The sequence below is a fragment of the Streptomyces olivochromogenes genome, from assembly GCF_021538895.1.
Taxonomy (GTDB): Bacteria; Actinomycetota; Actinomycetes; order Streptomycetales; family Streptomycetaceae; genus Streptomyces; species Streptomyces olivochromogenes_A.
The window spans coordinates 56070-106016 of record NZ_JADDRL010000022.1; the positions used below are offsets into that span (position 1 = coordinate 56070).

Sequence of the window (49947 nt, forward strand, 5' to 3'; positions counted from 1 at the left end):
AGGGACCCCTACGAGCGGTCCCATCTCAACCGGTTCCGCCCGGCGCCACCCACCCACGGGGCACCGGGATCACCCTCCGCACACCTCGCCCAGGAGATCATGACGGCGAGCGACCAGGACGAGATCGGCTGGCTGAGGAACGACCTGGCCCGGGCCGTGGAGGAAGCTCGCGGGCACCGGCCCGCGCCGAGCCCGGCCCCACGCGGTGAGGCCCCAGCGACCCCGCACAGCGCCCCCTTGGCTCAGCACCGCGCCACCGCGGCCCCACGCCGCGCCTCCGCGCCGGAGACGTCCGTGGCACCCGAGCAGCCCCGCCGTCTGCTGGGCTGGCTGCGTCGCAGAAGCCCCCGGCCGCCGTGCTCCGAAGCATCCGGTCGCGCGGCGGTCTGAAACCGGCTGGTCTACAGGGACCTGAACAGACCTTCCTGGACGACCGAGACGAGCAGCCGGCCCTGTAGGTCGTAGATGCGGCCCCGCGCCAGACCGCGCCCGCCGGTCGCGACCGGGGACTCCTGGTCGTACAGGAACCACTCGTCCGCGCGGAACGGCCGGTGGAACCACATGGCGTGGTCCAGCGACGCCATGTCGAAGTTCCGCGCACCCCACAGGGGTTCGATAGGGATGCGGACGGCGTCCAGGAGGGTCATGTCACTGGCGTAGGTCAGCGCGCAGGTGTGCACCAGCGGGTCGTCGCCCAGTGGTCCGACCGCACGCATCCACACCGCGCTGCGCGGCTCGCAGCCGTCGATCTCCTCGGGGTTCCACCGCAACCGGTCGACGTAACGGATGTCGAAGGGCTGCCTGCGCGCCATCCGCTCCAACTGCTCGGGCAGCGCGCCCAGATGCTTGCGGATCTCGTCCGCGAGCGTCGGCAGGGACTCCGGGTGCGGCACCTCGCGGGCCGGCGGCAGCTGGTGCTCGAAAGGTCCTTCCTCAGGCTTGTGAAAGGAGGCGGTCAGATTGAAGATCGTGCGGCCGTGCTGCACGGCGGTGACCCGGCGCGTGGTGAACGACAGCCCGTCGCGGATCCGCTCCACCTGGTACACGATCGGCACGCCCGGCCGCCCCGGGCGCAGGAAGTACGCGTGCAGTGAGTGCACCGGTCGCTCGCCGTCCGTGGTACGCCCGGCGGCGACCAGTGCCTGCCCCGCCACCTGGCCGCCGAAGACCCGCTGGAACGACTCCTGCGGGCTTCGGCCACGGAAGATGTTGACCTCGATCTGCTCAAGGTCGAGCAGGTCGACGAGTTTCTCGGCCGGGTTCGTCATGCCGGGGCCTCTCCAGTCCTCACAGCTGGCCGACGTCGGTCACGCGGACGACGGCGCGGCCCTCGGCGTCGGAGGCCGCAAGGTCGACCTCGGCGCTGATGCCCCAGTCGTGGTCGTCGTTCGGGTCGTCGAAGATCTGGCGGACGCGCCACACCTTGTTCTGCGGCTCCTCCTGGATGACGAGCAGCTTGGGGCCGCGCGCGTCGGGTCCGGTGCCCAGGTCCTCGTACTCGTCCCAGTACTTGTCCATCGCCTCGCCCCAGGCCTCGGCGTCCCAGCCGGCCTCGGCGTCCATCTCGCCCAGCTCGTCGACCTGGTCGAGGGCGGCGAGCTCCACGCGCCGAAACATCGCGTTGCGGACCAGGACGCGGAAGGCACGCGCGTTGGTGGTGACCGGCTTGACCTCGTCGGCCTTCTCCTGGGCCTCCTCGGCGGTCATCTCCTCCGGGTTGGCCAGCTGCTCCCACTCGTCCAGCAGGCTGGAGTCGACCTGGCGCACCATCTCACCGAGCCACTCGATCAGATCCTGGAGGTCCTCGGACTTCAGATCGTCCGGGATGGTGTGGTCGAGCGTCTTGTAGGCGCTGGCGAGGTAGCGCAGCACGATGCCCTCGATGCGGGCCAGCTCGTAGAAGGACACCAGCTCCGTGAAGGACAGGGCCCGTTCGTACATGTCCCGGATGACGGACTTCGGGGACAGCGGGTGGTCGCCGACCCAGGGGTGGCTCTTGCGGTAGGTGTTGTACGCGTGGAAGAGGAGCTCTTCCAGGGGCTTCGGGTACGTGACGTCCTGGAGGCGCTCCATCCGCTCCTCGTACTCGACGCCGTCCGCCTTCATCGCGGCGACGGCCTCACCGCGCGCCTTGTTCTGCTGGGCGACGAGGATCTGACGGGGGTCGTCCAGCGTGGACTCGACGACGGAGACCATGTCCAGGGCGTAGGACGGCGAATCCGGGTCGAGCAGCTCGAACGAGGCCAGCGCGAACGTGGACAGCGGCTGGTTGAGCGCGAAGTCCTGCTGGAGATCGACGGTGAGGCGGACGATGCGCCCCTCGGCGTCCGGCTTGTCCAGCTTCTCGACGATGCCGCCGTCCAGCAGCGACCGGTAGATGGCGATCGCCCGCCGGATGTGCCTGAGCTGCTGCTTGCGCGGCTCGTGGTTGTCCTCCAGCAGGTGCCGCATCGCCTCGAAGGCGTTGCCGGGCCGGGCGATCACCGACAGCAGCATCGTGTGCGTGACACGGAAGCGGGAGGTCAGCGGCTCCGGCTCGGAGGCGATCAGCTTCTCGAAGGTGGTGTCCGTCCAGCCGACGAAGCCCTCCGGCGCCTTCTTGCGGACCACCTTGCGGCGCTTCTTCGGGTCCTCGCCCGCCTTGGCGAGCGCCTTCTCGTTCTCGATGACGTGCTCGGGCGCCTGCGCGACCACGAGCCCGGCCGTGTCGAAGCCCGCCCGGCCGGCCCGCCCCGCGATCTGGTGGAACTCGCGGGCGCGCAGGGTCCGCACACGGTTCCCGTCGTACTTGGTCAGCGCGGTGAACAGGACGGTGCGGATCGGCACGTTGACACCGACGCCGAGCGTGTCCGTGCCGCAGATGACCTTCAGCAGGCCGGCCTGTGCGAGCTTCTCCACCAGGCGTCGGTACTTGGGCAGCATGCCCGCGTGATGGACGCCGATGCCGTGGCGGACGTAACGGGAGAGGTTGCGGCCGAACTTGGTGGTGAAGCGGAAGTTGCCGATCAGCTCGGCGATCTGGTCCTTCTCCTCGCGCGAGCACATGTTGATGCTCATCAGCGCCTGCGCCCGCTCCACGGCCTGCGCCTGGGTGAAGTGGACGATGTAGACCGGCGCTTGCTTGGTCTCCAGCAGGTCGGTGAGCGTCTCCGTGAGCGGGGTGAGCTTGTACTCGTAGGACAACGGCACGGGACGGGTGGCCGAGCGGACCACGGCGGTGGGGCGGCCGGTGCGGCGGGTGAGGTCCTTCTCGAAGAAGGAGACGTCGCCGAGCGTGGCCGACATCAGGATGAACTGCGCCTGCGGAAGTTCGAGCAGCGGGATCTGCCAGGCCCAGCCGCGGTCGCCCTCCGCGTAGAAGTGGAACTCGTCCATGACGACCTGGCCGACGTCCGCGTCCTTGCCGTCGCGCAGCGCGATGGACGCGAGCACCTCGGCGGTGCAGCAGATGACGGGCGCGTCCGCGTTGACGGACGCGTCGCCGGTGAGCATGCCGACGTTCTCGGTGCCGAAGAGCTTGCACAGCTCGAAGAACTTCTCCGACACCAGCGCCTTGATGGGAGCCGTGTAGAAAGTGACCTCGTCCCGGGCCAGCGCGGCGAAGTGGGCGCCCGCGGCGATCATGCTCTTGCCGGAGCCGGTGGGCGTCGAAACGATCACGTTCGCACCCGAGACCGCCTCGATCAGCGCCTCCTCCTGATGGGGGTAGAGCGTGAGACCGCGCTCCTGGGCCCACGACTCGAAGGCTTCGTAGAGGGCGTCGGGGTCGGCGGTCGGCGGCAGCTGATCGATGAGGGTCACGCACCCATCTTGCCTGGCGTCCCGGCCGATGGGGGAATCGGCTGCGAGTACGAAGATCATGGCCGCTACGCTGTGTCGCCGACGGAGCGTCAATGCACCCGGTCAACTGGACAGCGGCACACGAGGAATGGGGCGGGGAACGGCCATGATGGGACCAGCACACTCACTGTCGGGGGCCGCGGCCTGGCTCGGCGTCGGGGCGGCGGCCGCCGCGGCCGGTCACGCGATGCCCTGGCCGGTGGTTCTGTCCGGCGCGCTGATCTGCGCGGGCGCGGCACTCGCCCCCGACCTGGACCACAAGGCGGCCACCATCTCGCGCGCCTTCGGGCCGCTGTCGCGCTGGGTCTGCGAGATCGTGGACAAGCTGTCCTACGGCGTCTACAAGGCGACCAGGAAGCAGGGCGACCCACGCCGCTCCGGCGGGCACCGCACCCTGACCCACACCTGGCTGTGGGCGGTCCTCATCGGCGCGGGGACCGCGGCCCTGGCGATCGCCGGGGGCCGCTGGGCGGTGCTGGCGATCCTCTTCGTGCACATGGTGCTGGCGATCGAGGGTCTGCTGTGGCGGGCGGCTCGCGGCTCCAGCAGCGATGTCCTGGTCTGGCTGCTGGCGGCGACCAGCGCCTGGATCCTCGCGGGTGTCCTGGACAAGCCGGGCAACGGCTCGCACTGGCTGTTCACGGAGCCCGGGCAGCAGTACCTGTGGCTGGGGCTGCCGATCGTGCTGGGCGCGCTGGTGCACGACCTCGGGGACGCGCTGACGGTCTCCGGCTGCCCGGTCCTGTGGCCGATCCCGATCGGCCGCAAGCGCTGGTACCCGGTGGGTCCGCCGAAGTTCATGCGGTTCCGGGCGGGCAGCTGGGTCGAGCTCAAGGTGCTGATGCCGGTGTTCATGCTGCTCGGCGGAGTGGGCTGCGCGGCCGCGCTCAACGTGATCTGACGGACGGGCCTCGTCGTCCGGCGAGCGGCCGGGGTCGGCCTCCGGCGGCGGGGCCGGGCCGTCCCTCGGCGGGCGGGCCCGGGTCAGGCGGGCCCGCCGCCTCCGCCGGAGTCCTGCGCGGCCCCGCCGTAACGCCGCTCGAAGCGGGCGACGCGGCCCTCCGAGTCGACCGTGCGGGCCTTGCCGGTGTAGAAGGGGTGGCTCTCCGAGGAGATCTCCACGTCGACCACCGGGTACGTCTCGCCGTCGTCCCATTCGATGGTCTGGTCGCTGGCCGCCGTGGACCGGGTCAGGAAGGCGTATCCGGCGGAGCGGTCACGGAAGACCACGGGGTGGTAGTCGGGCTGCTTGTCCTGCTGCATGGCTGCTCCTCGCACGGGGCGGTCGGCGGGCAGGGGACTGCGGGGTCAGCTGTAGAAGGTGTCCTCGTCCACGATGTGCATCGCGGCCTCCTCGGCGGAGGCGGCCGCGCCGTCGATGCCCACGTCCGTGGCGACCAGGGCGCTCTCCTCGTCCTCGTGCGCCCCTTCGTCGGGGGCCACCAGGCGGCCGGAGCGGAGGGCGCCGACCTCGTTGTCCAGCGCCTCGCCGTCGGTGCCCTGGCAGTCACCGATGCCGTCGCCGTCGGGCACGACAAGGTCGGGCAACTCCTCGGCCAGGCGTTGGTCCAGGCTCTCGCCCTGGTGGCGCTCCGCCGCCGTGACACCGCTGTGCTCCACTGCCCACGGCCGCTCGGGAGGGGACCAGCCTCGGTCCAGGGGATCGTCGACACCGTCGTCGACCAGTGTGTCCTCCGCGTCGAGCAGCCCCGAGTCCTCCCGGATCTCGGATCCATCGGGCTGGTAGACGTCGTCTCCCCATCCGTCGGCGCTGTCCACGGGTACCTCCTGGTGAAGACGGCCCGTTCTCACCGCGGTCGGCGAAGGTACGCCGGCGCGCGCGGCACGGGTGTCACCCGGTTCGAACCGGACGGTTTCCGGGCGTCCCCCGAACCGGTGCCGCTATCCAGCCTTCCACCCCTGATCGGCACTGCGCAACGGCACGGGCACTGGCCTGCGGGTGCGCGGCCCGTCTCGGGTCCCCTCCGCGTCCCGGCAGCGCGAGTACCCGCCCCGGCCACGGCCACGCACGGCTCACCGCCCGGCCTTGCGGCGCCGCGGGCAAAGGCCCGCCCGGCCCCCACCGACACGCCCGCCCGCCGGGGCCCGGTCCCGCAGACCGAGCCACCCGCCGGTGGCGCTTCCGGACGGTCACCCGTGCCAGGAACGCCACAGTGCCGCGTAGGCGCCGTCCGCCTCGACCAGCTGATCATGGCTGCCGAGCTCGCTGATACGGCCGTTCTCGACGACCGCGATGACGTCGGCGTCGTGGGCGGTGTGCAGCCGGTGGGCGATGGCGACCACGGTGCGGCCGTCGAGGACGCGGGCCAGGGAGCGCTCCAGATGCCGCGCCGCGCGCGGGTCGAGGAGCGAGGTCGCCTCGTCCAGGACCAGCGTGTGCGGGTCGGCCAGCACCAGGCGGGCCAGCGCGATCTGCTGGGCCTGGGCCGGGGTGAGCGCGAGTCCGCCCGAGCCGACCTCGGTGTCCAGGCCGTCGTCCAGTGCCCGCGCCCAGCCGTCCGCGTCGACCGCGCCCAGGGCCGCCCACAGCTCGGCGTCGACGGCATCCGCCCGGGCCAGCAGGATATTGTCGCGCAGGGACCCCACGAAGACGTGGTGCTCCTGGTTGACCAGGGCGACGTGGGAGCGAACCCGCTCGGCGGGCATCCGGGACAGTTCGGCATCGCCCAGCGTGATGCGACCGGCCCCAGGTGCGTAGATACCGGCGAGCAGTCGGCCCAGCGTGGACTTGCCCGCGCCCGACGGGCCGACCAGCGCCACCCGGGTGCCGGGCGCGACCTTGAGGGACACCTCGCGCAGGACGTCGACGCCCTCGCGGTAGCCGAATCGCACCGCGTCCGCGCGCACGGTGCGCCCGTCGGGGGCGAGCGAGCCGTCCCCAGCGTCCGGCTCGATGTCGCGCACGCCGACCAGGCGGGCCAGCGAGACCTGGGCGACCTGCACCTCGTCGTACCAGCGCAGGATCAGGTTCACCGGGTCGACCAGCAGCTGCGCGATGAGCGCCCCGGTGGTCAGCTGTCCCACGTCGATCCAGTCGTGCAGGACCAAGACACCGCCGACCATCAGCACCGAGCCGAGCACCACCACGTGCGTGGCGTTGATGACCGGGAAGAGCACCGAGCGCAGCCACAGCGTGTAGCGCTCCCAGGCCGTCCACTCCTTGATCCGGCGCTCCGACAGGGCGATGCGGCGGGCCCCGAGACGATGCGCCTCGACGGTCCGGCCCGCGTCGACCGTCTCGGCCAGCGCCGCGGCCACGGCCGCGTATCCGGCGGACTCCGAGCGGTAGCCGGACGGCGCCCGCTTGAAGTACCAGCGGCAGCCCACGACCAGCACCGGTACGGCGAGCAGCACCGCAGCCGCCAGCGGCGGCGCGGTGACCACGAGCCCGCCCAGCAACAGCACGACCCACACCACACCGATCGCGAGCTGCGGCACCGCCTCGCGCATGGCGTTGGCGAGCCGGTCGATGTCCGTGGTGATCCGGGACAGCAGGTCGCCGGTGCCCGCCCGTTCCAGGACGCCCGGCGGCAGTCCCACCGACCGGACGAGGAAGTCCTCGCGCAGGTCGGCCAGCATCCGCTCGCCGAGCATCGCGCCGCGCAATCGCACCTCGCGCACGAACACGGCCTGCACGGCCAGCGCGAGCACGAACAGCCCGACGGTCAGACCGAGATGCAGCTCCCGCGCCCCGTCGGACACTCGCTCGACGAGCCCGCCCAGCAGGTACGGGCCCGCCATGGAGGACACCACGGCCACGGTGTTGACGGCGATGAGGAGCAGGAAGGCGCGACGGTGGCGCCGGAACAGTTCGGCCACGTAGGCGCGCACGGTCGCGGTGGCGCCGACGGGCAGGGTGGTGGCCGTCGTCGGGGCCGCCGGGTCGTACGCCGGTGGCGCAACGCCGATCATGCGCTCTCCTCGATCTCTTCGAACGTGCCCAGCCGGTTGGCGGCCTCGTCGCCGTCCAGCCCGTTGCGCAGGGCTGCCCGGTCGTCCTTCCGCGTCTTCCGCAGAGCTGCCTCGTGGTCGTCCAACCTGGTCCGCAGGGCGGCCTCGTCATCGGTCTCACGCGTCACGACCGCCCGGTACAGGGGATCCGTGTGCACCAGTTCGCGGTGCGTGCCGACCGCGACGACCTCGTCCTCGTGCACCATGACGACCCGGTCCGCGCGGTCCAGGAGCAGCGGGGACGAGGTGAACACCACGGTGGTGCGTCCCGTCCGTAGCGTCCGCACCCCCTCCGCGATCCGCGCCTCGGTGTGCGAGTCGACGGCGGAGGTCGGCTCGTCCAGGACGAGCACCTCCGGGTCGGTGATCAGGGACCGGGCGAGCGCCAGCCGTTGGCGCTGGCCGCCCGACAGCGAGCGCCCGCGCTCCGTGATGCGGGCGTCCATCGGATCCCCCTCGTCCAGAGATCCCTGGGCGAGTGCGTCCAGGACGTCGCCGCACTGCGCGGCCGCCAGCGCCTCCTCGGCCCCGACCCCGCCGGACGCGGGGACGTCGAGCAGCTCGCGCAGCGAACCGGACAGCAGGACCGGGTCCTTGTCCTGGACGAGGACGGCGGTGCGGGCGGTGTCGAGGGGCAGCTCGTCGAGCGGCAGGCCGCCGAGCAGGACCGACGGGCCGGCCTCGGAGGGATGCCCGCCGAGGCGTTCGGCAAGGCGTCCCGCCGCGTCCGGGTCGCCGCAGACCACGGCGGTGAGGCGGCCGTTGGGCGCGAGCAGACCGGTGGCCGGGTCGTACAGGTCGCCGCTCGGGGCGTCGGCCTCACGCGACCCTCCGGCGTCGGTGGTCCGGCGCAGGGACAGCACGCGGGCGGCACGTTTGGCCGACGGGCGCGAGAAGGAGTACGCCATGGCGATCTCCTCGAAGTGCCGCAGCGGATAGGTGAGGACCATGACGGCGCTGTAGACGGTGACCAGTTCGCCGACGGTGATCCGGCCCTGGCGGGCGAGATGGACGCCCTGCCAGACGATCGCGATCAGCAGCAGTCCCGGCAGCAGCACCTGGATCGCGGAGATCAGGGACCACATCCGGGCGCTGCGGACGGCCGCGCGCCGTACCTCCTGGGAGGCGCGGCGGTAGCGGTCGAGGAACAGTTCCTCGCCGCCGATGCCGCGCAGCACCCGCAGACCGGCGACGGTGTCCGAGGCCAGCTCGGTCGCCCGGCCCGCCTTCTCGCGCTGGAAGTCGGCGCGCCGGGTCGCCCGGGGCAGCAGCGGCAGGACGGCGAGCGCCAGCACGGGCAGCCCGACCGCGACGATGACGCCGAGCGCCGGCTGGTAGACGACCAGGCCGACACAGACCACGACGACCGTCAGCGCGGCGGCGGTGAAGCGTGACACGGCCTCGACGAACCAGCCGATCTTCTCCACGTCGCCGGTCGAGACGGCCACCACCTCACCGGCCGCGACCCGCCGGGTCAGCGCGGAGCCCAGCTCGGCGGACTGGCGGGCCAGCAGTTGCTGGACGCGGGCGGCGGCGGTGATCCAGTTGGTGACCGCGGTCCGGTGCAGGAAGGTGTCGCCCACGGCGATGGCCACACCGCACAGCGCCATCAGCGCGCCGGTCTGGGCCAGCCGGGTGCCGGAGTGGTCGACGACGGCCTGGACGGCGAGGCCGACGCAGAACGGCAGCGCGGAGACGGACACGAAGTGCAGCAGGCCCCAGGCCAGTGCCTTCAGCTGTCCGCCCAACTGGTTCCGCCCCAGCCACCACAGGAATCGGGGACCCGAACGTGCGTCGGGCACACCCGGGTCGGGATACGGAAGGTCTTGAATCTGCATGACGTCCCAGTGGCTCTCGTCAGGCGGGGAAGCGGCAACAAGCCGTGAAAGGTTCGCGTCGGAGCGTGGTCGAAATCAAACGGTTTTCCTGGACGGCGAGCAGAATCGGCAGGCTTCGGTGCGCCGTTCGCGGCGATGTCCGGAACTTCACGCAATGCGGCGGTACGTGGTGCCAGGATGTCCGGATGCGGATCGACGGGGCGCGGATCGACGGTGTGCGGCGAGTGGCGGTCGCGGTGGCGGCCCTCGGCACTCTTCTGACGGCCCCGACCGCCTGCGGCTCGGCGCAGCACCGCGACACCGAAGCGACGGGACACCGAGACAGCAACGCCGAGCCCGGCGGCCCGGCCGGATCACCCGACGCCGGATCGACCCGCCCTGGACCGCCCGGCCCCGGCCCTCAGGACCCGACTCGCATTCCGGATGTCGGCGACCGTCTGCAGCGGCGGATTCCGGCCGACTCCGGCCAGGTGGTGGCGGTCTACGGCGACGGCAGGGACTCGGCGGACTCCACGGTCGTGCTGTACGCCAAGTACGGCGCGAACTGGCGGCGCGTCCGCGCCTGGCCGGCGCACAACGGCAAGAAGGGCTGGACCACCGATCACCGCTCGGGCGACCGGCGCAGCCCGGTCGGCGTGTTCACCCTCACCGACGCGGGCGGGGTGCTCGACGATCCGGGTGCCCTGCTGCCGTACACCCGGGACTCCGCCTTCGCCGCACCGCGCTGGTGGCCCGCGACGCACTGGCACGACTTCGACTACGTCATCGCCATCGACTACAACCGGGTCGCGGGAACGCCGCCCAACGACCCGACGCGCCCCCGGGGAGAGGAGAAGGGTGGGAGCATCTGGCTGCACATGGACCATGGCAGCGGTACGTCGGGGTGCGTCAGCATGTCCAAGTCCGACATGGAGTACCTGCTGCGCACGCTGGATCCGGACCGGCGTCCCGTGGTGGTGATGGGGGACAGGGCGGAGTTGACGGCCTGATTGGCGCGTGGCGTCGTTGCGGGGAGCGTGTCCGTGCCCGTAGAACAGCGGTCCATGAGAAGCCGGATAGTCATGTCCATGCTCGCCGGAGTGACCCTCCTGGCCGGCACCCTCCTCGGAGCGACAGCCGCTCCGGCCCGATCCGCCGACGCCCCCGCCGAGTTCGGCACCGACTGGCACGACCCGGTGACCGCCGCCCCGCCGATCGCCAAGCCGGCCGCCACGTCCTGCCGCATCACCCTCGCCGAGGCCCAGTTCCGTGACTTCACGCCGTACAAGGGCGCGTACACACCGCCGGACGGCTGCGGGGACCGCTGGAGCAAGGTGGTGTTACGCCTCGACGGCAAGGTGAAGGGGCGCCAGTACGACCGGCTCGGCTATCTGCACGTCGGTGGCGTCGAGGTCCTGCGCACGTCGACGCCGGAGCCGTCCCCGGACGGCATCGAGTGGTCGGTGGAGAAGGACGTCACCCGCTACAGCGACACCTTCCGCCAGGCGCAGGACGTCGAGATGCTGATCGGAAACGTCGTCGACGACACGTACACGGGCGTCATCGACGTCAAGGTGACGTTGACCTTCTACCGGGCCGACCCCGTGATCCACCAAGGCGGTTTCACCGTCGGCCAGGCCAACTCCGAGGCCGGCCAAGGCAACTCCGCGATCGGTCGAAGCCTCTCCGCCGCTGTCCCCGACCGCGTCCTGCCCCTCACCGGTACGACCCTCACCACGCCGCGCAACAGCGAGCGCATCGTCGCCGAGGTGTACGCCACCGGATCGGGCGGCGGCTGTGAGGAGTTCTGGTACCTGACCGCGCCCGACCCGGCGCCGTACTCCTGCAAGGCCGACAAGGGTCCCTATCGCGAGGTGCAGATCAAGGTCGACGGCCAACTGGCCGGAATCGCCGCCCCGTTCCCGAACGTGTGGACCGGCGGCTGGTCCAACCCCTTCCTCTGGTACGTCGTCCCGGCGCCACGCGCCTTCGACGTCAAGCCGATCGAGTACGACCTGACCCCCTTCGCCGCGATCCTCAACGACGGCCGCCCGCACCAGGTCGAGGTCTCCGTCGCCGGCGTCCCCGAGGGCCAGGCCGGCTGGAGCGCTCCGGTGAACGTGCTGGTCTGGCAGGACGAGCATCGCGCGCACGTCACCGGCGGGCTCACCGTGGACAAGGCGACCGACCTGGCCAACTCGGCGACGTACACGCACGGTTCCGACGAGCACCGCGTCGACGCCGAGGCCGGTCACCGGCTGACCGTCGCCGGATACGTCGACACCTCGCACGGTCGCGTGACGACCACCGTCCGCCGAACGCTGGCCCACACCTCCGCGCATCGCTGGACCGAGGGTGAGACGACCGACGGACTCGACGCCACCTGGACGGACGACGAGACCGTCACGGTCGACGGCCGCGGACCGGCCCGGACGACGCACACGCACCGGACGTACACGATGGACGGTGCCACGACGGTCGGCGCGGGCGACCGGCTGCGCACCACCCTCACCCTGGGGGACCGGGCGGCCGTCGTGGAGACCCGTGACGGGCGGCGCACCGCGTGGTCACGGCTCGACGACACCTACACCGGCGACGCCTCGTACACCCTGAACGTGCCGCGCGATCAGCGGCACGCGGTCGGCACGACGAGCGAGCGCTACCGGCTGCACGGCTCGGGCGGCTGCTACGACCGCTCCCTGACCTCGGTCCAGGGCATGCTCACCGAGGATCGCACCGGCTGCTGAGCCGACGGGTGTGGGACGCGTCCCCGGCCCCGCCGCGACGCGTCGCACGCCTGCCCCTGCCCGCGCACCCCGGCCGGTGCGGATCGCCCCCGCCGCGCGTTCAGCAGCGCTCGGCCGCCGCTCCGTCCACGAGCGTGTCGAGCAGGCCGCCGAGCAGCTCGCGCTGCTCCTCCGTGAGCGGGGCGAGGATCTCCTCCGCCGCCGACCGGCGCGCCCCGCGCAGCTCGCGCAGGGTCGTCCGGCCCTCGTCCGTGAGCTCGATCCGGGTCACCCGCCGGTTGGTCGGATCGGCCACCCGCCGCACCTTGCCGCTCGCCTCCAGCCCGTCGACCAGGGTCGTCACCGCGCGCGGCACCACCTCCAGCCGCTCGGCGAGGTCGGCCATGCGCGGCGGGGAGCCGTAGTGCGCGAGGGTGCGCAGCAGGCGCGACTGGGCCGGGGTGACGCCCAGGCCGCGCCGCTCCAGATGGCGCTTCTGGATGCGGTGCACCCGGCGGGTGAGCCGCAGCAACTGCTCGGCGAGCAGGCCCTCGGGATCGGGGGAGGTCATGCGGGAACAATATCAGGACCTAGTTCATTGTTACCTATACTCACAATGAGCTACGATCCGTCAGTCATCGTCGGCCGGTCTGCGTGCCGACGCCCGCTCACCTCCGTAGGAGCCCATGCATCCCGACCGTGAACCCTCCTGGACACCGCCCGCCGAGGCGAAGGAACAGCCTCGGCAGGTGCGCCGCATCCTGCGTCTCTTCCGCCCCTACCGCGGCCGGCTCGGCGTCGTCGGCCTGCTGGTCGGCGCCTCGTCGCTGGTCTCGGTCGCCACGCCGTTCCTCCTCAAGGAGATCCTCGACGTCGCGATCCCCGGCGGCCGCACCGGCCTGCTGAGCCTGCTCGCGCTCGGCATGATCCTCAGTGCCGTCCTCACCAGTGTCTTCGGCGTCCTGCAGACGCTGATCTCGACGACCGTCGGCCAGCGCGTCATGCACGACCTGCGCACCGCCGTCTACGGCCGCCTGCAGCGCATGTCGCTCGCCTTCTTCACCCGCACCCGCACCGGCGAGGTGCAGTCCCGCATCGCCAACGACATCGGTGGCATGCAGGCCACCGTCACCTCCACCGCCACCTCCCTGGTCTCCAACGTCACCAGCGTCGTCGCCACGATCGTCGCGATGGTCGCCCTCGACTGGCGGCTGACCGTCGTCTCGCTGGTCCTGCTGCCCGTGTTCGTGTGGATCAGCCGCCGCGTCGGCGACGAGCGCAAGAAGATCACCACCCAGCGCCAGAAGCAGATGGCCGCGATGGCCGCCACGGTCACCGAGTCGCTCTCGGTCAGCGGCATCCTGCTCGGCCGCACCATGGGCCGTTCCGACTCGCTGACCAGGTCCTTCGCCGAGGAGTCCGAGCAGCTCGTCGACCTCGAAGTGAGGTCGAGCATGGCCGGCCGCTGGCGGATGGCCGTCATCACGATCGTCATGGCCGCCCTGCCCGCCGTCATCTACTGGACCGCGGGTGTCGCCCTCCAGCTCGGCGGCCCCCAGGTGTCGCTCGGCACCATCGTCGCCTTCGTCTCGCTCCAGCAGGGCCTGTTCCGCCCGGCCGTCAGCCTCCTGTCGACCGGCGTCCAGATACAGACCTCGCTCGCGCTCTTCCAGCGCATCTTCGAGTACCTCGACCTGCCCATCGACATCACCGAGCGGGACCAGCCGGTCCACCTCGACCAGGTCAAGGGCGAGGTCCGCTTCGAGGGCGTCGAGTTCCGGTACGAGAACGGCGAGGACACGGCCGATAAGGCCGACAAGGCCGGTTCCGTCCGCGCCGTGCGCCCTGTTCGTCCCGTGCTCGACGGGATCGACATCACCGTCCCGGCGGGCAGCAGCCTGGCGGTCGTCGGGCCCACCGGCGCGGGCAAGTCCACGCTCGGCTACCTGGTGCCCCGGCTGTACGACGTCACCGGCGGCCGCGTCACCCTGGACGGCGTCGACGTCCGCGACCTCGACTTCGACACCCTGGCTCGCGCGGTCGGCGTCGTCTCCCAGGAGACGTACCTCTTCCACGCCTCGGTCGCCGACAACCTCCGCTTCGCCAAGCCGGACGCCACCGACGACGAACTGCACGCGGCCGCGAAGGCGGCCCAGATACACGACCACATCGCCGCGCTGCCCGACGGCTACGACACGGTCGTCGGCGAACGCGGCCACCGCTTCTCCGGCGGCGAGAAGCAGCGCCTCGCCATCGCCCGCACGATCCTGCGCGACCCGCCGGTCCTCATCCTCGACGAGGCCACCAGCGCCCTGGACACCCGCACCGAACACGCGGTCCAGGAGGCCATCGACGCCCTGTCGGCCAACCGGACGACGCTCACCATCGCGCACCGGCTGTCCACGGTCCGCGGCGCCGACCAGATCGTGGTCCTCGATTCCGGGCAGGTTGCCGAACGGGGTACGCACGAGGAGCTGCTGGAGCGCGAGGGGCGGTACGCGGCCCTGGTCCGCCGGGACGCGCGACTGGAACCGACGGGATGACGCACGACCGGACGCGGTGCCGTGCGACCGGACAGTTGGCGCACGACCGGGCGCGGCGACGCGCAACTGCGTCGACAAGCTGACGATATGCCGGATTTGCGGAGTTATGCGGGTTAACGTGCCCGCATGCAGATGAACACTCCGCCACGGAGCACGATTCGACTGACGCGCCGGGGCAAGCTCGCCCTCGTCGTGACCGGCGCCGTCGTGGCCGGCACCGCCGTGGCGGTGCCGCTGCTGAACCACCTCGACGGCGGCAAGGACACCAAGCCCAAGACCCTGGTGATCCCGGAGGGCTGGCGCGCCAGTCAGGTGTACGACGCCATCGACAAGGCCCTCGCCGTGCCGACGGGCACCACCCGTATGTCCATCGCCAAAGCCGGTCTCAGGCTGCCGGGCGACTCCGGGGGCAACCCCGAGGGCTTTCTCTTCCCGGCCACGTATCCGATCGCCGAGGGGGCGACCCCGCAGTCGGTGCTGCAGAGCATGGTCGACACCGCGAACAAGAGGTTCAACGGGGCGCCCATCGCGGCCGGTGCGCAGCGCAACGCGATGAACATCTACCAGGCGGTCACCATTGGGAGCATCGTCCAGGCCGAGGCCGCCGGCAAGGCCGACATGGGGAAGGTGGCCCGGGTCGTCTTCAACCGGCTGACCCGCGGCATGCCGTTGCAGATGGACTCCACCATCAACTACGCGCTGAACCGGAACACGCTCAGGACGAGCATGGACGACACCCGGATCGACAGCCCCTACAACTCCTACCAGCGCATGGGGCTGCCGCCCACGCCCATCGACAACCCGGGCGAGGACGCCGTGCGCGCCGCGATCAACCCGCCGCCGGGCGACTGGCTGTTCTTCGTCACCGTCAAGCCCGGCGACACCCGCTTCACCTCCGACTACGCGGAGCACCAGCGCAATGTGGCCGAGTTCAACGCACTGCAGAAGTCCCCGGCCCAGCCGAGCCGGAGTCCGGCGCAGACCGCGCCGCAGAGCCCCACGCGGCCCCAGGCGAGCCCCGCTCAGTCCCAACAGGCCCCCGCTCAGCCCCAGCAGGCCCAGACGGCGTCGCCGAGATGACCCGGCGGGACGTCACGCGGCGGCGGGCAGCGGCTCCCCGGCCAGCAGCCGCCTGATGTCCCGTACGGCCGCGCGGCCCGCCCGGTTGGCCCCGACGGTGCTCGCCGAGGGGCCGTAGCCGACGAGGTGGACGCGCGGATCGGCGACCGCACGGGTCCCTTCGACGCGGATCCCGCCGCCCGGCTCGCGCAGTCGCAGCGGCGTCAGATGGTCCAGGGCGGCCCGGAACCCGGTCGCCCACAGGATGACGTCGGCCTCGACGCGCCCACCGTCCCTCCACTCCACTCCGTCCGAGGTGATCCGGTCGAACATCGGCTGCCGGTCCAGGACACCGTCCCGCAGCCCCTGTCGGATCGAGTCGTTCAGCGGCAGCCCCGTGACCGAGACCACGCTCCTGGGCGGGAGTCCCTGCCGCACCCGTTCCTCCACGCGGGCGACCGCAGCCCGGCCCACGCTCTCGTCGAACGGCCCCTCGCGGAAGACCGGCGGGCGCCGGGTGACCCAGGTGGTGGCGGCCGCGTACGGGGCGAGTTCCAGCAGGTGCTGTGTGCCGGACGCGCCCCCGCCCACCACGATCACTCGCAGGCCGGCGAACTCCTGCGGCCCCGCGTACTGCGCGGTGTGCAACTGGCGTCCGCGGAAGGTCTCCTGTCCGGGGTAGCGCGGCCAGAACGGCCGGTCCCAGGTGCCGGTGGCGTTGATCAGCGCACGCGTCGACCAGGTCCCGTCCGAGGTCTCCACCAGCAGCCGCCCGCCGTCGCCCTCGCGGACCGTGCGGACGTCCACGGGCCGCCGTACCCGCAGGTCGAAGGCGCGCTCGTAGGCGGCGAAGTACTCGCCGATGACCTCGGCGGACGGCCTGGCCGGATCCGCGTCCGTCAGTTCCATCCCCGGCAGGGAGTGCATTCCGTGGACCTTGCCGTACGTCAGCGACGGCCACCGGAACTGCCAGGCGCCGCCCGGGGCGGGGGAGTGGTCGAGGACCACGAAGTCGCGGTCCGGCTCGAAACCGGTGCGGCGCAGGTGATAGGCGCTGGACAGACCCGCCTGACCAGCGCCGATGACCACTACCTCGACCTCGCGCGTGTTGTTCACGCTTCCACCAACAGTGCCACGCCCGTGGATCTTCCCGCGCGGTGCGCCGACCCCGGCAGGCGGCGGTTCACAGGGGCCAGGATGGGGGTATGTCAGATGCCTTCACCACACGAGTGCTGCACGTCGCCACCGGTACCCGGGAGCGGGTCGTCGACCTCACGGACGACATCGAGGCCTTCCTGCGGGAGACGGCGGCCGGCCGCAGCGGCCTCCTGAACGTCTTCGTCCCGCACGCCACCGCCGGCATCGCCGTGATCGAGACGGGTTCCGGGAGCGACGACGACCTGCTGGCCGCGCTGCACACGCTCCTGCCCGCCGACGACCGCTGGCAGCACCGCCACGGCAGCCACGGTCACGGCCGTGACCACGTCCTCCCGGCGTTCGTACCACCCCACGCCACGCTGCCCGTCCTACACGGACAACTGGAACTGGGCACCTGGCAATCGGTCTGCCTGGTGGACACGAACCGCGACAACCCCAACCGCCAGGTGCGGCTGAGTTTCCTCGGCTGAGCAAGTCCGCCCGGGGGCGGCCGCCAGATCTCCTTACCTTGCGTGTCCTCTTCATCGACCGGTGCCGTGTCAATGGCGGACGCCCCCAGATGTAGGACAGCCAGTACTTCCGGAATATCGACGGCGTGGCGACAGGCCGGCAGCGGATCGCGTTGTTCGGCTGGACTTCGCGCTTGCGGCCCGGAAACGCCGTTCCGGGACGTGCAGGGCTTCGTCTACCGCCTACCGAAGGGCACGGGCTGAGACAGCCATGATCTGGACCTACTGTGAGCAGTGGAACAACCTCACCGAGACGCCCATGAACCCGCTGACGCCCGAGCAGGCTCAAGCCAGGCACGTCTCCGGCCGGTTGTACACCGCTGTTGCCTCCCCTAATTTTCATGGACGAGTACGGTCGCGACTCCCTCGATTACACGTTCACCCTCATCGACGGGTCTCTCTTCCTGGAGACCGCGACCGCGTACGAATATGGCGATTCGCAGGAGCGAGGCGGAAACGTGGACGCGGAACGCATGGAGATCTATGAGTTCACGACCGACGGCATCATTCGGTGCACCGTGGACATGGGTGGCGAGGAATCCAAGGAAAGCCGATATGGCATTGACGTCGCCAGTAACTGGGAGTCGGTTCCCGATTTCGGCGTCTACGGTGCATTGATCCGACGCGACCGTGCTTGACCCTGCGGGACGGCCCGTTGAAGTGGGCCGGACTTCTTGGCCACCCGTGGCGTCGCGGGCGGTCCCCGGGCTGGAAGGCGGCGTCGCGTGGAGAGGTGCCCCAGCTCGCCGCGCGCCACCTGACCCCGCGTCGGATCCCCGTGTGCGTGGCCGTGCTGCCGGGGGACTTCCCGCGGCGAGACCCCCGTAGGTGTCGGCGTCGGTGTCAGGGGTAACCGAACCGGCCTCGGTGATTCGGGGCGCCGCCGCAACCCCAGCCGCCAGGTGTGGGTGCGTGCGGGTGGAACCGGCCACGGTGGGTTGTGTGCGGCTGGAGAAGTCCTGGAGGTCGCGCGAAGGCTCGCACGAGGTCGGAGGTGCGGTGGCTGCTGGGTCCCGGGGTGTGCCGGGGTCCGGCTTTCGTTCTTTGCCGACGTGACGTGTGCAGAAGGTGTGGATCCTCTGTCGGGGGCGCGCGGGTGAGGTGTGGGAATACCGGTGATCGACCTTCACGAAACCTTCTCGTGGGCTGGCCAGAAGGTGCCTTGTTCGCTCAACTTCACAAGCACCAAGGTGGGTTGAGCACTTGAGCATCAGGAGTCACAAGCGCGCTGCTTGACCCGGACACCGACCGTCCGGGCACTGACGGGGGAACTGTTGCGGTGCGCTCGGCCACGTCGTTCACGCGTACGGGGCCCGACTGTCGCGCCGATCCGGAACAACGTCCCTCCGCTGTCTTTCTCTTGGTGCCTTCGTCCGGTGCCCGAGACAGTGATTAGGAGGGGGAAAGCCGATGAGCGCGGTGAGCGCCGCCAAGCCGACGTACCCCGGCGTCTACGTCGAAGAGCTTCCCAGCAGCACCCGCACCATCTCGACCCTGACCACTTCGGTGACCGCCTTCGTGGGACACACCCGCCGCGGTCCGCTGAACGAGCCGGTACGCGTCACCAGCTTCGCGGAGTTCGAACGCCGCTTCGGCGGCCTGAGCGCACGCAGCGCCGTCGGCTACGCGGTCCACCAGTTCTTCGGCAACGGCGGCACGGTCGCCGTCATCGTCCGGGTCACCAAGGCCGGCAGCGGCAAGGCCGCCTGCGTCACCCTCAAGTCCACCGAGGGCCACAGCGACAGCCCGGTCCTGGAGGTGCACGCCAAGGAGCCCGGCCTCTGGGGCAACGGCCTGCGCGTCGCCGTCGACCACGACACGCCCTGCCCCGACGAGACCTTCAACCTGCGCGTGTACGACGCCCGGGGCGAGGCCCGGGAGAGCTTCACCGGCCTGTCCATGGACCCCTCGAACGGCCGCTACGCGCAGACCGTCGTCAACGCGGGCTCCCGGCTGATCCGCGTCGAGGTGGTCGGCGAGGGCCGCCCCGACCCGTCCGGCACCGTCTCCAAGCCCTTCGGCCACGACCTGCCCGACCTGGCCGTCGACCTCACCGTCAAGATCGGTGACGTGGAGCGGGAGTTCACGCTCTACGACCCCGACTGCGACGGCGAGGCCCCGTGCTCCGTGGCCGAGCTGGCGCTGCTGCTCGAACGCAAGCTGCGCGCCCTGCCCGACGCGCCCGGCAAGCACGCCTTCGCCGGCGCCGAGGTCACCGCCTTCGGCCGCCGCGTCCAGGTCGTCGCGGGCTCCACCGACCCCGAGGACGTCGTCCGCTTCCTCGGCGAGTGCGCCAACGACCTCGGCCTGGAGGCCTCCGTCAACCCGCCGGTCTTCCCGCTGGCGGGCGGCGAGGACGGCGAGGCACCCGGTCCCGGCGACCTCATCGGCTCCGAGGCCGACAAGACCGGTGTCCAGGCGCTGCGTTCGGTGGCCGACGTCAACCTCCTGGTGTTGCCCGAGCTCGCGGCGTACGAGAAGACCGAGGACGCGATCACGGTCGTGTCCGCCGCCCAGCGGCTCTGCCAGGAACGGCGGATCTTCCTCCTCGTCGACGCGCCCGGCACCTGGGTCAGCGTCGACACGGCACGGGCCGGGATCGCCGCCTTCGACGCCGTACGCGGCAACCACGCGGGCCTGTACTTCCCGCACCTGCAGCTCACCGACCCGCTCACCGGACGGCTGCGCTCCTTCCCGCCCTCCGGCGCCGTCGCGGGCGTCATCGCGCGCACCGACTCCGAGCGCGGCGTGTGGAAGGCACCGGCCGGCACCGAGGCGCGCCTCGCGGGCGTGCACTCGCTCACGGTAAACCTGACCGACCGCGAGACCGGCCTGCTCAACCCCCTCGGCGTCAACTGCCTGCGCGGCTTCCCGCTGACCGGCCCGGTGGTGTGGGGCGCCCGCACCCTGGAGGGCACCGACGCCCTCGACAGCGAGTGGAAGTACGTGCCAGTGCGGCGCCTCGCCCTGCACGTGGAGGAGAGCCTGCAACGCGGCCTGCAGTGGGTCGTGTTCGAGCCCAACGACGAGAACCTGTGGCAGCAGATCCGCCTCAGCGCCTCCTCGTACCTGCACACGCTCTTCCGCCAGGGCGCCTTCAAGGGCGGCACTCCGCGCGAGGCCTACTTCGTCAAGTGCGACAGCGACACCACGACCGACGAGGACGTCGCGAACGGGATCGTCAACGTGCTCGTCGGCATCGCACCGGTCCGCCCGGCGGAGTTCGTGATCGTCAAAATCCAGCAGACGTCCGGGCAGTTCGAGCTGTAGGCCCGCGGGAATCTTGGAGAGCTGAAGGAATCCGATGGCAGAGTTCACCGTCAACGCCCATCGTTTCGACCCCTACAAGAACTTCAAGTTCCTGGTCCTGTGGGACGGTCGTACGGTCGCCGGCATCAGCAAGATCAGTCCGCTGAAGCGCACCACCGAGGTCGTCAAGCACCGCCACGGCGGCGACCCGTCCTCCCCGCGCAAGTCACCGGGACGTTCCGAGTTCGAGGGCATCACCCTGGAGCGCGGGGTCACCCACGACCCCGAGTTCGACCGCTGGGCCAACAAGGTCTGGCAGGTCGGCGCCGGGCTCGGCTCCGAGGTGTCCCTCGCCGACTTCCGCAAGGACATCGTGATCCAGGTCCTCAACGAGGCCGGCCAGGTCGCCGTCTCGCACAAGCTCTACCGGACCTGGCCGAGCGAGTACCAGGTGCTCGGCGAACTCGACGCCAACGCCAACGCGGTGGCCATCCAGTCGCTGAAGCTGGAGTGCGAGGGCTGGGAGCGGGACTACGAGGTCCCCGAGCCCGAGGAGCCCTCCTTCCTCAACCCGGCGTGAAAGGGCGGTAGTCGAGGAAATCGGGGGAAGACATGGCGATCACCGGGGCGGCCGGACTGCTGGCCACCTGGGAGGCGGGACTCGCCGAGGCGCCCGCCGGACGCGCCGTGCTGCTGCACGGCACGGCGCGTCCGGACCTCGACCCCGCCGCACTGCCGACGGTGCCGGTGGGCGAGCGTGAGTCCGACCTGTTCGCACTGCGCCGGGCGCTGTTCGGCGAGCGCATGCAGGTGCGGATGGAGTGCCACGCATGCGGTGCGGACATGGAGTTCGACCTGGACGCCGGGGAGTTCGCCAAGTCGCTCGGCGCGGCGGGGGAGTCGGTCGTCCGGCTGTCGGAGGACGGCTGGGACCTCGCGTTCCGGCTCCCCGCCCCCGCCGACCTGACGGCGGCGGCCCGGGCGGCCGACCCGCGCGCCGCGCTGCTCGCGCGCTGCCTGGTCTCGGCCGTCCGCGAGGGGACGGCCGTGACCGCCGACGCCCTCCCGGCGCCGGTGCAGCGGCGGATCGCCGACGCCGTCGAGGCGGCCGACCCGGGCGCCGACGTGACGCTCAACGTCGGCTGCCCCGAGTGCGGCACGGCCACCCGCGCCGAATTCGACATCGCCTCCTACCTGTGGACCGAACTGGACGCCTGGGCACGCGACGTGCTCCTCGACGTCCACCTGCTCGCCACCGCCTACGGCTGGAGCGAGCCGGAGATCCTGGCGCTCAGCCCGCTGCGGCGCCGCTACTACCTGGAGCTGTGTGCGGATGTCTGACTCCTCCTCGGGGGCGCCGTCGGCGGAGCCCGACTTCCTCGACCGGCTGATCGCCCGGCACACCGCCCCTCGTCCGGACGCGGTCCGGGTACGCCCTCGGCTGCCCGGCCCGTTCGAACGAGTGGAGGCGGTACGGTCCCGGACCCCCGACCCCGACGCCACCGACCCGGCGGCCCGGCCGTCCGCCCTTCCGACCGCCGTACCGGACCGGGACGCGCCGCGCCCGGCCGCCGCCGAGGTCCGGCGGCACACGGAACGGGAGCGGACCGTCGTACACACCGAGCGCGCCGTGGGCGAGCCCCAGGCGCGCCCCGCTTCGCCCGTCACGCCGGCCGCGCCGCTGCTGCGTCCTGTCGCGCCCTTGGCGCCGGGACCGCTGTCGGCGCCCCGGACCGGGCCGCGCACGTCCGGGCGAGGTCGCCCGGAACCGGGCGTGGACCGGGCCGCGGCACCCGTGCCCTTCCCCCCCGGCACGGGCGCCGCTCCCCCCACCGTCGTGTCCGCGGCACCGCGCCCCACCGCCGCGGACACGACGGCGGCCCGCGACGCCGTACGGCTGGCCGCCGCCCGACGGCCGACGCGGACACCCGAACAGGTGGTGCAGGTGCAGATCGGGCGACTGGAAGTGAGGGCAGGCCGACCGGACACCGGGACCGGGCAGCCGGCGCGGCGCCCCGAGCGGCCGGGGGCGGCCGTGAGCCTGGCGGACTACTTGTCCCGGGGGCGCGAGTGAGCCGCACCGGCAGTGACAGCGGCAGGACCGGCAACACGAGAGGAACCGAGGAACTGACGTCATGAGCAACGCACTCGCCATCGCCCATGTCAGCCAGGCCCTCGCCCTGCTGATCGAGTCCCACCTGCGGCCGGAGATCGACATGGGCGTCAAGGTGGAGCCGCGCAAGCCGCCGGCCGAGCCGCCGACGGACCCCACCATCTCCGTCTTCCTGTACCAGGTCACGCCCAACACCTCGCAGCGCAACAACGACCTGCCGACACGCGCGTCCGACGGCACGCTGGTACGCCGGGCCAGTGCCGCGCTCGACCTGCAGTACGTGATCAGCGCGTACGGCGACGAGACCGAGCTGGTCGGGCAGCGGCTCATCGGCTCCGTGGTGCGCACCCTGCACGAGACGCCGATCCTGCCCCAGGACGTCATCGAACTCGCCGGTGAGCGGCCCTACTTGGCGGGGAGCAATCTCGCGGAGGCGGCGCAGCGGGTGCGGTTCACGCCGATGGTGATGGACGTCGACGAGACGTCGAAGCTGTGGGGGATGCTCTACCAGACCCCGTACGCGCTGTCGGTGGTCTACCAGGCCTCCCTCGTCTTCATCGACGGCCGCGAGACGCCCGTCCCGGCGAAGCGGGTGGAGCGGTCCGAGGTCCGGGTGCTGCCGTTCGGTGCGCCCGGCGCGCCGGTGCCTCCGGGGCCGGCGCCGCGTGCCGACGAGCCGTCGGGCGGGGCGGACGACGCGGACGGGCCGGAGGCCGGGACCGGTGACGCCGGGAGGCCCGACGCCGGGACGACCGACGCCGGGGAGTCCGCTGTCGGGAAGGCCGCGAAGGCGCCCGCGAAGGCCGTGGCCAGGACCGCGGCGAAGACGCCGGCACGTCCGCGCAAGGTGGCGGTGCCGCCGGTCAAGGCCGTCACGAAGGCGGCGAAGACCGCGAAGACGGCGCGCACGACCAAGAGCGCGCCCCCCGCCGAGCCCACGGACCCGGGCTCCGGAACGGGCGCGGGCGGCGACGAGGGCACGGAGAACTGAGGCGACGTTGGGGTCGACGGGGGCAGGTGAGCACATGGGGACACACGAGTCGAGCACCGCGGACGCGGGCGACGGCAGCGCGGCGCTGACCGCCGAGATCCGCCGCGTCCTGGCATGCGTCGACACCCACGCGGAACGCGCCACCACCGCGTCGGACGCGGGTGCCGACGCCAGGGCGGGTGCCGGTTCCGAGGGGGATGTTCAGGACGCCGGTGCCGGTGCTCGTGCCCGCCGTCGTGCCGCTGCTGCGGGCGGGAACACCGTTGTGCCCGCCGCCCCGACCCCCGCCCTCCTCGACGCCCTCGTCGCCTGCTTCGGGCTCACCCCCTTCGAGCGTGACCTCGTACTGCTCACCGCCGCCTACGAGTTGGAGCCCACGGCCGGCGCCCGGTGTGCCGCGGCCGCCGGTGATCCGGGGCGGGCGCACCCCACCTTCTCGCTCGCCCTGGCCGCGCTGGACGGTCCGCACTGGAGCGCGCTCACGCCCGTGGCGCCGCTCAGGCGCTGGCGGATCGTCGAGCTGGAGGACGAGACACGGCTGACCACCTCCCGGCTCCGGCTCGACGAGCGGATCCTGCACTTCCTGCTGGGCTCGCCCCACCTGGACGCCCGGCTGCACGGCCAGGCGCGCCGCGCCCCGGTGCCGGACGCGCTGCCACCGTCGTACGACCTCGCCGCGAGCCGGCTCGCCGAGGGCTGGACAGAGGGCGGCCACCAGCCCGGCGCACCGCTGCTCGTCGAGGTGACCGGCGGTGACCTGCGCAGCCGCGCCGATCTCGCCGCCGCGGCCGCCGCCCGGTCGGGGCTCGGGCTGTACGCGATGAACGCCGAGGACATCCCGACCGATCCCGTCGAGCGCGATCGGCTGGCCCGGCTATGGCAGCGGGAGGCGATCCTGCTGCCCGCCGCGCTCCTCGTGGAGGTGGGCGAGCTGGACCGTGATCAGCGGGCGGCGGTCGAGGCGTTCCTGGCCGGTGCCGCCGTACCGGTCGTCGTGTCGAGCGAGGACCCGCTGCGCACCGAGCGCCCGCGCGGCGTCCGGGTGGCCGTGCCCCGGCTCGACGACGAGGAGCAACTCGCCCTGTGGACTGGTGCTTTCGCGGAGGTCGCCGACCTGGAGGAGAGTGAACTTCGGTCATTGGTCGCGCAGTTCCAGTTGCCGCCGCACGTCGTGGGGTCCGTGGCGGCCACCGTGGGCCGCCGGCTGCCGTACGAGGACGAACTCGACGCCGCGGGGCTCGCCTGGCGGACCGGTCTCGACGAGGCCCGGATCGGCATGGACGAGCCGGGCCGCCGGATCGAGCCGCAGGCCGGCTGGGGCGACCTGGTGCTGCACGAGCGGCAGACGGCCGTACTGCGGGAGATCGTCGCGCACGTGCGGCAACGTGCCACCGTCCACCAGGAATGGGGCTTCGCCGCGACCCTGCGCCGCGGCCTCGGCGTCACCGCCCTGTTCGCGGGCGGTTCCGGCACCGGCAAGACACTGGCCGCCGAGGTCATGGCCAAGGAGCTGGGCCTCGACCTGTTCGTGGTCGACCTCTCCCAGGTCGTCAGCAAGTACATCGGCGAGACCGAGAAGAACCTCCGCCGGGTCTTCGACGCCGCCGAACGCGGCGGCGCGCTGCTCCTGTTCGACGAGGCGGACGCCCTCTTCGGCAAGCGCAGCGAGGTCAAGGACAGCCACGACCGGTACGCCAACCTCGAAGTCAGCTATCTGCTCATGCGGATGGAGGCCTACCGGGGCCTGGCCATCCTCACCACCAACATGAAGCAGGCCCTGGACACCGCCTTCCTGCGGCGCATCCGCTTCGTCGTCGACTTCCCCTTCCCGGCCGAGCACGAACGCGCCGAGATCTGGCGACGCGTGCTGCCGCCGCAGGCCCCCGTCAAGGACATCGACTGCGACCTGCTCGCCCGGCTCGCCGTGGCGGGCGGCTCGATCCGCAACATCGCCCTGTCCGGGGCGTTCCTGGCCGCGGAGGAGGGTGACCGGCTGCAGATGCGGCACATGCTCGCGGCCGCCCGCACCGAGTACCTCAAGCTGGAGCGCTCGTTGACGCCCTCGGAGGTCCGCGGATGGGTGTGAGCAGGCGGCCGGCCGCCGTCCGCGTGGAGATCGGCGAAATCGTCCTGGACGGCTTCGGGGTGGACCCGGTCCGGGTCTCGGTGGCGTTCGAGAACGAGTTGTCCCGGCTGGTCCGGGAGCAGGGCGTCCCCCTGGCGGCGAACGGCACCGTGACGGTCGACGCGCTGGCCGGGCTTCCCCCGCTGCCCGCCGGGCTGTCCGCGAGACGGCTCGGCCAGGAGCTGGCGCGCGCGGTGCACCAGGGACTCAGCGGCCAAGGGGAGGTGACCCCGTGACCTCACAGGCGCAGCAGGCCGGTTCGGAGCAGGCCGCCGAACAGCGCCGGCGCAAGCGCAAGGAGCGGGCCGCCAAGTCCCGTGCCCCGGAACCGAAGAACATCGTCAGCGGCGCCGGTCAGCCGCTCGATCCCGGCGTGCGACGCGAGTTGGAGGAGCAGCTCGGGCACGACCTCGGTCGCGTACGGCTGCACACCGGCCGCGACGCCGCACAGCTGACGGAGCTGCTCGGGGCGGACGCGGTCGCCGTCGGCCAGGACATCCTCTTCCGCGAGGGCGCCTTCAAGCCCGGCACCGACGAAGGCCGCCGCCTGCTCGCCCACGAACTGCTGCACACCGTGCAGAACCCGCACGGCCTCGGCGCCCTGCGCGCCGGACGCGAGCCGGGCGCGGTCAGCCTGCCGCAGCAGGCGATCGAGCGGGAGGCCGAGACGGCCGCGCGTGACCTCGTACGACCGGAGCGCGAACCGTCCGCCCCGGAGGTGGAGGAGGGACAGGCCACCCCGGGCTGGCTGCGGTACGCGACCGTCGACGCGGACCGGATGCGGACCGAGGCCGTCGATCCGGCGAGCCTCGTGGACCGGCTCGCGGGCGGAGTGCTGCGCTCCCTGCGCGGCGACCCCGCCGACCTCTCCGGCCGCGTGCGGATGCAACTCGCCCGCATGTCACCGCAGTTGCAGGACTCCGTACTCGACCGGCTCGAAGTCCGCCTGCTCACCCCCGAGTTCGACCGGCTGCTGGAACTCGCGGAGCAGGCCACCGAGCGCGCCCCGGAGCTGCAGCCCACCCAGACACCGCAGGCCGAGCCCGACCTGTTCGAGCTCCTGGGCGTCGAACGCGTCCACTGGCAGCTGAAGCAGGACGGCGACCGGGACACGCAGGACAAGAAGGCCACCGACGCCCGCGAGGAGCGGCGCGACGCACGGGACCGCGACGAGAAGTACGGCAGTGACCGCAGCCGGGCCCGCTCGGACGCCGCCGTGGAGGACCAGGACGCCGCGCGGCGCACCGAGCAGGAGGACGCGCGCGAACAGTCCCGTCAACAGGCCCGGGAGGAACAGCAGCAGGAGGACGACCGGCAGTCCGCCGACCGGGCCCACGTCGACGAGGCCTCCGACCAGCGCGCCCAGGGGCAGCGGGACGGCACCGAACAGGCCAAGGAGGAACGCAAGGCTCAGCGGGACCGGGAGGAGCAGGACCCGGAACAGGCGAACGCACCCGGTTCCGACAGGCGCCGGCGCCAGGACCGGGCGACCCAACCCGCCGCCGGCGCCAAGCGGGAGCAACTCGACCCCAAGGCCAAGGGCCAGCCCGGGCCCGTACGTCCCGAGAAGGTCGACGAGCGCGCCGAACAGCCGGACAGCGCGCTGTCCGAACACGGCCTCAACGAGAAGGACGAGGACGAGGAGCAGCCCCGCGAGGAGGAGCGTCCGCTGGGCCTGGAGGCCGGCGCGGACGGCGAGGTCGACGGGCACGAGGAGCAGGAGGGCACACCCGGGGGCGGCGCCCAGGCGGCCGTGATCAAGCCCGAGGACCATCTGCCCGAGACGGACCTCGACCTGTCCGCCGTGCCGACCGCGCAGGAGCTCGCTCCCGGTGCGACCGAGCCCACCGTCCCCACGTTTCCCACCCCGCCCCCCACCCGGGCCGAACGCATCGAACAGGAACGGGAGAAGCAGGAGCAGGCCCAGGACGAGGACGTCGCGGGCCCCGACGCGAAGGCGCCCGGACAGGACGAGGGACCCGTCGAGGGCGAGGCACCCCAGCCCGAGGGCGGGCCCGTCGCCCGGGCCGGGGAGCGCGACGAGCAGGACCTGCAACCGGACAAGCCCACCGATCAGGAGGTCGGACCGGACCCGGGGACCGCCGACAAGGAGAGCCAGGAGCCGGAACCCGAACCGGCCTCGGCACAGGGGGACGAGCAGGACTCCGCCGACACCCGCCAGGAGCAGCGGGATCAGCACGACCGTACCCGGCAGGAAGAGCGCTCGGCGGAGCGCCCCGGGGTGCGTTCGGAAGCCGTGCTTGCCGCGTCGGCCACCACCGATGCCGTACGACCCGCGGGCGCGTCGGCCCCGAGCACGGCCGTCGAGGACCGCAACCCCTCGCCCGCCGTGCGCCGGGACGCCGAGCCGTCCAGACCGCAGCGGGAGGCACCGGCCGCCAAGAGCGCCGTACCCAAGGAGAGCGGGCCGGGCGCCGCACCGCGCGGCGGCCGGGTCGGGGAGAGCGAGCGGGTCGGTCCGACGACCGCTGCCGGACCCGGCGCGGCACCGTCGGCAGCGCAGGCGGCGGTCAGCCCCGCCGCCGAACAGACCGACAACCCCGGCAGGCTGGGCGCGCCCGAAGGAGCGCAGCCCCAGCCCGAGGCCTCCCTGGAGAAGGACGGCGGCGGCTGCGCGCCGCCCGAGCCCGCGCCCGAGAAGGACGACGGCGCGCAGGGGAGTTGCGGCGGTGGCGGTGGCGCGGCCGCCGAGGAGAAGGAGAAGCAGGAGGAGCCGCCGGACGTCTCCGGTCAGGACCCCAAGGCCGCCGTCCAGACGGTCAGCAGGCTCGCGCCCGACCAGGCCGCCGCCGCCATGCCCGGCGTCGGCCGTGCCGTGGACAAGAAGGTGGGCCAGGAGCAGCAGCGGCTCGCCGCCGCCCCGCCAACCCGGGAACGGCCCTCCGGCGCGCCCCAGACGCGTTCGGCGCCGCCCGAGGCCGCCCCGCCCGCGGACCAGGTCACCGGCAGCGTCGAGAAGCTCGGCCCCGAGGATCAGGGCGACAAGCAGCAGGCCAAGGGCAGCGACAAGGCGCAGGGGCAGAACCCCACCGACAACGTCGCCCCGCCGCCCCCGCCGGTCGCCGCCGAACTCAACGCCGACGAGGCCAAGAGCGTCGAGGCCGCGGCCGACTCCGTACCGACGGTCGACCCGGCGCTGCGGAACAAGACGGTCGGACCCGCGCCCAAGATCCGCCTGGAGGGCGCCAGCGACCCCAAGCGCACCGACGACCAGGCCAAGGCCCTCAAGGACAAGCAGAACGACATCCACAGCACCGGCCGCGAGGACGCGGCCAAGCCGATGGGCGAGGACCAGGTCTTCCCCGACGCGCCCCGGGAGCGGCTGGTCGGCAAGGCGGCCGTCGGCGGGGGCGGCAAGGGCGCGCAACTGCAGGCCGGTACGGCGCCCAAGGCCGGCGTGGGCGCGGTGGCCAAGCAGGAGAAGGGCACCGAGATCGACGCCGCGGCGGGCCGGGCCCAGGGGGACCTGACCGCCAAGGAGAAGGAACAGCAGCAGGGCGAGCAGCAGGCCAAGCGGGACAAGCAGGCCGAGATCGACCGTGAGGTCGACCGCAACACCCAGCAGCAGACCGGGGAACGCGGCCGGGTGGCCGACGAGGTCCAGCAGCAGCGCGAGCAGTGGCGGACCGAGCAGGACAGCAGGATCGAGGACGCGGACACCAAGTCCGAGAAGGAACACACCACCAAGAACAAGGAGATCGTCAAGGCCCGCGACGACAAGGACAAGGAGATCGAGGGCCGCAAGGACCAGGACAACCAGAAGATCGACGCCGAGCGGGAGAAGTCGGAGAAGGAGGCCCAGAAGAAGAAGGAGGAGAAGAAGCCCTCCGGCGGCTTCTTCGGCTGGATCGCCGACAAGGTCAAGAGCTTCTTCAACGCCCTCCTCGAAGCGGTCACCGCGATCTTCGACGCCGCCCGCAAGGCCGTCAACGGCATCATCGACACCTTCAAGGACTGGGCCAACAAGGCGATCGACTTCGTCCGCGACCTGGCGGTCAACGCGATCAACGCGCTCGCCGACGCGCTGATCGCGATCGGGGACGTGCTGCTCGCCGCGTTCCCGGAGTTGCGGGACAAGTTCCGCAACGCCATCGAAGGGATGCGGGACCGGGCCATCGCCACGGTCAACCGGCTGGCGGACGACCTCAAGAAGGGGGTCAACGCCCTTCTCGACGCCCTGGCGGCCGGCCTCAACAAACTCCTCGACGTCCTCGAAGCCGGCCTCAAGTCCGTCATCCAGTCCTTCCAGTCCATGATCCTCAGCGCGATCAAGTTCGCGCAGGCCGCGATCGAGGCGCTCGGCAAGTTCGCCGCGCTCGTCGCCGACATCGCGCCGGACCCGGGCGGCTGGCTGTCCAAGGCGGGCAGCTCGGCGAAGACGGGCATCACCGACCACCTCTGGGGCGCCATCAAGGTCGCCGTGAAGCAGTGGTTCGACACCAAGGTCGAGGGCATCCTGGGCCTCGGCAAGGCCATCATCGACGTCCTGGTCAAGGGCTGCGTGTCCATCAAGCAGATGGGCAAGATGGCCTGGGACGCGATCATCGCCTCCCTGCCGATGATGATCGCCACACTGGTCATCGAGAAGGTCGTCTCGATGCTGGTCCCGGCGGCCGGCGCGATCCTCACCATCGTCCAGGGCCTGATGGCGGCCTGGCAGAGCCTCAGCTCCATCCTCTCCGCGTTCTCCAAGTTCTGGGCCTACCTGAAGGCGGTCAAGGCGGGCCCCGCGGCCTGTCTGTTCGCCGAGGCGGTCGCGGCGGGCGTCGTCGCCCTCCTCGACCTCATCACCAACATGCTCCTGGCCCGCCTCTCCTCCGCCGCCAAGGGCGTCGGCAAGCGCCTCAAGGGCATGGCCCAGAAGATCACCGAGGGCCTGAAGAAGACGGGCCGCGGCGCGCGCAAGGCAGCCGGCGAGGCCGTCAACAAGGCCCGTGGCGCCCTGCGCAACGCCCACGACCGCCTGGGCGAACCGGCACGCCCCAACCACCCGAAGGGGCGGCCGACCCCTGACCCCAAGGCGCCCCCGAAGGCGAAGGACCACGCGACGCCCAAGTCACCGGCGAAGCAGGAGCCGACGGCGAAGCCGGCAGAGTCGAAGCCCCAGGATTCGACCCGCCGCGACGCGGACCGGACGCCCGACCGGGAGCAGAACCGTCCACAGGACCGCGACAGGCCCAGGGACCAGGAGAGGCCCCACGAGAAGGGCGCCGAGCCCCGGACTCCGTCCAAGAAGAACAAGGAGATCGAGGGCCCCAAGCCCACCAAGCCGAAGAAGCCCAAGTCCCCGGCGGGCAGGGCCCTCTCCAGGGCGAAGGGCGCCGTCAAGTCGGCCCTGACGAAGGTCCGCAACGCGGCGAGGACCCTCGGCCGGAAACTGAAGAACTCCAAGCTGGGCAAGTCCCTGAAGAACGGCGCGTCCAAGCTCCGCGACTGGTTCAAGAAGAAGCGCGACCGGCTGCGCGACGACAGGCGGCGGCAGCATGAGCACAAGAGGCGGGAGCAGGACCAGAGGCGCAAGGACGAGAAGTCCAAGGAGGCGAAGGAGGCGCGGCTTCTCAAGATCACTGAAAGGCTGCGGCCACAGGTGTCCCGCCTACTCCGCAAGGGAGTTCCCGCGCCCGTGCTCACTGGCGCCCTCGCCGGATTCCGTGTGTGGTATCGCCTCAGCGGCTTGCGCCGCATCGGTGACGATACCTTCGACCTGGAAGCCTCACTCAACCCGCGCAAGGTCTTCATCGGGGGTACGACGGTCAATGTCGATCGTTTGCTCCTCTTCATTCGTGAGTTGGGTCAGGAAGTTCTTGATGTCGGCAACGCGCGAATGAACAGGAGCGCGGACGAGCGGAACGCGCAGATGAGAAGGGGTGAAGAACCGAGTGACACGCCCGTCGGTCTTGGTGTGGACCGACCGGCCGGCAGTCGGCGCCCTCGCTTCCAGTTCAACATCGCCTCTGGAGTGGAAGCGCCGGAAGTCACGGCCGCTTGGGCTCGATACCTTCCCTATGCGCACACGGCGCGGGTACCCGCCGGTGGCCGCCGGGCGGGGCGGCCGCAAGCGCATCGTCGAGACGACATGAACTTCTACCGGTCGGACGGGACCTCGGAAACGGTCACCAGGCAGACTCCGTACACCAACTCCACGAACTGGCGTATCAGGGCCCGGAATCGACTCGTGCATGTCGCCAACACACTGGGCTACAAGCGAGGCAAGGGGCGTCCGGGGAGCATTATCGCGACCTATGAGGAACAGTCCGAAATGATGGCCGCTTTGGGGACCGGGCAGCAAAGTCACGCTGCCGACGTACTGAGCGGTCTACGAGGTGGTCCGGCCGCCGCCGACGCGCTGGCCCTCGGCGGCTGGTGGTTCCATCAGGAAGGATTGCGGAATCCGGCGGCCCGGGTTCTGGCGCTTGCGCAGTTGGAGATGTCAGCGACCGGGGCGTCGTCTCTCGATCGGGAAACCCTGCGCTTCCCCATGCGGGGTCTTGATCGGATACCGAGGGGGATGCGGGCCCAGCGCATGGCTGACGAACTGCAGAGTCACCTCTATGAGGGCGCAGGGCCCACGAGGGGGGCGCGGATGCTGCGTGTTCAAGAGGTGGCCGTTCTTCGGCGCTGGGTGCAGAGCCTCGACATCAAGGTCGACACCCAGCAGTCGGCACAGCGGCAGGAGCGTGAGCTCTTCCAGCAACTCCGGCAGCACGTGCACGAAATGGTGGGCATCCGAGCGGAAGAAGCGAACGTAAGCTTCTACCGACGTCTCGATGCCATAGCCAGGAGAGCAGGTCTGTAGCCGTGCCCGATTACATTCAGAGTCAGCATCTGGTGCTGCGCAATCACCCGGCGGACGACCGTGTCGAAGAGTATGCAAATGCCCATGGCTGGCCCCTTGTTCATGAGCACGAGGGCATTCCGGGCGAAGAACCGATGTATATCGTCTGGGACATCGCGCCCGGTCTTTCTCTCTATTACGCCGAGGATGAAGTTGCGCCCATCAGCTATGTGTTCGTCCGTAGCAGTACGCCCGAGATGGCGTCGATGGCGTTGGAAGCGATCCGTCGCGACCTCAATCCATGGACTGTGCCGGAGATCATCGCCGCGTACGGTGAGGCGACACACCCCGCCGCGAAGGCGAGGAATCTGATTCGTATGGCCATCGGAGCATCTCGTGAGTTCACCCAGGACATCATCCGGTGCATCGATTCGGCGCTGCATGAGGAAGACGCGCGGCTGCGCGGCTCGGGAATCAGTGCCATTTCCTACTTGATGTGGCCTGAATGCCGCGCCTTGTTGCGGGACACCGCTCGCAATGATCCGGACGCCATCACCAGGCAGCGGGCGCTGGAAACGCTGGACGAGTTCGACGAGTTGGGGGTTGATGAGTAGTGACCGGAGCAGAGACAGTGCGCGACACGGCGTACAGGGGCAGCCGATGACCCGCTACGCAGACATCCCCAAACCCATCCGCTCCGGCATAGTCGTCGTCGACCCCGACCACGGCACCCCCCAGCGCATCATCGTGCTGCAGTTCAACCCGGACACCCTGGAGCGGAGCATCGCGCCGCAGTCCGCGGGGGACGGTGGGGACGGTGGCGGTGGTGGGGCGGGGAACGGGGATCGGAACGAGGCCCTGCGGTTGAAGGGGCCGGCGCAGGAGACCTGGAAGTTCACCGCCGAGATCGACGCCACCGATCAGCTGGAGATCGCCGCGCCCGACGGGATCCACCCGCAGCTCGCCACCCTCGAAATGCTCGTGCAGCCGACCACCGCGCAACTGCGGGCGGCGACGCGTCTCTCGCAGCAGGGGGCCATCGAGATCAGCCCGATCGAGATGCCGTTGACGCTGTTCACCTGGGGGAGCAAGCGGGTCATGCCCGTCCGGCTCACCGAACTGTCCGTCAACGAGTCCGCCTTCGACGTCGATCTCAATCCGATCCGGGCCTCGCTCGGCATCGGGATGAAGATCCTGACCGTGAGTGATCTGCCAGCCGGGCACCGCGGTGCCGACCTGTACATGGCGCACCTGGCACAGAAGGAGCGGCTCGCGGCCGCAGCGCGCGGCGGCAGCCTGGGCGCCCTCGGTCTGGGCGGCGTCGGACTCGTGACCGGAAGGGGATGAACGAACACGCCATGGCGGACACCGAGCCTTACGAGAGCGCGCTGGACTCCGTACCCGGAGCCCACCCCTACCCGCGCACCAGCCGCTACCACGACGCCGAGATCGGCGTGCACCGGTGCGCGGACGGGACCGAAGTGCGGTACACCAAGCGGCGGTTGCTGCCGCCGCTCAGCGAGGACACCGAGTACACCGAATACACCGAGGCGCACGTCGTCGGCACCGGAGAGCGGCCCGACCTGCTCGCGCAGCGCTTCCTCGGCGATCCCGGACAGTGGTGGCGGATCGCCGACGCCAACCCCGTCCTCGATCCACGGGAGTTGACGGAGGAGGCCGGGCGCGTCATCGGCATTCCGCTCGCCGGCGGGTTCCCGCGCGGAGAGCGGCGTGTCTGAACAGCCCGTGGGGCAGGGCCCCGTCCACATCCAGCTCCTCATGGGCCCCACCCTGGCCCGCCCGGTCCCGGCCGAGGTCGCCGAGGCGCTGCTGTCCGCCCAGATCACCGCCACCGCGGGCGAGCGCAGCGGCTTCCAGTTCGCCTTCGACCTCACCAAGACCGGGCTGATCAACCAGCGGCTGCTGCCGGAGGGGTTCTTCGATCCGAAGACGCGCGTCATCCTCACCGTCAGCGTCCGCGGCACCCCCGAGGTGCTGTTCGACGGCCTGATCGTGCGGCAGGAGGTCGGCGCCAGCAACATACCGGGCCACTCCACCCTCACCCTCACCGGCGAGGACCTGACCCTGCTGATGGACCTGGAGGAGCGCACCGCCCGCTACCCCAACCTGCCGCCGTCCGAGCGCGTCCTCGCCATCCTGCGCCGCTACTCGGACTACGGCATCCGGCCGGACGTCTACACGGAGCAGGTGTCCCAGCCCCCGCACCAGGATCTCCGCGTGCACTGCCAGACCGGCACCGACCTGCAGTACGTCACCGAACTGGCGCGGGCCAACGGCTACACCTTCTATCTGGAGCCCGGCCCCAACCCCGGCCAGTCATCCGCCCGTTGGGGACCCGAGGTCCGGCTGGGCCTCAGGCAGCACGCGCTCAACGTCAACATGGACGCGGACTCCACCGTCGACCAGCTGACGTTCGCCTACGACGGTACGGCCAGGGAGGAACCGCAGGCCCGATGGCAGGACCCGGGGACCCGCCAGTCGACCCTGCTGCCCCAGCCGCCGATCAGCCCCCTGCGCCCGCCCCTCGGCCGGCGGCCCACCCCGGCCCTCAAGCGCAAGACGCTCTCCGGCACCGCCAAGCAGCAGCGGGAGCAGGCCGAGGCCGAACTCCTGGCCCGGGCCGCCGTCTCCGCCGACGTCGTGTCCGGCTCCGGCTCGCTCGACGTCAACCGGCACGGCTACATCCTGCAGCCCCGCCGGCTGGTCGGCGTGCGCGGCGCGGGGCGGGCCTACGACGGCGACTACTACGTCAAGTCCGTCACCCACAACCTGCGCCCGGGCTCGTTCCAGCAGAACTTCACCCTCTCCCGAGAGGGCCTGGAAGCGCGCAGCGACTACGTCCGGCCGTAAGACCTCGACCCACCAACCAGGAGCACTCCCACCATGGCGGCACCCAGCAATCGCTACCTCGGCAAGTTCCGCGGCCGGGTCGTCAGCAACGACGACCCGCTGCGGATCGGCCGTATCACCGTCGAGGTCCCGGACGTGCTCGGCGACGAGCCGTCCACCTGGGCGCTGCCCTGCCTGCCGTTCACCGGGCCCCAGGCGGGTCAGTTCGTGGTGCCGCCGCCCGGCGCGGGCGTGTGGGTGGAGTTCGAGCAGGGGGACCCCAGCTTCCCGGTGTGGACCGGATGCTGGTACGGCGACGCCGACGAACTGCCGCCCGACGCGCGCCGCGAACTCCAGGCGAACGCGGCGAGCAAGCCGGTCGTCGTGCAGACCCCGGGGGCCCACAAGATCGTGCTCAACGACACCGCCGGTGCCGAACAGGGGATCCTCCTCCAGGCCCAGGGCGGCGCCTACATCCGCATCACCAAGGAAGCCGTGGTCATCGCCACCGGCGCCGGTGCCGAGATCGTGCTGCGCGGTCGCGAAGTGACCATCAACGAGGGCCAGTTGACCGTCCTCTCCAAGCGATAACAACGGGGGAAGAACTTGTCCGGAAGTCTGTTGGACGCGAGCGCCGTCATCGGCTGCCCGCACGGCGGCCGTGTCGCGCCGGCCACCACGCCCTCCGGCGGCCTGCGGATCGCGGGCGCCGCCGTCGCCACGGCCGAGCACACCTATGTCGTCACCGGCTGCCCGCACACCGTCGCCGGCGTGCCCTCGCCGTGCGTCTCGGTGCGCTGGACCGCCGCGCACACCGGCGTGACGGTCGACGGCGCGGCCGTGCTGCTCGACACCTCGGCCGCCCAGTGCGTCAGCGCGGCCCTCGTCCCACAGGGGCCACCCGTCGTCCAGGCCGCGCAGCGAAAGGTCACCGTCCGATGAGGCCGACGCGTCACCGCACCCGCACCGACATCGCGTTCCCCTTCCACCCCGACCGCCGGGGCCGCACCGCGCAGGCCCACCCCGCCGAGCACGTCCACGACCTGATCGAGCAACTGCTGTTCACCAGCCCGGGCGAGCGCGTGATGCGCCCCGACTTCGGCTGCGGACTGCTCGACCTGGTCTTCGCCCCGAGCAGCCCGGAACTGGTCAGCACCCTCGAACTCTCCGTCCAGGCCTCGCTCCAGCGCTGGCTCGGCGACCTCGTCGAGGTCGTGGCCCTCGACATCGAGAGCGGCGACGACGTCGTACGCGTGCATCTGTCGTACGTCGTGCGCGCCACCGGCACCGTCCGCGAGGACGTCTTCGAGGGGAGGGCGGCATGACCGTGGGAACCACCCGCCGGGCCAAGGTGCGGGCAGCACAGCTCAGCGGTGTCGACGCCGTCGAGGTGAGCGACGACGGGCTGCTGCTCACCGTCACCTTCCTCGGCAAGGCCCCGCACGGCCTGGGCCCCGAGAACGTCCGCATCGACGGCGGCCGGCGCATCACCGGCATCACCGCGGTCGACGTCAGCGTCGAACGCGAGGAGGACCCGGAACTCGACGACCGGCTCTACGTCACCCTCGACCGGGTCGGCGACACCTCCCGCTACCGGCTCTCGCTCGTCGAGACCGACCCCTACGGGCGGCCCGGCACCGAGCCGTTCCGCGGCTTCGACCAGCGCTACCACAGCGCGTCGTTCGCCTTCCGGCCCGACTGCCCCACGCCCTTCGACTGCGCGGACGGCGACGAGGAGACCCCGCTCTTCCCGCCTGCCCCGGTCATCGACTACACCGCCCGCGACTACGACACCATCCGCAAACTGCTCCTGGACCGGCTGGCGCTCACCACCCCCGACTGGGTCGAGCGCAACCCCGCCGACCTCGGTGTCACCCTGGTCGAACTCCTCGCCCACACCGGTGACCAGATCAGCTACCAGCAGGACGCGGTCGCCACCGAGGCCTACCTGGACACCGCGCGCCGCCGGGTCTCCGTACGGCGTCATGTGCGGCTCATCGACTACGCGATGCACGACGGCTGCAACGCCCGCGCGTACGTGACCGTCGGGACGGCCGGCGACCACACCCTGGCCCCGGGCACGTACCGCTTCGCCTCCGTCGACGTCCGCGTCCTCGACCCGCACGACCGGCCCGAGCCCGGCACCGTCATCGACGAGAACGACCTCGGCGACCTCGACGAGCGCGGCGCGGTGGAGGTCTTCGAACCGGTCGTCGCCGCCGAGCCGTTGCGGCTGCGGGTCGCGCACAACGCGATCCGGCTGTGGACCTGGGGCGGCGAGGTCAGCGCCCTGCCCCAGGGGGCCACGGCGGCCACCCTGCGCGACGAGTGGGTGGACCAGGAGACCTGCCGGGAACGCCGGCTGGACCTGTCGCCGGGCGACGTCCTGGTCCTGGAGGAGGTGAAGGGCCCGCGCACCGGCACCCCCGGCGACGCCGACCCCGCCCACCGGCAGGCCGTACGCCTGACCTCCGTCACCCCCGGCCTGGACCGGATCGAGGACCAGCCCGTCCTGGAGGTCACCTGGGCCGCCGAGGACGCCCTGCGCCTCCCGTTCTGCCTGACCACGCGCGGCGGACGCGACTGCCTGCCCGTCGAGGACGTCACCCTCGCCCGCGGCAACGCCGTCCTCGTCGACCACGGCCGCTCCGGGCCGCACGAGACGGTCACCGCGCCGCCGGTGCCGGCGGTCGTGGCCCCCTGCGATCCTCCCCCAGCCTCCGGCCGGGGGTACCCCCATCTCGCTCCGCTCGACTTCGGCTGCCACGACCGTACGGAGGGCAACGCGCCCGCTCGGCTCATCACGTCCCTCACGGACGTGGCGGAGCGCGGCGAGGCCCTGACCCCCGACGGCGTCCGCGAGTTGTTCGACGTCGTGGGGGAGCGGGCCACCGTACGCGCCGGAATCGGCCTGGAACGGGCCGGACAGCGGCACGAGCGTGTCGTGCCCGGTACGGCGTACGCGCAGGCCGCCGCGCTGCGGACCCTGCTGGCGCAGTCCGTGTACCCGGGCATCGCCCCCCGGTTCCGCCCGGTCCTCGGCCGCGCCCCGGTGACCCAGGCCGTGCCGTTCCCCGACCCCGCCACCGTCGCCGCCGGGCAGGCCGAGCGGATCGCCGCCGTCCCCGGCCGGGTCCGGCAGCGGCTCGTCGAGCTGTGGCGCAGCGCCCGTGACCGTGACGGACTCGGCGAGGAGGAGATCAACGAACTCGCCCTGATCTACAGCCTGAAGGTGCTGGAGCGGCTGGAGCTGCGCAGCCACCCGGTGCGCGCCCTGCGTGAACTCCTCCACCGCACCGAGGAGTTGCTCGACGCCAAGCTGCGCCGCGTCGACATCCTCACCGCACGGGCCCGTGCCGGAACCGTTCTCGACGGCCACATCGCCTGGGAGATCGCGAACAGTTGGGGACCCGTGTACGCGGCCGGACTGCACCCCGACGAGCCGGTCCTGCGCGGCTCGGCGACCGGCGCCCTCGTCCAGGACCCGCGCGGGGCGCTGCCCGCCGTACGCCTGCACGACGCGGACCTGGTCTGGGAACCGCGCCGCGACCTGTTCCACAGCGGCACCCGCGACCGGCACTTCGTCGGCGAACTGGAGGACGACGGCCGTCTCGCCCTGCGCTTCGGCGACGGACGCCACGGCGCGAAGCCGACGCCGGGGGCCCGCATGACCGTACGCCACCGGCTCGGCGGTGGCGCCACCGGCAACGTCGGCGCGGAGGCCATCAACCACCTGGTCGTCGAGCCGGGCTGTGCGACACCGGTCGCCACGGTCCGCAACCCGCTGCCCGCCACGGGCGGCACGGAACCCGAACCCATCGAGCAGGTACGCCAGTTGGCGCCGCTCGACCTGCGCCGCACCCGGCTGCGCGCGGTCACCGCCGAGGACTACGCGGCCCTCGCCTCCGCACTGCCCGGAGTCCAGCGGGCCGCCGCCGAGCTGCGCTGGACCGGCAGCGTCCAGGAGGCGCACATCGCCGTCGACGCCCTCGGCACCGGCGCCCCCACCGAGGAGCTGCTCGCCTCGGTGGCCCAGACGCTGGAGGCCTACCGGCGCATCGGCCACGACCTGGTGGTCGGCCCCGCCCGGCCGGTGCCGCTGGACATCGCGCTCGGCGTGTGTGCGGCGCCCGGACATCAGCACGGGCAGATCCTGGCCGAGTTGTACCGCGTCCTCGGCAGCGGACGGCTGCCTGGCGGACGGCTCGGCTTCTTCCACCCGGACGCGCTGACCTTCGGCGAACCGGTCCGGCTCAGCCGGCTGGTCGCCGTCGCGGCGGCCGTCCCCGGAGTGGAGAGCGTCCAGGTCACCCGGCTGCGCCGGCTGTACGAGGAGGACCGAGGAGAGAGGGAGGACGGCGTGCTGCGGCTCGGCCCGCTGGAGATCGCCACCTGCGACAACGACCCGGACCGGCCGGAGAACGGGCGGCTGGAGATTTCCCTGGGAGGTGCCCGATGACCCCGGCGTGCTCCTGCGGCGGCGCGTGCGGCGGCCACGACGAGCGCCTCGCGCCCGCCCCGCCGCACAACCCTCCTGGCCGCACCGCCCTCGACTACCGCGTCGGCGAGTACGGCTCCTTCCTCGCCGCGCTCCTCGACCGGCTCGCCTCGCCCGCGTACCCGGCCCTCGACGGGCTGACCGTGCGCACCCCCGACGACCCGGCGATCGGCCTGCTCGACGCCACCGCCGTCCTCGGGGACCTGCTCACCTTCCACTCCGAGCGCATCGCCGACGAGGCCTATCTGCGCACCGCCGACGAGCACCGCTCGCTGGTGCTGCTCGGCCGGCTCGTCGGACACCGGCCCCGGCCCGGTGTGGCCGCGACCACCCATCTCGCGTACACCCTCGAACGCGACCCGCGCGCCGAGGCCCTGCCCGTCCTCGTCCCGCGCGGGGCGCGCAGCCACAGCGTGCCCGCCTCCGCCGACGAGCAGTCGCTGACCTTCGAGACCGCCCGGGACCTCACCGCCCGCTGGGACTGGAACGAACTGAAGGTACGGCGCCGCCGCCCGTCCCTCATCACGCCCGAGGACCTCGACCGCCGTTCCGCGCTGTTCGTCGAGGGCACGGCGAACTCCCTGCAGACCGGCGACCAGTTGCTCTTCGTCTTCGGTGAACAGGCGGGCGGGGAGCGGAGGTTGCTGCCCGTCGCGGGCGTCCGGATCGACCGGGACGACGACATCACCGCGATCTCCCTGCCCAAGTCGGTCCCGCCCACGCTCAAGGAGCTGGTCGACGAGGTGCGGCGGTGGACCGCGGAGCCGGCGGCCCCGGGCGAGCCGGGCGACGAGCCCCCGACCCCCGAGGTGCCCAACCCGCGCCCGGTCAGCCGTCTGATCGAGGACTTCGACGACCAGGTCCTCGCCCCGCTGCGGGCCGACCTGGACGGCATCCGGACCCCGGAGCGCCTCGCGGCCCGCCTCGCCGAACCGGTGGCCCGCCTCACCGAGGCCGAGGTCCTGGCCGAGCCGTACGACGACGTGGCGGCCTGGTTCGAGCAGCTGGAGGCGGTGCTGGCGGAACTGGCCGAGCGGGCCCTGGAGTTGGCACCGACGCAACCCGCCGAGATCGGGCCGTCCGCCGGCTCCGCTCAGCCGGCCCAGGCCGCGCAGCTCACCGGGACCGCACGGTCCGCCCAGGCCGCCACCCCGGCGACCGCCCGGAGCGAAGCCCACGGCACCGGCCACCAGCCCCAGGAGACGGACCCCCACCGGGCCGCCCTCCAGGCCCTGAGCACCGTGCTCCCGGCCCTGCGCGGCTCCGCCCCCGCCGCGCGCACCGGCCACCGCGCCCAGCGCCCCGGCACCGACACCGCCCGCCTCCTCGGGGCGCTCGACCCGGGCCTGGGCGGCCTCTACCCGGCCTGGCGCACGGCCGCCGCCCCCGGCGCCCCGCGGCTCCTGCGCGACCTGCTCGCGATGCGGGTCACCGCGGCACCCTTCGGCGCCACGGCCCCGCTGAAGCCGGTCCAGGACGAGCGCGGCCGCGTCATCCGCACCGCCGACTGGCCGCTGACCGGCGCGGTACTGGCGAGCATGCGCGTGGTGTACGACCCGGCGGGCAAGGTCCCGGTCCGCGCCGAGTTCCAGTACGTCGAGGGCAGCAGCAGCGACCAGCGCGCCGAGAACCTCCCCGTCGCGCAGCAGATCACGTTCCCCCTGGGCCCGGGACAGGTCGACCTGTCGACCCGCGCCGCCCAGGACCGCGAGCTGAGCTGGCTCAACCGCCGCCCGGCCGCGGCCGAGGAACCCGGCGTCACCGCCCGCCTCCACTCCGGGCTGCCCGAACGCACCCTGTTCGTGTCCCGCCCGGACGACGACGGCCTGGTCCACATCGGCGTCCACAACGGCACGGCCCAGGAGATCTCCCTGCGGCCCGGCGGCAGCGAGCAGTTCACCCACGGCGACCACGAGGTGAGCCTGAAGTACACGGTGGGCAGCACCGAGCCCAACGTCGAGATCGTGATCGCCAGCAAGCCGGAGCCCGTCAACCGCAGCGTCCTCCAACTGGACACCGTGCACGAGGGCATCACCGTCGGCAGCTGGGTGGCGATCCGGCGCCCGGCCAAGGGCGCCCAGGGCGGGATCCCCGGGGACGCCCGTCTCGCCTTCGTCACCACGCAGGTGGTGGCCGCGCGCACGGCGGCGTACTCCAACTACGGCATCACCGGCCGCGGCACCGAACTCACCCTCGCCGACCCCTGGCTGGACGAGTTCGACGTCCTGCTCTCCCACATCCGCGACACCACCGTGTACGCGGCGGGGGAGCCGCTGCGCCCGGCCGACGAGCCGCTCGGTGAGGACGTGCACGGCAACGAGATCGAACTCGCCGAGCTGTACGACGGGTTGCGACCCGGCCGCACCCTCATCGTGAGGGGGGAACGCGCCGACATCCCCGGCACGGCCGGCGTCACCGGGACCGAGGTGGTCGTGATCGCCGCCGCCGACCCGGCCGTCGATCCCCGGCTCCCGGGCGACCACGTGCACACCCGCCTCACCCTCACCACCGACCTCGTCCACCGCTACCGGCGCGCGAGCGTCCGGATCCTCGGCAACGTCGTCGAGGCCACCCACGGCGAGAGCCGCGAGGAGGCCATCGGCAGCGGCGACTCCGGCCGCGTCAACCAGACCTTCGCGCTCTGGCAGTCCCCGCTGACCTGGCTCGCCGCCGACAACCCCCTGGGCGCCACACCCGTCCTGGAGATCCGCGTCGACGGCGTCCTGTGGCACGAGGTCGACAGCCTCGCCGGCCGCGCTCCGACCGAGCGCGTGTACATCACCGGCACCGCCTCCGACGGCCGCACCACCGTCACCTTCGGTGACGGCGTGCACGGCGCCCGGCTGTCCAGCGGCCACGAGAACGTCCGCGCCCGCTACCGCTTCGGCACCGGCCGGGCCGCGAACGTGCCCGCCGACCGGATCACCCAGCCCCTCACCCGCCCGCTCGGCGTCAGCGCGGTCACCAACCCGCGCCCGGCGACGGGCGGCGCGGACGCGGACGGGCCCGGCCTCACCCGCCGGACGATCCCGCTCGCCGTCTCCGCCCTGGACCGGCTGGTCTCCCCGGCCGACTACGAGGACTTCGCCCGCTCCCGCGCCGGCATCGGCCGGGCGGCGGCCCGCGAACTCTTCGACGGGCGACGGCGCGTGCTGCACGTGACGGTCGCCGGCACCGACGACGTGCCGCTGTCCGAGGACAACCTCCGGCCGCTGTGCGGCGCGCTGACCGAGTACGGCGACCCGAACCTGCCGGTCCGGGTGGACGCGCGGGAACTCGTCCTGCTGTTGATCGCCGCCAAGGTGAAACTCGCCCCGGACCACGCCTGGGAGTTCGTCGAACCCCGGCTGCGGCAGGCGCTGCTGCGCCGACTCGGGTACGAGGGCCGGGAGTTGGCGAAGCCCGCGCGGCTCTCCGAGGTCCTCGCCACCGCGCACTCCGTGCCGGGCGTGGACTACGTGGACGTCGACGTGTTCACCGGGGTGCCCGCCTCCGCCACCGCGGAGCAGCTCACCGCCCTGCTCGCCGACCCCGGCACCCCCCGGGCGTCCGTACCGGCGCACCCGGCGACGTACGAGGAGAAGACCCACACCGTGCGCGCCCAGGACGGCGAGACCCTGTCGTCCGTCTGCGCCCGGTACGGCGTCCCGCTCGCCGAACTCCTGCGCCTCAACCCCGACATCACCGACACCCGGCGCCTGAAGAAGGGCCGGACGGTGTTCGTCTTCCGCGGCATCCGCCCGGCCCGGCTCACCATGCTGTCGGCGCGGGCCGCGGACACCCTGATTCTGACGGAGGTCAAGTGATGGCCGCGCATTCGGCGGACGTCGAGTTGGAGACACCGGCCCCGGTGACACCCCGGGAGCCCGACGGGCTCGCCGAGCTGCTGCCCCGCTGGCACCTGCTGCGCGACGCCGAGGAGGGCGAGCCGCTGCGTGCCCTGCTCGCCGTGCTCGCCGAGCAGATCGACCGAGTCCGCGACGGCGTCCAGCAGGGCTACGAGGACCTGTTCGTGGAGACCGCGGCCCCCTGGGTGCTGCCGTACCTCGGCGACCTCGTCGGCTACCGCACCCTGCCGGGCTACGAGCGGGTCCTCACCACCGGCCTGCACGACGGCGGCCGGGACGCGCTCGCCGAGGCCGTCGCACCGCGCCGCGACGTGGCCGCGACCGTCGCCCACCGCCGCCGCAAGGGCACCCTCCACCTTCTGGAGGAGCTCGCCGAACAGGTCGCCGACTGGCCCGCCCGCGCCGTCGAACTGTCGCGCCTGGTGGCCCATACGCAGCCGGTGAAGCTGTACGGCACCGGCCGGCGCGGGGACCGCGGGCGCCTGCTCGATCTGCGGGACGGCTCCGCGCTCGCCCTCGCGGGCGGCCCGTTCGAGCGGACCGCCCGGACGGTCGACGTACGGCGGGCCGACTCGACGCGGAGGCCGGGCGGTTGGACGCCCGCCGGAGTGGGCCTGTTCGTGTGGCGGCTGAAGTCCTACTCGCTCACCTCGTCGCCGGCCTACTGCATCGACCGCGCCCGCAACCTCTACACCTTCTCCATCCTGGGCAACGACACCCCGCTGGTCACCAAGCCGGTCCCGGAGCCGTCGCCCGCGCACCTCGCCGCCGTCGACAACGTCCCGGCGTTCATCACCCGCCGGCTGCTGCACGACCGGCTCGCCGACTACTACGGCCCCGGCAAGAGCCTCGTCATCCGGCGCGACGGCGAGGACCGGCCCGTACCGCCGTCCGACATCGTGGTCGCCGACCTGTCGGACTGGCGCTACCGCCCCAAGCGCGGCCAGGTCGCCGTCGACCCGGAGCTCGGCCGGATCGCGTTCGGCTCCCGCTCGGCGCCCCGGCAGGGCGTGTGGGTGGACTACCACCACGCCTTCGGCGCCGACATGGGCGGCGGCGAGTACGAGCGACCCGACCGCGAGCCGCGGCCGGACGCCGACTTCTACCGGGTCGGCCCCGGACAGCCGTACCAGCGGATCATGGACGCGTACCGGGCCTGGCAGGACGAGGGGAGCCCGCAGCGCACCGGCATCATCGAGATCACGCACAGCGGCGCCTACCAGGAGCAGCTGGACTTCGACCTCGACCCCGGCGACCGCCTCGAACTCCGGGCGGCCGAGGGCACCCGGCCGGTGATCCGCCTGCTCGACTGGTACAGCAACCGCCCCGACGCGCTCAACATCCGCGCGGTGAACGACGACTGCGCCGCGCACGAGCGGCCGCGCGTGGTCCTCGACGGGCTGCTCGTCGCCGGGCGCGGCATCAACGTCACCGGCCCCATGGGCGCCGTCGTCGTCCGGCACAGCACGCTCGTGCCCGGCTGGTCGCTGGAACCCGAGTGCGCCCCGCACTCGCCGGACGAGCCCAGCATCGTCCTGGACCGCACCACCGCCTGCCTCCAGATCGAGCACAGCGTCCTCGGCACCGTCGAGGTCATCGGCGACGAGGTCTGCGAGGACCCCCTCGACATCCACCTGCGCGACAGCGTCCTGGACGCCACCGGCAGCGACCGCGAGGCCCTCTCCGCCCCCGACTGCCGCCACGCCCACGCCGTGCTCCACCTGCACCGCACCACCGTCATCGGCGAAGTGCGCACGCACGCGGTGCGGATCGCCGAGAACTCGATCTTCACCGGCAGGCTCCACGTGGCCCGGCGCGGCATCGGCTGCCTGCGCCACTCCTACGTCCCGCCCGGCTCGCGCACCCCGCGCAGGTTCCGCTGCCAGCCCGACCTGGTGGGCCCCGAACAGGCCGGACGAGTACGGCCGTTGTTCGCCTCCGAGCGCTACGGCACGCCCTGGTACGGGCAGTTGGCGGACCGGTGCGCCGAGGAGATCCGGCGCGGCGCGGACGACGGCGCCGAACTGGGCGCCTTCCACGACCTGTACCGGCCGCAGCGCGAGGACGGCCTGCGGGCCCGGCTCGCCGAGTACACGCCCGCCGGCGCGGACGCCGGGATCTTCTTCGTGACGTGAGCCGCACCTCCTACGCCCGACCTGAACTTTCCCGAACCAGGGGGACCCCTTCCATGCACGCTGATCTCTCCCGCTCCACGTTCCGTCCGGAGCGGCACTACTCCGCGGTCGTGGCCCAGCAGGGCCGCGTCCAGCTCGACGCGGACCTCAACGAGCAGGCCGCCATCGAGCTCCACCGGGCCCGTACCCTGACCGCCGACCTGATCGGGCAGCACGGCGGGCCGCGCGACGCCACCGGCTTCCGCATCCAGTACGTGGGCGGCAAGCACGACATCGACACCCTGTACATCAACGGCGGCCGCTACTACGTCGACGGCATCCTGTGCGACGCCGACCGCCCGGCGCCCGGCGTGCCCGTACCGGACGCGGACGGCGAGGAACAGCCGGCGCCGACGGCGCAGACGTACTGGGACTACTGGGACCAGCCCGACGGCTTCCGCGACCCGGAGAAGCCCGGCGACCGGCTGCCCTCGCCCGCCCAGTCGCCGTTCATGGTCTATCTGAAGGTGTGGGAACGGGCGGTCGGCGCGGCCGAGGACCCGGCCCTGCGCGAGGTCGCGCTCGGTGCCGCGCTGCCCGACACCGCCGTCCGCGCCAAGGTCGTCTGGCAGGTACTGCCGCTCTCGCTCAGCGAGTTGGAGATCGAGGAGGCCGAGCCGTCCAAGGAGGTGGTCCGCGCCGCCTTCACCCGCTGGGCGCAGCGCCAGTCCGCTCCCACGGCCCGGCTCGCCGCCCGCAGCGAGCGGCCCGAGCACGCCGACGAGGACCCGTGCCTGGTCCGGCCCGACGCCCGCTACCGCGGTCCGGAGAACCAGCTGTACCGGGTGGAGATCCACGCGGGCGGCGAGGCACGGGACGCCACCTTCAAGTGGTCCCGGGAGAACGGCTCCGTGGTCTTCCCGGTCGACGAACTCGACGGCACCTGGGTGCGGTTGGCGACGCTCGGGCTCGACGACAAGCTCGACCTGGACGTCGGCGACCACGTCGAGTTCACCGACACCGCGTACGCCTCCCGTCTCGAACCCCTGTCCCTGCTGCGGGTCGAGGAACTGGACCTGCCGGGCCGCCGGGTCCGCCTCTCCGCCGAGCCGGACCCCGGCGTCGGCCGGCTGCCCCACCTGCACCCGTTCCTGCGCCGCTGGGACCACCACGAGGGGACCCGGCACAAGGGGCGCACGGCAGCCCTGAAGGGCGGCGCGGTCCCCGTCACCGAGGGTCAGTGGCTGCCCCTGGAGGACGGCGTCGAGGTCTACTTCGCCCAGGGCGGCGGCTACCGCACCGGCGACCACTGGCTGATCCCCGCCCGCACCGCCACCGGCGGCGTCGAGTGGCCCACCGACCCGGCGCGCCGCCCCCTGCTCCGTGAACCCGCCGGGATCGCCCGGCACTTCGCGCCGCTGGCCCTCGTCAGGGGCGAGGGCAGTACCGTCGACCTGCGACTCGCCTTCGGACCGCTGGCCAGCAGCATTCCGGCCGCGGACGAGGCGACGCTCGCGGCCGAGACCCGGGCCGCCAACGAGGAGCGGGCCGCGGAGGCCGACCCCTCCGGCGGACGGTCGCAGACCACAGCGACGGCCGAGGCCGCCGTGGAAGGAGACGAGTGATGGCCCAGCCGATGAGCGCGTCCAAGCTGATCGAGCTCCTGCGCGCGGAGGGCGTGACCGTCCACGAGGTACGCAACTGGCGCCATCACAACCGCAACAGCAAGGGCCCCTGGGGCCCGGTGAACGGCGTCATGATCCACCACACCGTCACCTCCGGCACGGCCGCCTCCGTCGACATCTGCTACGACGGCTACTCCGGCCTGCCCGGACCCCTGTGCCACGGCGTGATCGACAAGAAGGGCCACGTCCACCTCGTCGGCAACGGCCGCGCCAACCACGCGGGCCTCGGCGACAGCGACGTGCTGCGCGCGGTCGTCAACGAGACCAGACTGCCGCACGACAACGAGGCCGACATCGACGGCAACCGGCACTTCTACGGCTTCGAGTGCATCAACCTCGGCGACGGCCGGGACCCCTGGCCCGAGGCGCAGAAGGAGGCCATCGAGAAGGTCTCCGCCGCGATCTGCCGCCACTACGGCTGGTCCGAGCGCTCCGTCATCGGGCACAAGGAGTGGCAGCCGGGCAAGCAGGACCCGCGCGGCTTCACCATGGACGGCATGCGCCGGCGGATAGCCGAACGGCTGGCCGGAAGGGGCGGCGGGACGGACCCTGGGGAGCCGACCGACCCGAAGCCCGCGCCCAGGCCCGCCCACGCGCCCTTCCCGGGCAGCGGCTTCTTCCACATCGGGCAGAAGTCACCGCTGATCACGGCGATGGGCCGGCGGCTGGTCGCCGAGGGCTGCGGACACTACGAGAGCGGACCGAGCCCCGAGTGGACGGAGGCCGACCGCAAGTCCTACGCCGCCTGGCAGCACAAGCTCGGCTTCAAGGGCAAGGACGCGGACGGCGTCCCCGGCAAGGTCAGCTGGGACCGGTTGAAGGTGCCGTCGAGCGGCTGAGCGGGCGGGGCGCCGGGAGGGAGGTCAGTCCCGCTCGGCGTCCTGCTCCTTGCGCAGGTTCTTGATCCGCGTCGCTTCCTTGCGGACCTCGGCCTGAGTGGCGCGCTCCTTCTCCAGCCACTCGGGCCGCTCATCCTTGAGCGCCTCGATCTGCTCGGTGGTGAGGGCCTCGGTGACGCCGCCGCGGGCCAGGCCCGCGATGGACACGCCGAGCTTGGCCGCCACCACCGGGCGGGGGTGCGGGCCGGTGCGGCGCAGCTCGCGCAGCCACTCGGGCGGATTGGCCTGGAGCTCGTTCAACTCGGCGCGCGAGACGACACCGTCCTGGAAGTCGGCGGGGGTGGCCGGGAGGTACACACCCAGCTTCTTCGCCGCCGTGGCGGGCTTCATCGTCTGGCCGGTCTGCTGCGAACTCATGAGGTCAAGGGTATCGGCCGAGTACGGGAGGTCCGACCACGGCCGGTAACCTGGCCTGGTGACAGGCTCGGAGGAAACACCGTCGTTCCGGCTCGCGTACGTCCCCGGCGCGACGCCCGCCAAGTGGGTACGGATCTGGAACGAGCGCCTGCCCGACATCCCGCTGATGCTCCTCCAGGTGCCCGCTCCCGAGGCGTCCGAGGTGCTGCGCAGCGGCGAGGCCGATGCAGGGCTCGTCCGGCTGCCGGTCGACCGTACGTACTTCAGCGCGATCCCGCTCTACACCGAGACGACGGTGGTCGTGGTCCCCAAGGACCACCTGATCACGGCCGCCGAGGAGGTGAGCCTCGCGGACCTCTCCGAGGAGGTTCTCTTCCACCCCCTCGACGACGTCTTCGACTGGGACGCCCCGCCGGGGGAACCCGCCTTCGAGCGCCCCGCGACGACCGCGGACGCCGTCGAGCTGGTCGCGGCGGGCGTGGGTCTCGTCGTCGTGCCCCAGTCCCTGGCCCGCCTGCACCACCGCCGGGACCTCACCTACCGCCCGGTCGTCGACGCCCCCCAGTCCGGTATCGCCCTGGCCTGGCCCGAGGAGGCCACCACCGACCTGGTCGAGGACTTCATCGGCATCGTGCGCGGCCGCACGGTCAACAGCACCCGAGGCCGCGCCCAGGCCGAGGCCCCGGCACAGGAGAAACGCAAGCGCCCCGAGAAGCCGACCGCCCGGCAGCAACCGGCAGCAGGCAGATCGACGGGCCGCAACCCCCGGGGCCGCTCCGGCGGCACACAGGGGTCCAA

General features: G+C 72.1%; 38 protein-coding genes (1 of these 38 cut by a window edge). 29 read left to right on the forward strand and 9 right to left on the reverse strand.

Translation table 11 applies throughout. The annotated features are described in order from the left end of the window. Positions 1–390, forward strand: partial view of a DUF6397 family protein gene (locus IPZ69_RS13945; RefSeq protein ID WP_235454424.1) — the final stretch only. The gene continues 588 nt to the left of window position 1, outside the view; the window shows 390 of its 978 coding nt (coding positions 589–978); its start codon lies off the left edge, out of view; it ends in the stop codon at positions 388–390. A gap of 11 nt (positions 391–401) precedes the next feature. Here the strand turns inward: IPZ69_RS13945 and IPZ69_RS13950 are convergent, their stop codons facing one another. Then, positions 402–1268, reverse strand: coding sequence for an acyl-CoA thioesterase (locus IPZ69_RS13950; RefSeq protein ID WP_235454425.1), 867 nt, complete (start codon positions 1266–1268; stop codon positions 402–404). 19 nt (positions 1269–1287) lie between these two features. Then, positions 1288–3801, reverse strand: a complete 2514-nt coding sequence (locus IPZ69_RS13955) for a DEAD/DEAH box helicase (protein ID WP_235454426.1) — start codon at positions 3799–3801, stop codon at positions 1288–1290. Positions 3802–3946: 145 nt separating this feature from the next. On the opposite strand from IPZ69_RS13955, the gene IPZ69_RS13960 reads away from it, so the two are divergent. Then, positions 3947–4741: a metal-dependent hydrolase gene (locus tag IPZ69_RS13960; protein WP_235454427.1), complete on the forward strand. Its 795-nt coding sequence runs from the start codon at positions 3947–3949 to the stop codon at positions 4739–4741. 83 nt (positions 4742–4824) lie between these two features. Here the strand turns inward: IPZ69_RS13960 and IPZ69_RS13965 are convergent, their stop codons facing one another. The 4 genes from IPZ69_RS13965 to IPZ69_RS13980 form a co-directional block, all read right to left on the reverse strand. After that, positions 4825–5103, reverse strand: coding sequence for a type B 50S ribosomal protein L31 (locus IPZ69_RS13965; RefSeq protein WP_235454428.1), 279 nt, complete (start codon positions 5101–5103; stop codon positions 4825–4827). 45 nt (positions 5104–5148) lie between these two features. After that, positions 5149–5619: a DUF5709 domain-containing protein gene (locus IPZ69_RS13970; protein ID WP_235454429.1), complete on the reverse strand. Its 471-nt coding sequence runs from the start codon at positions 5617–5619 to the stop codon at positions 5149–5151. Between the two features lie 372 nt (positions 5620–5991). Then, positions 5992–7773, reverse strand: a complete 1782-nt coding sequence (locus IPZ69_RS13975; RefSeq protein WP_235454430.1) for an ABC transporter ATP-binding protein — start codon at positions 7771–7773, stop codon at positions 5992–5994. Beyond that, positions 7770–9650: an ABC transporter transmembrane domain-containing protein gene (locus IPZ69_RS13980; RefSeq protein ID WP_235454431.1), complete on the reverse strand. Its 1881-nt coding sequence runs from the start codon at positions 9648–9650 to the stop codon at positions 7770–7772. Before IPZ69_RS13980 ends, IPZ69_RS13975 begins: the two co-directional genes overlap by 4 nt. Positions 9651–9835: 185 nt before the next feature. Here IPZ69_RS13980 and IPZ69_RS13985 point away from each other — a divergent pair, with 185 nt between their 5' ends. Further along, positions 9836–10639 (forward strand): L,D-transpeptidase family protein, encoded by an 804-nt coding sequence (locus IPZ69_RS13985; protein ID WP_235454432.1) that lies wholly within the window; start codon positions 9836–9838, stop codon positions 10637–10639. Positions 10640–10693: 54 nt separating this feature from the next. Beyond that, the gene (locus tag IPZ69_RS13990; protein WP_235454433.1) at positions 10694–12376 is read left to right on the forward strand and encodes a peptide-N4-asparagine amidase; all 1683 of its coding nucleotides are present in this window, start codon (positions 10694–10696) and stop codon (positions 12374–12376) included. Positions 12377–12476: 100 nt separating this feature from the next. On the opposite strand, the gene IPZ69_RS13995 is transcribed toward IPZ69_RS13990, so the two are convergent. Further along, positions 12477–12926 (reverse strand): MarR family winged helix-turn-helix transcriptional regulator, encoded by a 450-nt coding sequence (locus tag IPZ69_RS13995; RefSeq protein ID WP_235454434.1) that lies wholly within the window; start codon positions 12924–12926, stop codon positions 12477–12479. Positions 12927–13041: 115 nt separating this feature from the next. On the opposite strand from IPZ69_RS13995, the gene IPZ69_RS14000 reads away from it, so the two are divergent. Beyond that, on the forward strand, positions 13042–14898 hold the full coding sequence (locus IPZ69_RS14000; RefSeq protein ID WP_235454435.1) for an ABC transporter ATP-binding protein: 1857 nt from the start codon (positions 13042–13044) through the stop codon (positions 14896–14898). 126 nt (positions 14899–15024) lie between these two features. Then, positions 15025–15978 carry an endolytic transglycosylase MltG gene (gene mltG / locus IPZ69_RS14005; protein WP_235454436.1) on the forward strand — a complete coding sequence of 318 codons (954 nt, stop codon included), beginning with the start codon at positions 15025–15027 and terminating at the stop codon, positions 15976–15978. Positions 15979–15990: 12 nt separating this feature from the next. Here the strand turns inward: mltG and IPZ69_RS14010 are convergent, their stop codons facing one another. Beyond that, a complete protein-coding gene (locus tag IPZ69_RS14010; protein ID WP_235454437.1) occupies positions 15991–17073 on the reverse strand; it encodes an NAD(P)-binding domain-containing protein in 1083 nt (360 codons plus the stop codon). 89 nt (positions 17074–17162) lie between these two features. On the opposite strand from IPZ69_RS14010, the gene IPZ69_RS14015 reads away from it, so the two are divergent. The 22 genes from IPZ69_RS14015 (at position 17163) to IPZ69_RS14120 (ending at position 48732) form a co-directional block, all read left to right on the forward strand. Next, positions 17163–17585: a secondary thiamine-phosphate synthase enzyme YjbQ gene (locus tag IPZ69_RS14015; RefSeq protein WP_235454438.1), complete on the forward strand. Its 423-nt coding sequence runs from the start codon at positions 17163–17165 to the stop codon at positions 17583–17585. A 380-nt stretch (positions 17586–17965) separates the two neighbouring features. Next, entirely contained in the window at positions 17966–18262 is a 297-nt protein-coding gene (locus tag IPZ69_RS14020; protein ID WP_235454439.1) for a hypothetical protein, read from the forward strand. A 772-nt stretch (positions 18263–19034) separates the two neighbouring features. Then, on the forward strand, positions 19035–20894 hold the full coding sequence (locus tag IPZ69_RS14025; protein WP_235454440.1) for a phage tail sheath subtilisin-like domain-containing protein: 1860 nt from the start codon (positions 19035–19037) through the stop codon (positions 20892–20894). 34 nt (positions 20895–20928) lie between these two features. Then, positions 20929–21453 (forward strand): phage tail protein, encoded by a 525-nt coding sequence (locus tag IPZ69_RS14030; RefSeq protein ID WP_004003113.1) that lies wholly within the window; start codon positions 20929–20931, stop codon positions 21451–21453. A gap of 32 nt (positions 21454–21485) precedes the next feature. Beyond that, entirely contained in the window at positions 21486–22214 is a 729-nt protein-coding gene (locus tag IPZ69_RS14035; protein WP_235454441.1) for a T4 family baseplate hub assembly chaperone, read from the forward strand. Then, the gene (locus IPZ69_RS14040; protein ID WP_235454442.1) at positions 22207–22947 is read left to right on the forward strand and encodes a hypothetical protein; all 741 of its coding nucleotides are present in this window, start codon (positions 22207–22209) and stop codon (positions 22945–22947) included. The genes IPZ69_RS14035 and IPZ69_RS14040 overlap by 8 nt, the downstream gene beginning before the upstream one ends. A 61-nt stretch (positions 22948–23008) precedes the next feature. Then, positions 23009–23977 (forward strand): DUF4255 domain-containing protein, encoded by a 969-nt coding sequence (locus IPZ69_RS14045; RefSeq protein WP_235454443.1) that lies wholly within the window; start codon positions 23009–23011, stop codon positions 23975–23977. A 34-nt stretch (positions 23978–24011) separates the two neighbouring features. After that, on the forward strand, positions 24012–26063 hold the full coding sequence (locus IPZ69_RS14050; RefSeq protein WP_235454444.1) for an ATP-binding protein: 2052 nt from the start codon (positions 24012–24014) through the stop codon (positions 26061–26063). Beyond that, positions 26054–26338 carry a DUF4424 domain-containing protein gene (locus IPZ69_RS14055; RefSeq protein WP_235454445.1) on the forward strand — a complete coding sequence of 95 codons (285 nt, stop codon included), beginning with the start codon at positions 26054–26056 and terminating at the stop codon, positions 26336–26338. Before IPZ69_RS14050 ends, IPZ69_RS14055 begins: the two co-directional genes overlap by 10 nt. Then, positions 26335–32919, forward strand: a complete 6585-nt coding sequence (locus IPZ69_RS14060) for an eCIS core domain-containing protein (protein ID WP_235454446.1) — start codon at positions 26335–26337, stop codon at positions 32917–32919. The genes IPZ69_RS14055 and IPZ69_RS14060 overlap by 4 nt, the downstream gene beginning before the upstream one ends. Positions 32920–32921: 2 nt before the next feature. Next, positions 32922–33512 (forward strand): hypothetical protein, encoded by a 591-nt coding sequence (locus IPZ69_RS14065; RefSeq protein ID WP_235454447.1) that lies wholly within the window; start codon positions 32922–32924, stop codon positions 33510–33512. Between the two features lie 46 nt (positions 33513–33558). Continuing rightward, positions 33559–34245, forward strand: coding sequence for a hypothetical protein (locus IPZ69_RS14070; RefSeq protein ID WP_235454448.1), 687 nt, complete (start codon positions 33559–33561; stop codon positions 34243–34245). A gap of 11 nt (positions 34246–34256) precedes the next feature. Then, positions 34257–34637 (forward strand): hypothetical protein, encoded by a 381-nt coding sequence (locus tag IPZ69_RS14075; protein ID WP_235454461.1) that lies wholly within the window; start codon positions 34257–34259, stop codon positions 34635–34637. Continuing rightward, on the forward strand, positions 34630–35769 hold the full coding sequence (locus IPZ69_RS14080; RefSeq protein WP_235454449.1) for a hypothetical protein: 1140 nt from the start codon (positions 34630–34632) through the stop codon (positions 35767–35769). Before IPZ69_RS14075 ends, IPZ69_RS14080 begins: the two co-directional genes overlap by 8 nt. Positions 35770–35802: 33 nt before the next feature. Further along, positions 35803–36339, forward strand: coding sequence for a phage baseplate assembly protein V (locus IPZ69_RS14085; RefSeq protein WP_235454450.1), 537 nt, complete (start codon positions 35803–35805; stop codon positions 36337–36339). Between the two features lie 15 nt (positions 36340–36354). After that, on the forward strand, positions 36355–36690 hold the full coding sequence (locus IPZ69_RS14090; RefSeq protein ID WP_235454451.1) for a hypothetical protein: 336 nt from the start codon (positions 36355–36357) through the stop codon (positions 36688–36690). Continuing rightward, positions 36687–37073, forward strand: a complete 387-nt coding sequence (locus IPZ69_RS14095; protein ID WP_235454452.1) for a GPW/gp25 family protein — start codon at positions 36687–36689, stop codon at positions 37071–37073. Before IPZ69_RS14090 ends, IPZ69_RS14095 begins: the two co-directional genes overlap by 4 nt. Next, positions 37070–40207: a putative baseplate assembly protein gene (locus tag IPZ69_RS14100; RefSeq protein ID WP_235454453.1), complete on the forward strand. Its 3138-nt coding sequence runs from the start codon at positions 37070–37072 to the stop codon at positions 40205–40207. The genes IPZ69_RS14095 and IPZ69_RS14100 overlap by 4 nt, the downstream gene beginning before the upstream one ends. Continuing rightward, a complete protein-coding gene (locus tag IPZ69_RS14105; protein WP_235454454.1) occupies positions 40204–44052 on the forward strand; it encodes a putative baseplate assembly protein in 3849 nt (1282 codons plus the stop codon). The genes IPZ69_RS14100 and IPZ69_RS14105 overlap by 4 nt, the downstream gene beginning before the upstream one ends. Then, positions 44052–46229 (forward strand): hypothetical protein, encoded by a 2178-nt coding sequence (locus IPZ69_RS14110; protein WP_235454455.1) that lies wholly within the window; start codon positions 44052–44054, stop codon positions 46227–46229. Before IPZ69_RS14105 ends, IPZ69_RS14110 begins: the two co-directional genes overlap by 1 nt. 53 nt (positions 46230–46282) lie before the next feature. Continuing rightward, positions 46283–47833 (forward strand): DUF6519 domain-containing protein, encoded by a 1551-nt coding sequence (locus IPZ69_RS14115; protein WP_235454456.1) that lies wholly within the window; start codon positions 46283–46285, stop codon positions 47831–47833. Beyond that, a complete protein-coding gene (locus tag IPZ69_RS14120; RefSeq protein WP_235454457.1) occupies positions 47833–48732 on the forward strand; it encodes a peptidoglycan-binding protein in 900 nt (299 codons plus the stop codon). Before IPZ69_RS14115 ends, IPZ69_RS14120 begins: the two co-directional genes overlap by 1 nt. A gap of 24 nt (positions 48733–48756) precedes the next feature. On the opposite strand, the gene IPZ69_RS14125 is transcribed toward IPZ69_RS14120, so the two are convergent. Beyond that, on the reverse strand, positions 48757–49149 hold the full coding sequence (locus tag IPZ69_RS14125; RefSeq protein WP_235454458.1) for a DUF5997 family protein: 393 nt from the start codon (positions 49147–49149) through the stop codon (positions 48757–48759). Between the two features lie 58 nt (positions 49150–49207). On the opposite strand from IPZ69_RS14125, the gene IPZ69_RS14130 reads away from it, so the two are divergent. After that, positions 49208–49947, forward strand: a 740-nt coding sequence (locus IPZ69_RS14130) for a LysR substrate-binding domain-containing protein (protein ID WP_235454459.1), incomplete at its 3' end; no start/stop codon positions are given.

Bases quoted from the DNA above. Each gene is read 5' to 3' on its own strand.
- IPZ69_RS13995 (WP_235454434.1), bottom strand. From the start codon at position 12,926: ATGACCTCCCCCGATCCCGAGGGCCTGCTCGCCGAGCAGTTGCTGCGG.
- IPZ69_RS14125 (WP_235454458.1), bottom strand. From the start codon at position 49,149: ATGAGTTCGCAGCAGACCGGCCAGACGATGAAGCCCGCCACGGCGGCG.
- IPZ69_RS14035 (WP_235454441.1), top strand. From the start codon at position 21,486: ATGGCGATCACCGGGGCGGCCGGACTGCTGGCCACCTGGGAGGCGGGA.
- IPZ69_RS14040 (WP_235454442.1), top strand. From the start codon at position 22,207: ATGTCTGACTCCTCCTCGGGGGCGCCGTCGGCGGAGCCCGACTTCCTC.
- IPZ69_RS14100 (WP_235454453.1), top strand. From the start codon at position 37,070: ATGACCGTGGGAACCACCCGCCGGGCCAAGGTGCGGGCAGCACAGCTC.
- IPZ69_RS13990 (WP_235454433.1), top strand. From the start codon at position 10,694: ATGAGAAGCCGGATAGTCATGTCCATGCTCGCCGGAGTGACCCTCCTG.
- IPZ69_RS14030 (WP_004003113.1), top strand. From the start codon at position 20,929: ATGGCAGAGTTCACCGTCAACGCCCATCGTTTCGACCCCTACAAGAAC.
- IPZ69_RS14015 (WP_235454438.1), top strand. From the start codon at position 17,163: ATGTCAGATGCCTTCACCACACGAGTGCTGCACGTCGCCACCGGTACC.
- IPZ69_RS13950 (WP_235454425.1), bottom strand. From the start codon at position 1,268: ATGACGAACCCGGCCGAGAAACTCGTCGACCTGCTCGACCTTGAGCAG.
- IPZ69_RS14070 (WP_235454448.1), top strand. From the start codon at position 33,559: ATGACCCGCTACGCAGACATCCCCAAACCCATCCGCTCCGGCATAGTC.
- IPZ69_RS14045 (WP_235454443.1), top strand. From the start codon at position 23,009: ATGAGCAACGCACTCGCCATCGCCCATGTCAGCCAGGCCCTCGCCCTG.
- IPZ69_RS14085 (WP_235454450.1), top strand. From the start codon at position 35,803: ATGGCGGCACCCAGCAATCGCTACCTCGGCAAGTTCCGCGGCCGGGTC.
- IPZ69_RS14095 (WP_235454452.1), top strand. From the start codon at position 36,687: ATGAGGCCGACGCGTCACCGCACCCGCACCGACATCGCGTTCCCCTTC.
- IPZ69_RS14020 (WP_235454439.1), top strand. From the start codon at position 17,966: ATGGACGAGTACGGTCGCGACTCCCTCGATTACACGTTCACCCTCATC.
- mltG (WP_235454436.1), top strand. From the start codon at position 15,025: ATGCAGATGAACACTCCGCCACGGAGCACGATTCGACTGACGCGCCGG.
- IPZ69_RS14120 (WP_235454457.1), top strand. From the start codon at position 47,833: ATGGCCCAGCCGATGAGCGCGTCCAAGCTGATCGAGCTCCTGCGCGCG.
- IPZ69_RS14105 (WP_235454454.1), top strand. From the start codon at position 40,204: ATGACCCCGGCGTGCTCCTGCGGCGGCGCGTGCGGCGGCCACGACGAG.
- IPZ69_RS14075 (WP_235454461.1), top strand. From the start codon at position 34,257: ATGGCGGACACCGAGCCTTACGAGAGCGCGCTGGACTCCGTACCCGGA.
- IPZ69_RS13965 (WP_235454428.1), bottom strand. From the start codon at position 5,103: ATGCAGCAGGACAAGCAGCCCGACTACCACCCCGTGGTCTTCCGTGAC.
- IPZ69_RS13960 (WP_235454427.1), top strand. From the start codon at position 3,947: ATGATGGGACCAGCACACTCACTGTCGGGGGCCGCGGCCTGGCTCGGC.
- IPZ69_RS14115 (WP_235454456.1), top strand. From the start codon at position 46,283: ATGCACGCTGATCTCTCCCGCTCCACGTTCCGTCCGGAGCGGCACTAC.
- IPZ69_RS13980 (WP_235454431.1), bottom strand. From the start codon at position 9,650: ATGCAGATTCAAGACCTTCCGTATCCCGACCCGGGTGTGCCCGACGCA.
- IPZ69_RS14000 (WP_235454435.1), top strand. From the start codon at position 13,042: ATGCATCCCGACCGTGAACCCTCCTGGACACCGCCCGCCGAGGCGAAG.
- IPZ69_RS14110 (WP_235454455.1), top strand. From the start codon at position 44,052: ATGGCCGCGCATTCGGCGGACGTCGAGTTGGAGACACCGGCCCCGGTG.
- IPZ69_RS14050 (WP_235454444.1), top strand. From the start codon at position 24,012: ATGGGGACACACGAGTCGAGCACCGCGGACGCGGGCGACGGCAGCGCG.
- IPZ69_RS13975 (WP_235454430.1), bottom strand. From the start codon at position 7,773: ATGATCGGCGTTGCGCCACCGGCGTACGACCCGGCGGCCCCGACGACG.
- IPZ69_RS14025 (WP_235454440.1), top strand. From the start codon at position 19,035: ATGAGCGCGGTGAGCGCCGCCAAGCCGACGTACCCCGGCGTCTACGTC.
- IPZ69_RS13985 (WP_235454432.1), top strand. From the start codon at position 9,836: ATGCGGATCGACGGGGCGCGGATCGACGGTGTGCGGCGAGTGGCGGTC.
- IPZ69_RS14055 (WP_235454445.1), top strand. From the start codon at position 26,054: ATGGGTGTGAGCAGGCGGCCGGCCGCCGTCCGCGTGGAGATCGGCGAA.